53 protein-coding genes (1 of these 53 running past the window's edge) are annotated in these 56,732 nt (G+C 63.7%); 34 read left to right on the forward strand and 19 right to left on the reverse strand.

Annotated features, from left to right (window positions below):
* The first annotated feature begins 215 nt into the window (after positions 1–215).
* Positions 216–2,981: a bifunctional diguanylate cyclase/phosphodiesterase gene (locus tag BLW02_RS12240; RefSeq protein WP_092698978.1), complete on the forward strand. Its 2,766-nt coding sequence runs from the start codon at positions 216–218 to the stop codon at positions 2,979–2,981.
* 23 nt (positions 2,982–3,004) lie between these two features.
* Here the strand turns inward: BLW02_RS12240 and dusA are convergent, their stop codons facing one another.
* On the reverse strand, positions 3,005–3,994 hold the full coding sequence (gene dusA, locus BLW02_RS12245) for a tRNA dihydrouridine(20/20a) synthase DusA (protein ID WP_092698980.1): 990 nt from the start codon (positions 3,992–3,994) through the stop codon (positions 3,005–3,007).
* 183 nt (positions 3,995–4,177) lie between these two features.
* Entirely contained in the window at positions 4,178–6,037 is a 1,860-nt protein-coding gene (locus BLW02_RS12250; RefSeq protein ID WP_092698982.1) for an AMP-dependent synthetase/ligase, read from the reverse strand.
* 246 nt (positions 6,038–6,283) lie between these two features.
* Here BLW02_RS12250 and BLW02_RS12255 point away from each other — a divergent pair, with 246 nt between their 5' ends.
* Positions 6,284–7,618, forward strand: coding sequence for a ferredoxin reductase family protein (locus tag BLW02_RS12255; protein ID WP_092698984.1), 1,335 nt, complete (start codon positions 6,284–6,286; stop codon positions 7,616–7,618).
* A gap of 33 nt (positions 7,619–7,651) precedes the next feature.
* Here the strand turns inward: BLW02_RS12255 and BLW02_RS12260 are convergent, their stop codons facing one another.
* Entirely contained in the window at positions 7,652–8,287 is a 636-nt protein-coding gene (locus BLW02_RS12260) for a GntR family transcriptional regulator (protein WP_092698986.1), read from the reverse strand.
* Positions 8,288–8,407: 120 nt separating this feature from the next.
* Here BLW02_RS12260 and scpA point away from each other — a divergent pair, with 120 nt between their 5' ends.
* The 8 genes from scpA (at position 8,408) to bioB (ending at position 17,444) form a co-directional block, all read left to right on the forward strand.
* The gene (gene scpA / locus BLW02_RS12265) at positions 8,408–10,576 is read left to right on the forward strand and encodes a methylmalonyl-CoA mutase (RefSeq protein ID WP_092698988.1); all 2,169 of its coding nucleotides are present in this window, start codon (positions 8,408–8,410) and stop codon (positions 10,574–10,576) included.
* Positions 10,573–11,601 (forward strand): methylmalonyl Co-A mutase-associated GTPase MeaB, encoded by a 1,029-nt coding sequence (gene meaB, locus BLW02_RS12270; RefSeq protein ID WP_092698990.1) that lies wholly within the window; start codon positions 10,573–10,575, stop codon positions 11,599–11,601. Before scpA ends, meaB begins: the two co-directional genes overlap by 4 nt.
* 35 nt (positions 11,602–11,636) lie before the next feature.
* Positions 11,637–13,169: an acyl-CoA carboxylase subunit beta gene (locus BLW02_RS12275; RefSeq protein WP_092698992.1), complete on the forward strand. Its 1,533-nt coding sequence runs from the start codon at positions 11,637–11,639 to the stop codon at positions 13,167–13,169.
* Between the two features lie 9 nt (positions 13,170–13,178).
* On the forward strand, positions 13,179–13,406 hold the full coding sequence (locus BLW02_RS19690) for a hypothetical protein (protein WP_139285370.1): 228 nt from the start codon (positions 13,179–13,181) through the stop codon (positions 13,404–13,406).
* A 1-nt stretch (position 13,407) separates the two neighbouring features.
* Complete coding sequence (locus BLW02_RS12280; protein ID WP_092698994.1) at positions 13,408–15,462, forward strand: acetyl-CoA carboxylase biotin carboxylase subunit; 2,055 nt, start codon at positions 13,408–13,410, stop codon at positions 15,460–15,462.
* 71 nt (positions 15,463–15,533) lie between these two features.
* Positions 15,534–16,010, forward strand: coding sequence for a VOC family protein (locus BLW02_RS12285; RefSeq protein WP_092698996.1), 477 nt, complete (start codon positions 15,534–15,536; stop codon positions 16,008–16,010).
* Between the two features lie 70 nt (positions 16,011–16,080).
* The gene (locus BLW02_RS12290) at positions 16,081–16,281 is read left to right on the forward strand and encodes a hypothetical protein (RefSeq protein WP_092698998.1); all 201 of its coding nucleotides are present in this window, start codon (positions 16,081–16,083) and stop codon (positions 16,279–16,281) included.
* Between the two features lie 95 nt (positions 16,282–16,376).
* Positions 16,377–17,444: a biotin synthase BioB gene (gene bioB / locus BLW02_RS12295; RefSeq protein ID WP_092699000.1), complete on the forward strand. Its 1,068-nt coding sequence runs from the start codon at positions 16,377–16,379 to the stop codon at positions 17,442–17,444.
* Positions 17,445–17,483: 39 nt separating this feature from the next.
* Here bioB and BLW02_RS12300 read toward each other — a convergent pair whose 3' ends face one another.
* The 9 genes from BLW02_RS12300 to BLW02_RS12340 form a co-directional block, all read right to left on the reverse strand.
* The gene (locus BLW02_RS12300) at positions 17,484–17,840 is read right to left on the reverse strand and encodes a carboxymuconolactone decarboxylase family protein (protein ID WP_092699002.1); all 357 of its coding nucleotides are present in this window, start codon (positions 17,838–17,840) and stop codon (positions 17,484–17,486) included.
* 86 nt (positions 17,841–17,926) lie between these two features.
* Positions 17,927–18,118 carry a YgaP family membrane protein gene (locus BLW02_RS12305; protein ID WP_092699004.1) on the reverse strand — a complete coding sequence of 64 codons (192 nt, stop codon included), beginning with the start codon at positions 18,116–18,118 and terminating at the stop codon, positions 17,927–17,929.
* 86 nt (positions 18,119–18,204) lie between these two features.
* Entirely contained in the window at positions 18,205–18,585 is a 381-nt protein-coding gene (locus BLW02_RS12310) for a rhodanese-like domain-containing protein (RefSeq protein ID WP_092699006.1), read from the reverse strand.
* Between the two features lie 48 nt (positions 18,586–18,633).
* A complete protein-coding gene (locus BLW02_RS12315; protein WP_092699008.1) occupies positions 18,634–18,933 on the reverse strand; it encodes a rhodanese-like domain-containing protein in 300 nt (99 codons plus the stop codon).
* Positions 18,934–18,957: 24 nt separating this feature from the next.
* Complete coding sequence (locus BLW02_RS12320) at positions 18,958–20,331, reverse strand: TolC family protein (protein WP_092699010.1); 1,374 nt, start codon at positions 20,329–20,331, stop codon at positions 18,958–18,960.
* 14 nt (positions 20,332–20,345) lie between these two features.
* Entirely contained in the window at positions 20,346–20,555 is a 210-nt protein-coding gene (locus tag BLW02_RS12325; protein ID WP_026436572.1) for a YgaP family membrane protein, read from the reverse strand.
* Positions 20,556–20,600: 45 nt separating this feature from the next.
* The gene (locus BLW02_RS12330) at positions 20,601–21,890 is read right to left on the reverse strand and encodes an NAD(P)/FAD-dependent oxidoreductase (protein ID WP_092699012.1); all 1,290 of its coding nucleotides are present in this window, start codon (positions 21,888–21,890) and stop codon (positions 20,601–20,603) included.
* Positions 21,891–21,930: 40 nt separating this feature from the next.
* A complete protein-coding gene (locus tag BLW02_RS12335) occupies positions 21,931–25,239 on the reverse strand; it encodes an efflux RND transporter permease subunit (protein ID WP_092699014.1) in 3,309 nt (1,102 codons plus the stop codon).
* Position 25,240: 1 nt separating this feature from the next.
* On the reverse strand, positions 25,241–26,290 hold the full coding sequence (locus tag BLW02_RS12340) for an efflux RND transporter periplasmic adaptor subunit (RefSeq protein ID WP_092699016.1): 1,050 nt from the start codon (positions 26,288–26,290) through the stop codon (positions 25,241–25,243).
* A 144-nt stretch (positions 26,291–26,434) separates the two neighbouring features.
* On the opposite strand from BLW02_RS12340, the gene BLW02_RS12345 reads away from it, so the two are divergent.
* The gene (locus tag BLW02_RS12345; RefSeq protein WP_092699018.1) at positions 26,435–26,782 is read left to right on the forward strand and encodes an ArsR/SmtB family transcription factor; all 348 of its coding nucleotides are present in this window, start codon (positions 26,435–26,437) and stop codon (positions 26,780–26,782) included.
* Positions 26,783–26,881: 99 nt separating this feature from the next.
* Here the strand turns inward: BLW02_RS12345 and BLW02_RS12350 are convergent, their stop codons facing one another.
* Both BLW02_RS12350 and BLW02_RS12355 read right to left on the reverse strand, forming a co-directional pair.
* On the reverse strand, positions 26,882–28,297 hold the full coding sequence (locus BLW02_RS12350; protein ID WP_092699020.1) for a heavy metal sensor histidine kinase: 1,416 nt from the start codon (positions 28,295–28,297) through the stop codon (positions 26,882–26,884).
* Positions 28,298–28,981, reverse strand: coding sequence for a heavy metal response regulator transcription factor (locus tag BLW02_RS12355; RefSeq protein ID WP_092699096.1), 684 nt, complete (start codon positions 28,979–28,981; stop codon positions 28,298–28,300).
* A 155-nt stretch (positions 28,982–29,136) separates the two neighbouring features.
* On the opposite strand from BLW02_RS12355, the gene BLW02_RS12360 reads away from it, so the two are divergent.
* The 19 genes from BLW02_RS12360 (at position 29,137) to BLW02_RS12450 (ending at position 49,966) form a co-directional block, all read left to right on the forward strand.
* Positions 29,137–29,472, forward strand: a complete 336-nt coding sequence (locus BLW02_RS12360; protein ID WP_244273684.1) for a hypothetical protein — start codon at positions 29,137–29,139, stop codon at positions 29,470–29,472.
* The gene (locus BLW02_RS12365) at positions 29,469–30,899 is read left to right on the forward strand and encodes a TolC family protein (RefSeq protein ID WP_092699021.1); all 1,431 of its coding nucleotides are present in this window, start codon (positions 29,469–29,471) and stop codon (positions 30,897–30,899) included. The genes BLW02_RS12360 and BLW02_RS12365 overlap by 4 nt, the downstream gene beginning before the upstream one ends.
* 16 nt (positions 30,900–30,915) lie before the next feature.
* The gene (locus BLW02_RS12370) at positions 30,916–32,328 is read left to right on the forward strand and encodes a multicopper oxidase family protein (protein WP_092699100.1); all 1,413 of its coding nucleotides are present in this window, start codon (positions 30,916–30,918) and stop codon (positions 32,326–32,328) included.
* 33 nt (positions 32,329–32,361) lie between these two features.
* Positions 32,362–32,856, forward strand: a complete 495-nt coding sequence (locus tag BLW02_RS12375; protein ID WP_092699023.1) for a cupredoxin domain-containing protein — start codon at positions 32,362–32,364, stop codon at positions 32,854–32,856.
* Positions 32,857–32,923: 67 nt separating this feature from the next.
* Positions 32,924–33,268: a copper-binding protein gene (locus BLW02_RS12380; RefSeq protein WP_092699025.1), complete on the forward strand. Its 345-nt coding sequence runs from the start codon at positions 32,924–32,926 to the stop codon at positions 33,266–33,268.
* 72 nt (positions 33,269–33,340) lie between these two features.
* Complete coding sequence (locus BLW02_RS12385; RefSeq protein WP_092699027.1) at positions 33,341–33,814, forward strand: hypothetical protein; 474 nt, start codon at positions 33,341–33,343, stop codon at positions 33,812–33,814.
* A gap of 26 nt (positions 33,815–33,840) precedes the next feature.
* The gene (locus tag BLW02_RS12390) at positions 33,841–34,116 is read left to right on the forward strand and encodes a DUF2933 domain-containing protein (protein WP_092699029.1); all 276 of its coding nucleotides are present in this window, start codon (positions 33,841–33,843) and stop codon (positions 34,114–34,116) included.
* Positions 34,113–34,781: a methyltransferase family protein gene (locus BLW02_RS12395; protein WP_092699031.1), complete on the forward strand. Its 669-nt coding sequence runs from the start codon at positions 34,113–34,115 to the stop codon at positions 34,779–34,781. Before BLW02_RS12390 ends, BLW02_RS12395 begins: the two co-directional genes overlap by 4 nt.
* A 51-nt stretch (positions 34,782–34,832) precedes the next feature.
* A complete protein-coding gene (locus BLW02_RS12400; RefSeq protein WP_092699033.1) occupies positions 34,833–35,126 on the forward strand; it encodes a heavy-metal-associated domain-containing protein in 294 nt (97 codons plus the stop codon).
* Between the two features lie 84 nt (positions 35,127–35,210).
* The gene (locus BLW02_RS12405) at positions 35,211–35,462 is read left to right on the forward strand and encodes a DUF2933 domain-containing protein (protein ID WP_092699036.1); all 252 of its coding nucleotides are present in this window, start codon (positions 35,211–35,213) and stop codon (positions 35,460–35,462) included.
* A gap of 3 nt (positions 35,463–35,465) precedes the next feature.
* The gene (locus BLW02_RS12410; RefSeq protein WP_092699038.1) at positions 35,466–37,979 is read left to right on the forward strand and encodes a heavy metal translocating P-type ATPase; all 2,514 of its coding nucleotides are present in this window, start codon (positions 35,466–35,468) and stop codon (positions 37,977–37,979) included.
* Between the two features lie 20 nt (positions 37,980–37,999).
* Positions 38,000–39,907 carry a DUF3141 domain-containing protein gene (locus tag BLW02_RS12415; RefSeq protein ID WP_092699102.1) on the forward strand — a complete coding sequence of 636 codons (1,908 nt, stop codon included), beginning with the start codon at positions 38,000–38,002 and terminating at the stop codon, positions 39,905–39,907.
* 114 nt (positions 39,908–40,021) lie between these two features.
* Positions 40,022–40,606, forward strand: coding sequence for a hypothetical protein (locus tag BLW02_RS12420; RefSeq protein ID WP_092699040.1), 585 nt, complete (start codon positions 40,022–40,024; stop codon positions 40,604–40,606).
* Between the two features lie 376 nt (positions 40,607–40,982).
* Positions 40,983–42,263: an MgtC/SapB family protein gene (locus BLW02_RS12425; RefSeq protein ID WP_092699042.1), complete on the forward strand. Its 1,281-nt coding sequence runs from the start codon at positions 40,983–40,985 to the stop codon at positions 42,261–42,263.
* 55 nt (positions 42,264–42,318) lie between these two features.
* Positions 42,319–42,567 (forward strand): DUF2789 domain-containing protein, encoded by a 249-nt coding sequence (locus BLW02_RS12430; RefSeq protein WP_092699043.1) that lies wholly within the window; start codon positions 42,319–42,321, stop codon positions 42,565–42,567.
* Positions 42,564–43,838 carry a TolC family protein gene (locus tag BLW02_RS12435; protein WP_092699045.1) on the forward strand — a complete coding sequence of 425 codons (1,275 nt, stop codon included), beginning with the start codon at positions 42,564–42,566 and terminating at the stop codon, positions 43,836–43,838. Before BLW02_RS12430 ends, BLW02_RS12435 begins: the two co-directional genes overlap by 4 nt.
* A complete protein-coding gene (locus BLW02_RS12440) occupies positions 43,835–45,448 on the forward strand; it encodes an efflux RND transporter periplasmic adaptor subunit (RefSeq protein ID WP_092699047.1) in 1,614 nt (537 codons plus the stop codon). Before BLW02_RS12435 ends, BLW02_RS12440 begins: the two co-directional genes overlap by 4 nt.
* A 15-nt stretch (positions 45,449–45,463) precedes the next feature.
* Positions 45,464–48,595 carry an efflux RND transporter permease subunit gene (locus tag BLW02_RS12445; RefSeq protein WP_092699049.1) on the forward strand — a complete coding sequence of 1,044 codons (3,132 nt, stop codon included), beginning with the start codon at positions 45,464–45,466 and terminating at the stop codon, positions 48,593–48,595.
* 558 nt (positions 48,596–49,153) lie between these two features.
* Positions 49,154–49,966: an SDR family NAD(P)-dependent oxidoreductase gene (locus tag BLW02_RS12450; RefSeq protein ID WP_092699051.1), complete on the forward strand. Its 813-nt coding sequence runs from the start codon at positions 49,154–49,156 to the stop codon at positions 49,964–49,966.
* Here BLW02_RS12450 and BLW02_RS12455 read toward each other — a convergent pair.
* Positions 49,948–51,306: an MATE family efflux transporter gene (locus BLW02_RS12455; protein ID WP_092699053.1), complete on the reverse strand. Its 1,359-nt coding sequence runs from the start codon at positions 51,304–51,306 to the stop codon at positions 49,948–49,950. The genes BLW02_RS12450 and BLW02_RS12455 overlap by 19 nt on opposite strands.
* Before the next feature lie 69 nt (positions 51,307–51,375).
* Positions 51,376–51,855 carry a MarR family winged helix-turn-helix transcriptional regulator gene (locus BLW02_RS12460; protein WP_092699104.1) on the reverse strand — a complete coding sequence of 160 codons (480 nt, stop codon included), beginning with the start codon at positions 51,853–51,855 and terminating at the stop codon, positions 51,376–51,378.
* Positions 51,856–51,928: 73 nt separating this feature from the next.
* Between BLW02_RS12460 and BLW02_RS12465 the strand changes: the two genes are divergently transcribed.
* Positions 51,929–52,480: a PaaI family thioesterase gene (locus BLW02_RS12465; protein ID WP_092699055.1), complete on the forward strand. Its 552-nt coding sequence runs from the start codon at positions 51,929–51,931 to the stop codon at positions 52,478–52,480.
* Complete coding sequence (gloA, locus tag BLW02_RS12470; RefSeq protein ID WP_026437733.1) at positions 52,477–52,890, forward strand: lactoylglutathione lyase; 414 nt, start codon at positions 52,477–52,479, stop codon at positions 52,888–52,890. The genes BLW02_RS12465 and gloA overlap by 4 nt, the downstream gene beginning before the upstream one ends.
* A 111-nt stretch (positions 52,891–53,001) precedes the next feature.
* On the opposite strand, the gene BLW02_RS12475 is transcribed toward gloA, so the two are convergent.
* Positions 53,002–53,526: an OmpA family protein gene (locus BLW02_RS12475; protein WP_092699057.1), complete on the reverse strand. Its 525-nt coding sequence runs from the start codon at positions 53,524–53,526 to the stop codon at positions 53,002–53,004.
* A gap of 98 nt (positions 53,527–53,624) precedes the next feature.
* Here BLW02_RS12475 and BLW02_RS12480 point away from each other — a divergent pair, with 98 nt between their 5' ends.
* Positions 53,625–54,218: a gamma-glutamylcyclotransferase gene (locus BLW02_RS12480; RefSeq protein WP_092699059.1), complete on the forward strand. Its 594-nt coding sequence runs from the start codon at positions 53,625–53,627 to the stop codon at positions 54,216–54,218.
* Between the two features lie 187 nt (positions 54,219–54,405).
* Complete coding sequence (locus BLW02_RS12485) at positions 54,406–54,927, forward strand: superoxide dismutase family protein (RefSeq protein ID WP_092699061.1); 522 nt, start codon at positions 54,406–54,408, stop codon at positions 54,925–54,927.
* Positions 54,928–54,935: 8 nt separating this feature from the next.
* Here BLW02_RS12485 and BLW02_RS12490 read toward each other — a convergent pair whose 3' ends face one another.
* The gene (locus tag BLW02_RS12490) at positions 54,936–55,508 is read right to left on the reverse strand and encodes a nucleotidyltransferase family protein (protein WP_092699063.1); all 573 of its coding nucleotides are present in this window, start codon (positions 55,506–55,508) and stop codon (positions 54,936–54,938) included.
* On the reverse strand, positions 55,508–56,732 hold the 3' portion of the coding sequence (locus tag BLW02_RS12495) for a xanthine dehydrogenase family protein molybdopterin-binding subunit (RefSeq protein WP_092699065.1). It continues 1,055 nt past the right edge of the window; 1,225 of the gene's 2,280 nt are visible here — the last part of the coding sequence; its start codon lies off the right edge, out of view; its stop codon occupies positions 55,508–55,510. Before BLW02_RS12495 ends, BLW02_RS12490 begins: the two co-directional genes overlap by 1 nt.

Raw genomic sequence — 56,732 nt, forward strand, 5'->3', positions numbered from 1 at the left:
AATCTTTCAACAACAGCCTGCCAGATTTTTTGCTCCCGATTTCAATAGTAATCAGCAGCTTAGCGCGGTCTGCTCTGAAGACCTTGAAAGGGGTGATACTTAGGATCGCGAACTGTCAGCTTGCCCATAATGGCGCCAAGCAGTCCGGGCGTGTGCGCGCCACGGGAATCAACGGACGGCCTGTCGTGCATTACAACCACCCATTTTTTAGATCCATGAGCCAGCCCCACCAGCCCGGCAAGCTGCCCGACACCGAAGGCCGCTGGCATCTGCTTGCACTGTTGGGCCCGGTGCTGGCGATTTTTTTGCTGGGGCTCACGTTCCTGTATTGGCAGGCCGCCGAGCGGGAGGCGGGGGCCAAAAGGCAGCAGGCGTTCACCGCCTCGGTGGCCCGCATCGTGGACAGCCTCAAGGACCGGATGGCCACCTACGAGTTGCTGTTGCGTGGTGTCAAGGGCTACTACGACGGCTCCAATGACATCGATCGCGACGAGTTCCAGGCTTATGTGGGGGCGCTGCGCCTGTCGGAAAGCCGACCCGGTCTGCAGGGCCTGGCGTATGCCCTGGACCTGCCGGCCGACCAGTTGGGCGTCCATACGGCGCACATCCGCGCGCGCGGCTCTTCTTCCTACACCGTGCATCCGGCGGGCGCACGCGCACGCTACACGCCCCTCACCCACATCGAGCCCCAGTCCAGCGACAACCTCAAGGTGCTGGGGTTTGATATCTCCACCGTGCCGGCCGCCCGCGAGGCGCTGGACCGTGCACGCGATACCGGACAACTGGCGCTGACCTCCCGGCTCCAGCTACGGCAGGATGTGGGCCGCGATGCCGTCAGCGGGCTGGTCATGTACCTGCCCATCTACCAGCGGAATGCCGACCTGGCCTCGGTCGAAGGCCGCCGGCGCGGCATCGTGGGCTGGGTGTCGGCCCCTTTCCGCATGTCCGAGCTGCTGCGGGGGATGGCGCAGCAGCTGGACTCGGACATCGACCTTGCCATCTACGACGGCGACCCGCAGGCCGGGGGCGGCCTGCTGCACGGGCGCGCGAACCTTCCTGCCGCCCCGGAAGGCGCGCTGCCGGGCCTGCGCGCTAGCCGCCCAATGGAGCTGGGTGGGCGCACCTGGACGCTGGTGATGCAGCCGTTGCCGGCTTTCGAGCAACGCTTCGAAGACCCGGACAACGGCCTGTTTGCCGCCATGGGCGCTGCCCTGAGCCTGCTGGCGGGCGGGCTGATCTGGGTGACGGCCACGGGCCGCGAGCGTGCCATGGGGCTGGCCCGCCGCATGACACAGGCGCTGCGCAGCACCCGCGACGACCTGGAAAGCATCCTCAACGCTGTTCCCGACCTGTTGTTCGAGGTGGGGCTGGATGGGCACATCCACCACTACCGCGCGGCGCGTTCGGCGCAATTGCTTGCACCGCCCGAGATGTTTCTGGGCCGGAAGATGGAGGAGATCCTGCCGCCCGAAGCCGCTGCAGGGTGGCGGGTGGCACTGCAGGCGGCCCACGACACGGGCTATTCGACCGGCCACCAGTACCACCTCGAACTGGGGCAACAGACCCACTGGTTCGAGCTGTCCATCGCCCGCAAGGAAAGCACTACACCGGGGCAGGAACCACGTTTCATCGCCTTGTCCCGCGATATCACGCAACGCAAGCTGGCCGAAGCCCGCACGCACCAGCTCGCTTACTTTGACGCACTGACCGGCCTTCCCAACCGCCGCATGCTGCTGGACCGCATGGACCATGCTCTGGCCTCGGCACGCAAGTCGGGGCAGGTGGGGGCCTTGTTGTTCATCGATCTGGATGACTTCAAGCAGATCAACGACGCCCGCGGACATTCGCTGGGGGACGAGCTGCTCAAGCAGGTGGCGCAACGCCTCACGCAGTTGCTGCGTCCTGGCGACACCGTCGCGCGCACAGGGGGTGACGAGTTCGTGATGCTCGTCAACGGCATGGCAACCGACATGGAATCCGCCGGGCGCAGTGCCCTGCTGGCGGCCGAGGCCGTGCGCACGGCGCTGGAGGCGCCCTACACCATAGACACCCACCTGTACAGCAGCACGGGCAGCATTGGCATCACCCTTTTTCCCAAGCGCGGTGAGGAGGTCGAAGACCTGCTGCGCGAGGCCGACACCGCCATGTACCGTGCCAAGGACCTGGGGCGCAACCGCATCCGCTTTTATGAAGCCGACATGCAGGCCGACGTGCAGGAGCGCCTGGCGCTGGAGCAGGACCTGAAAAAAGCCAGCACCGACGGCCAGCTGGCAGCCTTCGTGCAGTCGCAGGTAGATGCGTTTGGCGCGGTGGTCGGCGGCGAGCTGCTCATGCGCTGGAACCACCCGGTGCGCGGCAATGTGCCGCCCAGCCGCTTCATTCCGGTGGCGGAATCCTCGGGGCTGATACTGCGCCTGGGCGACTGGATGATCCTGCAAGCCTGCGAGACGCTGGCGCGCCTGCACGCAGCGGGGCAGGATCTTTCAATATCGGTCAACGTGAGCGAGCGCCAGTTCCGCCAGGACGACTTCGTTGAACGCGTGCGCGACCTGCTCGCGCAGACCGGGGCCTCGGCGGCCCAGCTTATCCTGGAAGTCACCGAAAGCCTGCTGATCGAAAACCTCGACGACACCATTGCCCGCATGACCGAGCTGGGCCAGCTCGGCGTGCGCTTCTCGATCGACGACTTTGGCACCGGCTATTCCAGCCTGGCCTACCTCAAGCGCCTGCCCCTGTTCGAGCTGAAGATCGACAAGAGCTTTGTGCAGGACACACCCGACGACCCGAGCGACACCGCCATCGTGCAGTCCATCATTTCGGTGGCAAGGCACCTCAAGCTGCGCGTGGTGGCCGAGGGTGTGGAAACCCGCGCCCAGGCCGACTTTCTGGTCAGCAGCCATTGCGACTGCCTGCAGGGTTACCTGTTTTCCCGTCCCGAGCCACTGCCTGGATGGCTTGCGCGCCAGCTGGGCGGCGTGTAGGAACAGGTTCCAGGTTCGCGGGATCAGGCCTCTACCGGGCTGGCGTGCGCCAGGGCCATCACTTCGTGCGGCGGCAGGCCCTTGAGGCGGTGGTCGCTCCAGACCTGGCGCCAGCGGCGCGAGCCTGCCAACCCATGGCGCAGGCCCAGCATGTGCCGGGCGATGCTGGCCCAGGGCGTGCCGTGCGCAGCGGCCTCGCGCGCCATGTAGTCCACCATGGCGGCCTCCACGTCCTCGCGGGTGAGCGTGCTTTGCTGGGTGCCGTAGTACAGCGCATCCCAGCGCGCCAGCCACCAGGGGTTGTGATAAGCCTCGCGGCCCACCATCACGCCATCAAGCCCCGCCAGCTGCTCCTGCACTGCTGCATCGGTGTTCAGGCCGCCGTTGATGGCAAAGGTCAGGTGCGGAAAATCGGCCTTGAGCTGGCGCACCACCTCGTAGCGCAGCGGTGGCACTTCGCGGTTCTCCTTGGGCGACAGGCCCTTGAGCCAGGCATTGCGCGCGTGCACGATGAACACCGTGCACCCCGCAGCAGCCACGGTGCCCACGAAGTCGCGCACGAAGCCGTAGCTCTCATCCTTGTCGATGCCGATGCGGTGCTTGACCGTGACGGGCACCTGCACCACGTCCACCATGGCCTTCACGCAGTCGGCCACCAGCTGGGGTTCATTCATCAGGCAGGCGCCAAAGGCACCGCGCTGCACGCGCTCGCTGGGGCAGCCGCAGTTGAGGTTGATCTCGTCATAGCCCCACTGCTCGCCCAGCCGCGCGCAATGCGCCAGATCGGCGGGCTCGCTGCCGCCCAACTGCAGCGCCACGGGGTGCTCTTCAGCGTTGAAGCGCAGATGGCGCTGCACATCGCCATGCACCAGCGCGCCCGTGGTCACCATCTCGGTGTACAGCAGCGTGTGCCGGCTCAGCAGCCGGTGCAGATAGCGGCAGTGGCGGTCAGTCCAGTCCATCATCGGGGCGACGGACATGCGCCAGGGGCTCAGTGTGGGTTCCACAGTCAAGACAGCAGGGGAAGGGGGGTTGCAGCGGCGCTTGGCAGGACACCGTGCCCTGGCAAAGCTGCAGATGAAAAGCCGTGATTATCCCACCGGTGCCGCGCGGGTGCCCGATGAGGGTTATGTATCAGAACGGTCGCCAGCGCTTCATCCATGAGCACTGGTAGCTATCAAATTTGATAGCTGCTGTCAGCGCGATCCGAATTTCTGGTACATGCCCTCGATGGCTTCGGCGAAATGCAGCATCAGGTTGTTGCGCTTGAGCTTGAGCGTTGGCGTCAGGAAGGTGTTTTCAATCGTCCAGGGCGTGAGCGTCAGGTGCACCGCGCGCGGCACGGCGTAGCGGGGGAAGCTGGCGGTGTTTTTCTCCATGCGCGCCAGCACGGCCCGGTGCACGCTGGCATGGTTCAGGCTGCCGGTGTCTTGCGGGTTCAGGCCCAGGTCGGCCGCAAGGCGCTGCCATTCATCTTGCTTGAGCACCGCCACGCAGGCGATGAAGGGGCGGTTCTCGCCCACCACAAAGGCCTGCTCCAGCAGCGGGTCGGCCAGCAAGGCGAGCTCCAGGTCGGCCGGAGGCACTTTTTCGCCGGTGGAGGTGACGATGATTTCCTTGATGCGGCCCTTGATGGTGATGCGGCCCACCACGATCTCGGCCTGGTCACCTGTGCCCAGCCAACCATCGGGGCCCAAAACCCTGGCGGTGTCTTCGGGGCGTTTCCAGTAGCCCTGCATGACGATGGGGCCGCGCACCTGCAGCTCGCTGTTGTCGCCAATGCGCACCTCCACGCCGGGCAGGGCGCGGCCCACGCTGGCGGGGTCGTTGTCGTCGAGCGCATTGACCGACACCACGGGTGCGGTTTCGGTCATGCCGTAGCCTTGCACCAGGGGCAGGCCCAGGCCCAGAAAGCACTTGGCGATGGTGGGCGACAGCGGCGCGCCGCCACTCACGGCCACGCGCACCCGGCCGCCAAACTGCGCCAGCAGGGGCTTGGCCACCAGGGCGCGCAGCAGCGGCCAGGGCAGGGCGGCCATCCATCCGGCGGCTTGGCTGCCGGCGTCCGGCTGCGGCGCGGGCAGGCCCTGGGCGGCACAAAACCGTGCCCAGCCTTTGGTCTGCGCGGCCTCAAACAGCTGCATCTTCCAGGGCGTGGGCGACAGCTTTTCGAGCAGTCTGGCGTGGATGCGTTCATAGATGCGCGGCACCGACACCAGCACCGTGGGGCGCACGGTTTTCAGGTCTTCGGCCAGCAGGGGTACCGAGCGCGCATAGGCCACGCAGCTGCCCGCGGCCAACGGCAGGTAGTAGCCGCCCGTGCGCTCGAAGGTGTGCGAGAGCGGCAGGAATGACAAAAAAACGTCGTCCACCGTGGGGGCGATGCGTTCCAGCACCGCCTTCACGTCGCTGACCACGTTGCGGTGCGTGAGCATCACGCCCTTGGGTTTGCCGGTGGTGCCCGAGGTATAGACCAGGGCGGCCAAGTCATCGGGGCCGGGCGGTGTGGGTGCTGGCGCCTCGGCGGCCTGTGCCGCGCCGGCCAGCCATTGCGCCAGCGAGCCGACGGCGGGGCCATCGGTGGTGGCGGCAGACGGCGCGAACTTGGCATCTTCGTCGGTCACCACCACGGCGCGCAGCGCCGGAAACGCGGTGCCAACGTCCCGGATCTTCTCCCACTGCACCGCCTGGCCCACGATGAGCAGCGAGGCCTCGCAGTCGGCCACGATGTAGGCAATGCTGCCGGGGTTGTCGATGGCGTGCAGGGGCACCGGCACGCAGCCCGTGGCCAGCGTGGACTGGTCGGCGCACATGGCGTTCAGGCCGTTGGGCAGCAGGATGGCCACGCGGGCGGCGGCGGGTAGCTGCAGGGCCGCCAGGGCCCGTGACCACTGCGCCACACGCTGTGCGGTTTGCCCCCAGGTCAGGCGGGTCCAGGCATGCGTGGCGGGGTCGAACGCGCGGTAGGCTTCGGCGTCGGGGGTGCGGGCAGTGCGGTAAGCAAGAAGCTGGGGTAGCGTTTCGACGCTGGCGAGATCGGGCGAAGAAGAGGTCATCAGGCGTGGATTGGTGCGCGGGCATGCCGCCGGGGCGCATGGCTGCGGGAAAACCCGAATCATCATACCGACTGCGGTGCAGAGGCTGCTTCGCGGTGCGCCACCGTGGTGCGGGTAGCGCGCCACGGGCCAGAGCTTGCCGGTGCGCGGCTGTGCCCAGTGCGTGCATTTACGGGGTAGATACGTCTGCATCAACACCGCTTCACGCAGAGCGCCTACAGTGAAAACATATTTCGGAGAGGGTCAATGCGCAATATTCAACGCTTTTTCGGGGCCTTTCTTTGCATCCTGACGGGGCTATGGCTGTTGGCCGAACTGATGACCTGGTCGGCGCCTGCCAATTTCTTCGCCTGGCGGGCGATACTGATGCAGTACAGCGGGGTGCTGGGCATTGGTGTCATGAGTGTGGCCATGGTGCTGGCCGTGCGCCCGGTGGTGTTCGAGCCCTACCTGGGCGGCCTGGACAAGATGTACCGCCTGCACAAGTGGCTGGGTATCTCGGGCCTGGTGATTTCGGTGGCCCACTGGCTGCTGGCCCAGGGCACCAAGTGGGCCGTGGGCTGGGGCTGGCTGCAGCGCCCCCGACGCGGCCCGCGCCCCGAACTGCTGGATGCGCCCATCCAGCAGTTCTTTCTGAGCCAGCGCGGCCTGGCCGAGAGCATGGGCGAGTGGGCCTTCTATGCGGCCGCGCTGCTGATGGTGTTGGCGCTGGTCAAGCGGTTTCCGTGCCGGTATTTCTTCAAGACGCACCGCCTGCTGGCCGTGGCTTATCTGGCGCTGGTGTGGCACTCGGTGGTCTTGCTCAAGTTTGACTACTGGGGCGGCGTGCTCGGCCCGGTGATGGCGGTGCTGATGGCCGCGGGCACGGTGGCGGCCCTGATGGTACTATTTCGGCGCGTGGCGGTGGGCCGGCAGGTGGTGGGCGAGGTGGCCGCCATCCGGCGCCATGAATCGCTGAACGTGGTGGCGGTGGACATTCTGTGCAAAGGCCGCTGGGCGGGGCACGAGTCTGGCCAGTTCGCCTTCGTCACCCTGCACGACGACGAGGGGCCGCACCCTTACACCATCTCATCGGCTTGGACGGGCGACGGGCACATCACCTTCATCATCAAGGCGCTGGGCGACTACACCCGCACGCTGAGCGAACGGCTCCACATCGGCGACGTGGTCAAGATCGAAGGGCCTTACGGCCAGTTCAATTTTCAGGGCGCGCACAAGCGGCAGATCTGGGTGGGCGCCGGCATTGGCATCACGCCCTTCATTGCCCGCATGAAGGCGCTGGCGGCACAACCCGATGGCAAAAGCATCGACCTGTTCCACCCCACGGCGGTGTACGACGATCACGCCATCGGCCTGATGACCCGCGATGCCGAGGCCGCCGGGGTGCGCCTGCATGTGCTGTGGAGCGAGAGGGACGGCCTGCTCAACGCGGCGCGCCTGACCGGGCTGGTGCCCGAATGGCGCGATGCCGATGTCTGGTTTTGCGGCCCTGCGCCTTTCGGCCGGTCGCTGAAAAAAGACCTGATCGCCATGGGTCTGCCCGAATCCCGCTTCCACCAGGAGCTGTTTCAGATGCGGTGACCCCCGCCTCTGCAGGCGCGGCGATGGCCATGCTCAGGCTGCGGCTTCCAGCCCCTGGGCAAAGTGCGCCTGCATGGCCTGGATGGTTTTCTGCGCATCGCGCGCCACCATGGCGGCCAGGATGGCGCGGTGCTCGTTCAGCGAATCCTCGATGCGCCCCTGCTTGAGCAGCGAGTTGTGGCGGTTGAGCTTCATCACCTTGCGCAGGTCGGCCACCATCTGGCTGCGCCAGCGGTTGTCGGCCAGCTCCAGCAGCAGCATGTGGAAGCGCTCGTTCACGGCAAAAAATCGCTCGCGCTCACCGGCGGCGGCCTCTAGCTCGGCATGCAGATCCTGCAACTCCTGCAGTTGTGCCGGGGTGGCGGTGGTGGCCACCACGCCGGCCGCGTCGCTCTCCAGCAGGCTGAGCAGGTGGTACACGTCGCGCAGGTCTTTTTCGCTCATCTCCGTCACATAGGCGCCACGGCGCACCTTCATCGTGACCAGGCCTTCGGCGGCCAGCACCTTCAGCGCTTCGCGCAGCGGCGTGCGGCTGATGCCAAATTCCTCGGCAATCTTGAGCTCGTCGATCCAGCTGCCGGGCTCCAGCTCGCGGCGGAAGATGCGCTGGCGCAATTGCTCCGCCACTTCAACATACAGTGCGCGGGGCGTGAGGGTGAGGGCAGACATGGGGTGGATTGTAAGCGGACAAGAATATTTTGAATGAATAATTATGAATGATGTAAACTCGCCGCCACATCGGGGCATGCCCTGAGACCGTCCAACGCCATCTTCGGAGAAGCCTTCGCCATGAGTGACAAACCCCACAACAACGCGTCCGAGTTCGCCGCTGCTTCGCTGCAGGCCTGGGCCAAGGCCGCCGCAAAGTCGGCCCCCGGTGGCGATGTGAATGCCCTGAACTGGGTCACGCCCGATGGCATCACCGTCAAGCCGCTGTACACCGCCGAAGACACGGCCGGCCTGCCGTATGCCAACACCTTGCCCGGCTTTGAGCCCTATCTGCGCGGCCCGCAGGCCACCATGTATGCCGTGCGCCCCTGGACGATCCGCCAGTACGCGGGCTTTTCCACCGCTGAAGAATCCAATGCCTTCTACCGCAAGGCCCTGGCCGCTGGCGGCCAGGGCGTGTCGGTCGCGTTTGACCTAGCCACCCACCGGGGTTATGACAGTGATCACCCGCGCGTGACCGGCGACGTGGGCAAGGCCGGCGTGGCGATTGATTCGGTCGAGGACATGAAGATCCTGTTCGACCAGATCCCGCTGGACAAGGTGAGCGTCTCCATGACCATGAACGGCGCCGTGCTGCCCGTGCTGGCGGGCTACGTGGTGGCGGCGGAAGAGCAGGGTGTCTCGCAAGACAAACTGAGCGGAACGATTCAGAACGACATTCTGAAAGAGTTCATGGTGCGCAACACCTACATCTACCCGCCCAAGCCCTCGATGCGCATCATCGGCGACATCATTGGCTACACGGCCAGGAACATGCCCAAGTTCAACTCGATCTCGATCTCGGGCTACCACATGCAGGAAGCCGGGGCCAACCAGGCGCTCGAACTCGCTTTCACGCTGGCCGACGGCAAGGAATACGTCAAGACCGCCATCGCCTCGGGCCTGGACGTGGACGAGTTCGCCGGGCGCCTGAGTTTCTTCTGGGCCATCGGCATGAACTTCTACCTCGAAGTGGCCAAGATGCGCGCGGCGCGCCTGCTGTGGTGCCGCATCATGAAGGAAACCGGCGCCAAGAACCCCAAGAGCCTGATGCTGCGCACGCACTGCCAGACCTCGGGCTGGTCGCTCACCGAGCAGGACCCCTACAACAACGTGGTGCGCACCACCATCGAGGCCATGGCGGCGGTGTTTGGCGGCACGCAGAGCCTGCACACCAACGCGCTCGATGAAGCCATTGCACTGCCCACCGAGTTCTCGGCCCGCATCGCGCGCAATACGCAGCTCATCATCCAGGAAGAAACCCACATCACCAACGTGATCGACCCCTGGGCCGGCAGCTACATGATGGAAAAGCTGACCCAGGACATGATGGACGCCGCCTGGAAGATCATCGAGGAAGTCGAGGCCATGGGCGGCATGACGCAGGCCGTGGACAGCGGCTGGGCCAAGCTCAAGATCGAGGCCGCCGCCGCCGAGAAGCAGGCGCGCATCGACTCTGGCCGCGACGTGATCGTCGGCGTGAACAAATACAAGCTGGCCAAGGAAGACCCGGTCGACATCCTGCAGATCGACAACATGAAGGTGCGCGACGGCCAGATTGCCCGCCTGCAAAAGATCCGCGCCACCCGCGACGCCGCCAAGGTGCAGGCCGCGCTGGATGCACTGACTGCCGCCGCCGAAAGCGGCGAAGGCAACCTGCTGGAGTTGTCCATCAACGCCGTGCGCCTGCGCGCCACCGTGGGTGAGGTGTCCGACGCGCTGGAGAAGGTTTTTGGGCGCCACCGCGCCGATACGCAAAAGGTGACTGGTGTGTACGCAGCAGCCTATGACTCGGCCGAGGGCTGGGACAAACTCAAGACCGAAATCAACGCCTTTGCCGAAGAGCAGGGCCGCCGCCCCCGCGTGATGATCGCCAAGCTGGGTCAGGACGGCCACGACCGGGGCGCCAAGGTGGTGGCCACTGCGTTTGCCGACCTGGGGTTTGACGTGGACATGGGGCCGCTCTTCCAGACCCCCGAGGAATGCGCCCGCCAGGCGATTGAAAACGACGTGCACGCCGTGGGCGTGAGCACGCTGGCTGCGGGGCACAAGACGCTGGTGCCCGCCATCATCCAGTCCCTCAAAGACCAGGGCGCCGACGACATCATCGTGTTTGTGGGCGGGGTGATCCCTGCGCAGGACTATGAGCACCTGTACGAAGCGGGTGTGAAGGGCATCTACGGTCCTGGCACGCCGATTCCGGCCAGCGCCAAGGATGTGTTGGAGCAGATTCGCAAGGCGGTGGCGTGACCCCTGCGGCGCTTCTCGATGGAGTGGTGCATGGCACGGCTGCGGTGCAGCGCCGCGCCATGTCTAAGGCCATCACCCTGCTCGAATCCACGCGGCCAGACCACCGCGCGCAGGGCGACGCGCTGCTCACGCAGCTGCTGCCCCACACCGGCAAGGCGTTTCGCCTCGGCATCAGCGGTGTGCCCGGCGTGGGCAAATCCACCTTCATCGAAGCGCTGGGCCTGTACCTGATTGGGCAAGGCCATCGCGTGGCGGTGCTTACCATCGACCCGTCCAGCACCGTCTCGGGCGGCTCCATCCTGGGCGACAAGACGCGCATGGAGCACCTGTCGATGGACGAGCGCGCCTACATCCGCCCCAGCCCCAGCAGCGGCACGCTGGGCGGCGTGGCCGAGAAAACGCGCGAGGCCATGCTGGTCTGCGAGGCGGCCGGCTACGACGTGGTGATTGTCGAAACCGTGGGCGTGGGCCAGAGCGAGATCGCGGTGAACGGCATGACCGACATGTTCGTGCTGCTGCAGCTGCCCAACGCGGGCGACGACCTGCAGGCCATCAAGAAGGGCGTGATGGAGATCGCCGACCTGGTGGTCATCAACAAGGCCGACATCGACAAGAACGCCGCCACGCGCGCCGAGGCGCAGATCACGTCTTCGCTGCGCCTCTTGGGCCAGCACGGCAACCCCGAAAACGCCCACCACAACGAAACCCTGTGGCACCCCAGGGTCGTGCAGATCAGCGCGCTGCTGGGGCAGGGCGTGGACGCCTTCTGGGCCGCTGTCACGCAGTTCCGCCAGCTGCAAACCGCCAACGGCCGCCTGGCCGCGCGGCGCGAAAAGCAGGCGCTGGCCTGGATGTGGGAGCGCATCGACGCGGGCCTCAAGCTCGCGTTTCGCCAGCACCCCCAGGTCAAAGAGCTGTTGCCCCAGATGCAGGCCGATGTGGCCGCCGGGCGCATCGCAGCATCCACTGCAGCAAGAAATCTGCTCCAAGCGCAATCAAATCATGCGCTGGCAGCTATCAAATAAATAGTAAACACCAACCCATTCACCAAAGGACGACCATGCAAGACATCCTGGATCAACTGGAGAAAAAGCGTGCGCTGGCACGCCTGGGCGGCGGGCAAAAGCGCATTGATGCGCAGCACGCCAAGGGCAAGCTCACCGCGCGCGAGCGCATCGAGCTGCTGCTGGACGACGGCACGTTCGAGGAATGGGACATGTTCGTCGAGCACCGCTGCACCGACTTCGGTATGGAGGACAACAAGATCCCCGGCGACGGTGTGGTGACAGGCTACGGCATGATCAACGGCCGCCTGGTGTTCGTGTTCAGCCAGGACTTCACGGTGTTTGGCGGTGCGCTGTCTGAAACCCATGCCGAGAAGATCTGCAAGGTGATGGACCAGGCCATGAAGGTCGGTGCGCCGGTCATTGGCCTCAACGACTCGGGCGGTGCGCGCATCCAGGAAGGCGTCGCGTCCCTCGGCGGCTATGCCGACGTGTTCCAGAAGAACGTGCTGGCCAGCGGCGTGATTCCGCAAATCAGCATGATCATGGGCCCCAGCGCCGGTGGCGCCGTGTACTCGCCCGCCATGACGGACTTCATCTTCATGGTCAAGGATTCGAGCTACATGTTCGTGACCGGCCCCGAAGTCGTGAAGACCGTGACGCACGAAGAAGTGACGGCGGAAGAGCTGGGCGGCGCCGTGACACACACCACCAAGAGCGGTGTGGCCGACATGGCGTTCGAGAACGACGTGGAGGCGCTGATGATGCTGCGCCGCCTGTACAACTACCTGCCGCTCAACAACCGCGAAAAAGCTCCGGTGCGCCCCAGCAACGATCCGGCCGACCGCATGGACCTGAGCCTGGACACCCTGGTGCCCGACAACGCCAACAAGCCCTACGACATGAAGGAGCTGATCGTCAAGACGGTGGACGACGGCGACTTCTTTGAGCTGCAGCCTGAATACGCCAAGAACATCATCATCGGCTTTGCCCGCATGGAAGGCCAGACCGTGGGCATCGTGGCCAACCAGCCGCTGGTGCTGGCCGGCTGCCTGGACATCAAGAGCAGCATCAAGGCCGCGCGCTTCGTGCGTTTCTGCGATGCGTTCAACATTCCCGTGGTCACGTTTGTGGACGTGCCCGGCTTCATGCCCGGCACCAGCCAGGAGTACGGCGGCATCATCAAGCACGGCGCCAAGCTGCTCTACGCATACGCCGAATGCACCGTGCCCAAGATCACCGTCATCACCCGCAAGGCCTACGGCGGCGCGTACGACGTGATGAGCTCCAAGCACCTGCGTGGCGACGTCAACTTCGCCTGGCCCAACGCCGAGATTGCGGTGATGGGCGCCAAGGGCGCGGTGGAGATCATCTTCCGTGAGGACAAGAATGACCCGGTCAAGCTCGCCGCCCGTGAGGCCGAGTACAAGGAGCGCTTTGCCAACCCGTTTGTCGCTGGCGCGCGCGGCTTCATCGACGACGTGATCCTGCCGCACGAGACGCGCAAGCGCATCTGCCGGTCGCTGGTGATGCTGCGCGACAAGAAGCTCGACAACCCATGGCGCAAGCACGGGAACATCCCGCTGTAAGGGGTTGCTATGGCACTAGTTACAGAGCTAAGAACACAGCCACTGCAAACAGTGACTAAGCATTCCGCAGTGGATTGCTCCTACACAGTAGTAGCAATCGACGGTCAAAAATTTCTACAACTAGACACCTATGGCTCGGTAGAGCGTGCGATTCCCGGGAAAAAGAGTCAAAGCCTTCGCTTTAGTCCAGAAGTTGTCCAGCAGTTGAAGCAAATTATTCAAGAAAACGGGTTGTGAAATGTTCACCAAAATTCTGATCGCCAACCGTGGCGAAATCGCATGCCGAGTGATTGCTACGGCAAAAAAAATGGGCATTGCCACCGTCGCCGTCTACTCCGACGCCGACAAGGAAGCGCGCCATGTCAAGCTGGCCGACGAGGCCGTGCACATCGGTGCCGCACCCAGTCGCGAGTCGTATCTGCTGGCCGACAAGATCATTGCCGCCTGCAAGCAGACCGGCGCGCAGGCCGTGCACCCTGGCTATGGCTTCCTCTCGGAAAACGAAGCCTTTGCCAAGCGCTGCGAGGACGAGGGCATTGCCTTCATCGGCCCCAAGGCGCATTCGATTGCCGCCATGGGCGACAAGATCGCGTCCAAGAAGCTCGCCAACGAGGCCAAGGTCAGCACCATTCCTGGATACAACGACGCGATTGCTGGCCCCGAGCAGGCGGTGGAAATTGCCAAGGGCATTGGCTACCCCGTGATGATCAAGGCCAGCGCTGGCGGCGGCGGCAAGGGCTTGCGCGTGGCGTTCAATGACAAGGAAGCCTTTGAAGGCTTTGCCAGCTGCCAGAACGAAGCCCGCAACAGCTTTGGCGACGACCGCATCTTCATCGAGAAATTCGTGCAGGAGCCGCGCCACATCGAGATCCAGGTGCTGGGCGACAGCCACGGCAATGTGATCTACCTGAACGAGCGCGAGTGCTCCATCCAGCGCCGCCACCAGAAGGTGATCGAAGAGGCGCCGTCACCCTTCATCTCTGATGCCACCCGCAAGGCCATGGGCGAGCAGGCCGTGCAGCTGGCCAAGGCGGTGAAGTACCAAAGCGCCGGCACGGTGGAGTTCGTGGTCGGCAAGGACCAGGACTTCTATTTTCTGGAGATGAACACCCGCCTGCAGGTGGAGCACCCGGTGACGGAGTGCATCACCGGCCTGGACCTGGTGGAGCTGATGATCCGCGTGGCCGCCGGCGAGAAGCTGCCCCTTACGCAAGCCGACGTGAAGCGCGACGGCTGGGCCATCGAGTGCCGCATCAACGCCGAAGACCCGTTCCGCAACTTCCTGCCGTCCACGGGCCGCCTGGTGCGCTTTCAGCCACCCGAAGAGAGCATGTTCCAGTCCGACACCAGCAAGAAGCTGGGCGTGCGCGTGGACACGGGCGTGTACGAGGGCGGCGAGATCCCGATGTATTACGACTCGATGATCGCCAAGCTCATCGTGCATGGCACCGACCGCGACGATGCCATCACCAAGATGCGCGCCGCGCTCAACGGCTTCGTCATCCGGGGCATCAGCAGCAACATTCCGTTCCAGGCGGCGCTGCTGGCGCATCCGAAGTTCGTGACGGGCGATTTCAACACCGGCTTCATCGCCGAAAACTACGGCAAGGGCTTTGCGGCCGAAGACGTGCCGCACAGCGACCCGCTGTTCCTGGTGGCGCTGGCCGCCTACATGCACCGCCGCTACCGTGCACGCGCCTCGGGCATCAGCGGCCAGCTGGCCGGGCACGAGGTGAAGGTGGGTGAGGAGTTTGTGGTGGTGACGCTGGGTGCCGAGGGCCAGAACCAGCACCACGACGTGGCGGTGACCGACTTCGAAATGGAAGGCAAATTGCGCTCCAGCGCAGTTGCGGTGGGCGGTAAAAGCTATCAGATCAGCAGCACGGCAACCCTGGGGCAAATCCGCGTTCAGGGCCAGTGCAATGGCATGGGCTTCACGGCCCAGGTGGAGCGTGGTGTGGGCAAGAACCCGCTGGCGCTGCGCATTGCACACAATGGCACGCAGATCGAAGCGCTGGTGCTGTCGCAGCTGGGCGCACGGCTGCACCAGCTCATGCCGTTCAAGGCGCCGCCCGATCTGTCCCGGTTCCTGCTCTCGCCCATGCCTGGCCTGCTGGTCGATGTGGCGGTGCAGCCGGGCCAGAAAGTGCAGGCCGGCGAAAAGCTGGCCGTAATCGAAGCCATGAAGATGGAGAACATCCTCTTTGCCGCGCAGGATGGCGTGGTGGGCAAGATCATGGCGGGCAAGGGCGAGTCGCTCGCGGTGGACCAGGTGATCCTGGAGTTTCAGTGAAATATGCTGCTGGCGCTTGATGGGAAAGCGCTGAAAGCTATCAAAAACAGAGTATTCAAGGGCATTTCTCCATGGCAAGCACAATCACACCCCGCCCCTTCAGGGTGCTGGGCATCCAGCAGGTCGCCATTGGCGGCACCGACAAGCAGCGCATGAAAACCCTCTGGGTGGACATGCTGGGCCTCACCCAGACCGGCACTTTCCAGAGCGAGCGCGAAAACGTGGACGAAGATATCCTGGCCATGGGGCAGGGCGCTTTCAAGGTCGAGGTGGATATCATGCAGCCGCTCGATATCGACAGGAAACCCGCCGTGCACACCACGCCGCTCAACCACATCGGCCTGTGGATCGACGACCTGGCTGCCGCCGTCGAGTGGCTCACCGCGCAGGGCGTGCGCTTTGCGCCAGGTGGCGTGCGCAAGGGCGCGGCAGGCTACGACATCTGTTTTTTGCACCCCAAGAGCAACGACGAGTTCCCGATTGCGGGTGAGGGTGTGCTGATCGAGCTGGTGCAGGCGCCGGCGGATGTGATTACCGTACTGGGTTAAGGTATGGCCCGGCAGCACTGCCGAGCGCATGTGCCCGGGTTCGTGAAACACCTTTGGACGGATTGGGAAAATGGATCGACGTCAGAATACCGACCGACGCAGCGGACAAGACAGAAGGCAGCAAGAGCAAGGCCCACCGACCAGCTATGAGCGGCGCCGCGGGGTCGAGCCACGCCAGCCCGAATTGACCGAGCTGGAGCTGAGCGACGAAGAATTGATAGCCCTGGGCTTCATTCCCGCCTCGCCCGACCAGCCCAGCCAGCCCAAGTAAAGTCCGCCCAAGCCAAGCCCGTTATGCCAGTGGTACTGGCAGACATTTTTTCTTCTTCGCGCGCATTGATTTGCCTCGCCCCTGAAAGACCCTACATGCCCTCAACCGCCAACACCTCCACCAGCCAGCCCCTGCAGCTGCACCGCCGCGTAGTCCCTGCTGCAGCCCAGGGCCCCTGGACGGTCGATGCCATCCAGGCCCTGCTTGACAAGCCCTTGATGGACTTGCTGTTTGAGGCGCAGACGGTGCACCGCCAGCACTGGCCCGCGGGCGACATCGAACTGGCGACGCTGCTGTCGGTGAAAACCGGTGGCTGTCCCGAAAACTGCGGCTACTGCCCGCAGGCCGCCGAGTTCGATACCGGCGTGAAGGCCGAGAAGCTGATGGAAGTGGACGAAGTGGTGCGCGCTGCCCAGGCCGCCAAGGATGCAGGCGCCACGCGCTTTTGCATGGGCGCCGCCTGGCGTGCGCCCAAGGACCGCGATATTGAAAAAGTCAGCGCCCTGATCGGCGCCGTGAAGGGCCTGGGCCTGCAGACCTGCGCCACGCTGGGCATGCTCGAATCGCACCAGGCGCAGGCGCTCAAGGATGCGGGGCTCGATTATTACAACCACAACCTCGATACCGCCCCCGAGTACTACACCGACGTGGTCAGCACCCGCGCCTACCAGGACCGGCTCGATACCCTGCAGCATGTGCGCAGCGCGGGCATCAGCGTGTGCTGTGGCGGCATTGTGGGCATGGGCGAGGCGCCGGTGCACCGCGCAGGGCTGATTGCGCAGCTGGCCAACCTGCAGCCATACCCCGAATCAGTGCCGATCAACAGCCTGGTGCGCGTGCCCGGTACGCCGCTGGCCGACAGCGAGCCCGTCGATCCGTTCGACTTCGTGCGCGTGATTGCCGTGGCCCGCATCACCATGCCCAAGGCGCGCGTGCGCCTGTCGGCGGGACGCCAGCAGATGGGTGAAGCCGTGCAGGCCCTGTGTTTCATGGCCGGGGCGAACTCGATTTTTTATGGCGACAAGCTACTGGTGACGGGCAACCCCGATGTGGATGCCGATGTGCAACTGCTGGTCAAGCTGGGCCTGAATGGCCACCGCACCACCACCACCGAGACGGATGACCTGCAGGCACATGCGCAACCCCAGGGCGCTTGCGCCTGAACCCCACGCACCCATCGCGATGCGCGAGCATCTGCGCACTCAGGCGGCATGGCCTTCGGCCATGGTGTCCCAGGCCTTGAGGGCTTCGGCGGCGTACATCAGCGACGGACCGCCGCCCATGTAAACACTCACGGCCAGCATCTCTTCAAGTTCGGCGCGTGTGGCGCCCAGCTTGAGCAGGGCTTTGACATGAAAGCCGATGCAGCCCGAGCAATGCTGGCTCACGCCAATGGCCAGGGCGATCAGTTCCTTGTGTTTGGCGCTGATCGCGCCTTCGGCCATGGAGGCCTGCGCCAGCTGCGCAAACCCGCGCATGGCGTCGGGCTGGGCCTTGCGGAAGGGTGCCAGGTTTTCATTGATGTTGTGTATCAGGCCGGCATGGTCAAACGTGCTCATGAAGGAATTTCCATCAAAAAAGGGGCAATGCCCACGGATCGGAAACAGCGCTGCCGGGGCCTTGCCCCTGCGCTGTCTCCGCGCTGTTATTTTTTCACGGGGCAGGTGTTGGTGCCCAGCAGGGAGTAGGCAGGGCAGGAACGGAACAGGCCGGTGGCCAGGGGTACCACGCCCAGCCAGCCCCACCAGCCCACGGTGCCGGTGGCTGCCAGGGCGATCAGTACCAGGCCCGCCACGATGCGCAAGACGCGGTCAAGGTTTCCAACGTTGATCTTCATGATTTTTCCTTTGCTTGGCGTTGCTGCAGCCCCCTTGGCGGGCCGCTTTGCGAAAAGGCGACGCGGCGAAAAGCCGCTTCGCCGGGTTACTCGAACGAGGGTGTCACGGGCTTCACCACGGGTTTGCCAGCGGCCAGCCAGGCATCAAACCCGCCTGCAATCGATTGCACCTGCAAATAGCCCATGTCCTGCATGGCGCATGCGGCCAGCGCGGCGCGGCCACTGGTCTTGCAATACAGCACCACCTTGAGATCGCGCGACGTGAGCGTCGGCGTGCTGCTGAGCTTGAACTCCAGCAGGCCGCGCGAGGCATGGATGGCGCCAGGCAGGTGCCCGGCCTGGAATTCGTCGGCCTCGCGCACATCGATCAGCACGTCGGCGTTGCGGATGGCCTGCTCGGCCTGGTCCACGGAGATTTCCTGGACGCGGGTCTTGGCAACGGTCACCAGGTCGTGGGCGGTTTTCATGGCAGTTCCTTGGGGTGCATGGGAGTTGGAAAGGGAAAAAGAAAAACCTCAGCCGCGGCGGATGGGCCGCTGCAGCTGCAGCGACACGTTGCCCACCGAGCCGCCGTTGGTCACCTGCGCGTAGCCCTGCTGGCTCAGCCACTGCGCCGCCATGCCCGAGCGCGCCCCCGACAGGCAGCACAGCACCAGGGGCGTGGATTTGTCGGGCAAGGCCTGCGCGCAGTCGGTGCCCAGGCGGTCCAGCGGCAGGTTGATGGCGCCGTCCACATGGCCGGAGGCAAACTCGCCGGGCGAGCGGACATCGACCACCAGGCAATGGGCGGGCTGTGGGAATGCGTTGGGTTCCATGGCGTCTTTGGGGGATGAAGGGGGTTACTTGGCTGCCGCAGCGTCCACGGTGGCGGCGTGCAGGGCGCGCTCGTCCAGTTGCCCGGCCAGCGCCAGCAGGCGCAGGCGCTCCAGCGTGAGGGAGGTGCGCAGCTGCGCCAGGACCAGCTCGGCGGCGGCGGCGTCGTTCTGGGCATTGAGCAGGTCCAGCGTGGTGCGGTCGCCCACCTGGCGGCCCAGCTGGGTGGCGTCCAGGCGGGCCTGGCTGGCGCGCAGGGCGGCGTCCTGTGCGCTGGTGCGGGCTGTGCCTGACTGCAGGCGCAGCCAGGCCGCGCGGGTTTGCTGCGCCACCTGCTGGCGGGTGCGGTCGAGTTCGGCCTCGGCCTTGGCCTGCAGGTGCAGCAGCTCTTGCTCGCGTGCCCCGCGCTGGCCGCCGGTGTACAGCGGCACCGTGATCTGCACGCCCACCAGGTGCTGCTGGGCGGTGTTGCTGCCCTGGCCGTAGCGGCCCGAGCCGCTCAGGTGCTCGCGGCTGGCCTGTGCCACCAGGTCCACCGTGGTGCCTGCCCCGCGGGCATATTGGGCGACATCCTGGCGCGCAACCTCCACTGCCAGGGCCTGCTGGTGCAGGCCGGGGTTGCGGGCTTGCGCCTGATCCAGCCATTGCGGCAGGTCCGGCACGGCCGGGGTGGCAGCGAGGGCAGGGGCGGGCGCCACCTGCAATGCGTCGGCCGGCCAGCCGGTGGTGTCGGCCAGGGCGCGCTGGGCAATCTGCAGATCCACTTCGGCGGCCAGCACCTGTGCGTCGATGGCGCGGGCGCGGGCAGCCGCTTCGTGGGTGTCGGTCACGGGGGCGTCGCCCAGCTGGAAGCGGTCTTGCGCCTCTACCAGCGCCTTGTTCACTGCCACTTGCTGGCGCTGCAGCAGGCGAAGGCCATCCTGGGCCAGGGCCACGGCAAAGTAGCGTTCGGCGGTCTGCAGCATCAGGGCCTGTTCTGTGGCCTGCCATTGCACATCGGCCAGGTCGGCCGACAGCCCAAGCTTGCGGCCCTGGGTCGTGCGTTCAGGGCTGTACAGCGGCATGCGCGCTCCCACGCTCCAGCGCCCGCCCAGGCTGTTGTCCACCGAGGTATTGAACCCCACATGGGACGAGGTACCCAGGCCCGGCGCGGAGAACGAGGCACCGCCGGCAGAGGTCTGCGAGCCCATGGCGCCGCCCGTTGCCGTGGCGGCCACCGTGGGGCGCCACAGCGCGCTGGCCTGGTCGCGCCGCGTCTGGCCGGCCCGCAGCGCGGCCTGCGCCACGGCCATGTCGGGGTCGTGCTGGCGCGCGGCCTGCCAGGCTTGCAGCAGGTCGCCCGCCTGGGCGCCCGTGATGCCCAGTGCCAGCAAGGCGGCCCACAGGGGCTTGATGCGCATGGTGCGATCTCCGTTCAGTTGCCTGCCACCGCGCCCAGCTTGCGCATGATGGTTTCCATCAGACACCACCGGGTGAAACCGCTTTGCAGCAGGTTGGCGCCGACAAAGGCCGTGAACCACAGCCAGTTGGCGCTGTGGAAGATCGGGCTGCCGGCCACGCCCAGGGCCAGCGACAGCAGGATGAAAGAGCCGCCGATGATGCGAACGAGTTGCCAGGAAGTCATGATGAAGCTCCGTAGTTGAACGATGGGTAAAACAGCAAGAAGGGGCTACCTCGGGCCGGAGGGCTCCGGCAGGCGCTCGATGCCCAGGATCTTGAGCACGTATTTTTCGTAGATCGGGTCGGTGTTGCCGGACTTGATCTTGCCAAGGAAATATTTCTCGAAGGCGATCTTGCCCAGGTGCACCCATTTGCCCTTCTTGAACCAGTTGACGTTGCGCGGCGGAATCTGCGGCAGAGCCACAAAGGCCGCGCCGGTATCGCCCATGTCGGCCAGGCAGATGGCGTTCCAGGTGGCGGTGGCCGTGGCAGGCTTGCCCTCCAGGTCGGCGGCGATGTTGTGCACGATGGCCGAGACCATGGTCTCGATCATGTAGCCCGTCTTGGGGGCGCCGGTGGGCACGGGGGTCACCTCCACGGGCGGAATCGCCACGCACACGCCCGCCGCGAAGATGTTGGGGTAGGCCTTGCTGCGCTGGTGTGCGTCGATCAGCACAAAACCGCGCGGATTGCACAGACTGGGGACGGCGGCCACGGCATCCACGCCCTTGAAAGCGGGCAGCATCATCGAAAGCTTGAAAGGCAGCTCGTGCTGCTTGAGCAGCTTGCCCTGGTCGTCGAGCTGGTCCACCATCATCTTGCCGTCTTCCACGCGCGTGGTCTTGGCGTTGGTGATCCATTTGATGTCCTGGCCGCGCAGCTCGCTCTCCAGCATGCTCTTGCTGTCACCCACGCCGCCCAGGCCCAGGTGGCCGATATAGGGCTCGCTGGTCACATAGGTCAGGGGCACCTTGTGGCGCAGCTTGCGCTTGCGCAGGTCGGCAGACACGATGAAGGCAAACTCATACGCCGGGCCAAAGCAGCTGGCGCCGGGCATGGCACCGATCACCATGGGGCCGGGGTTTTCGAGGAACTTTTCGTAGTCGGCCCAGAAATGCTGGGCATGGTCGACCGTGCAGATGGAGTGCGTGTGGCCATCGATCGGGCCTGCGCCCGGAACTTCTTCGAAGGCCAGCCGGGGGCCGGTGGTGATGACCAGGTAGTCATAGGCCACGGTCTGGCCATTGGCGAGCGCCAGGCTATTGCCCGCCGCATCGATTGTCTGAACAGGGCTGGCAATGAAATCGATGCCCTTGCGCTGCAGCAGGGGGGCGAGCTGCAGCACGATGTCTTCCCTCTGCCGCCAGCCCACCGCGATCCAGGGATTGGACGGCACGAAATGGAAATAGTCCACCGCGCTGATCACGGTGACGCGATGCTGCGCGGGCAGCTTGCTGCGCAGCTCATAGGCGGCGGGCATGCCGCCGATGCCTGCTCCGATAACGACGATGTGGGCCATGGTCTGTCTCCTGTGGTGCCTGGTTGAAAATCCGTGCAGATCAGTGCGGTGCCGCCTCTGTCGGGCTGCTGCCAGCGGGGGGAACGGAAGAAACGGGTGCCGCGTCCTGGCCGTCACCGGGGTGGCGCACCTGCTTGCGATAGGCCGCGTAATACAGCGTGGGAATGACCACCAGCGTGAGCACGGTGGAGACAAAGATGCCAAAGATCAGCGAAATGGCCAGGCCATTGAAGATCGGGTCATCGAGGATGAAGAACGCGCCAATCATGGCCGCCAGCCCCGTCAGCACGATGGGCTGGGCCCGGGTGATGGCCGAGTGCACGATGGCTTCCTTGAGTGGCGCGCCCTCGCGCACCTGCAGGTTGATGAAATCCACCAGCAGGATGGAATTGCGCACGATGATGCCGGCCAGCGCGATCATGCCGATCATGCTGGTGGCCGTGTACTGCGCGCCCAGCAGGGCATGGCCCGGCATCACGCCGATGATGGTCAGCGGTATGGGCGCCATGATGATCAGCGGCGTGAGGTACGAGCCGAACTGCGCCACCACCAGCAGATAGATGAGAATCAGGCCCACGGCATAGGCGGCGCCCATGTCGCGGAAGGTTTCGTAGGTGATCTGCCACTCGCCGTCCCACTTGATGGCGTAGTCGCGCAGTGCGTCCGAGGGCTGGCGCACAAAGTATTCCACCAGCGGGCCGCCGCCCGGGGTCGGGATCTTTGCGATGTCGCCGCGCATCTGGAACATGCCGTACAGCGGGCTGTCCACCTTGCCCGCCATGTCGGCCACCACAAAGCTCACGGGCAGCAGGTCCTTGTGGTACACGGGCTGCTCGCGCACGGTGTCGCTCACCGTTACCAGCTCGCTGATGGGCACCTGCTTGCCCGAGGCGCCGCGCACCGTCAGCTGCAGCAGCGCGGCCAGGTCGCCATGGCTTTCTTCGGGCAGCTGCAGCACCACGGGCGCGGGGTATTTGCTGGCGTCGTGCAGGTAGGTGGTGGCTTCGCCCGCCAGGCCTGCGCGCAGCGTGCCTACGATGGCCTGCTGCGGTATGCCCAGCAGGGCGGCCTTGCGCCGGTCGATCAGCAGCAGCTTGCGCGGAGCGCTGGCGATGCTGTTGTCGTCCACATCCACCAGACCGGCGGTCTGGCTGAAAACGGTGCGCACGGCCTTGGCCACCTGGCGGCGCCCTTCGGCCTCGGGGCCATAGATTTCTGCCACGATGGGCGACAGCACCGGCGGACCCGGCGGTACTTCGACCACCTTCACGTTGGCACCCAGGCGCTGCCCGATCTGCTGCAGGGCAGGGCGCACGCGCGTGGCAATGGCATGGCTCTGGTCCTTGCGGTGCGATTTGTCCACCAGGTTCACCTGGATGTCGCCAACGTCACCGCCAGCGCGCAGGTAGTACTGGCGCACCAGGCCATTGAAATTGATGGGGGCGGCCGTGCCTGCGTAGGCCTGGTAATCGGTCACCTCGGGCACCGTGGCGAGATACGCGCCCAGTTCGTGCAGCACCGCAGCGGTCTGCTCCACCGGGGTGCCGGCAGGCATGTCCACCACCACCTGGAACTCCGATTTGTTGTCGAACGGCAGCATCTTGAGCAGCACCAGCCCCGTGGCGGGGAGGGCCACCGACAGCGCAATCAGCACGGCCACGCCCAGGCCGAGCAGGCGGCGATTGCGGCTGCCGCGCTGGTCATCGAGCAGCGGCGTGAAGATGCGGGTGAACAGGGGGGTGATGCGGGCCGCCATGCCCGAAGGCGCGGCATGCGCCGCCGCGCCGGCTTGGTGCGCCTTCATCCAAAGGCGCGCCAGCCAGGGCGTGACCACAAAGGCAATCGCCAGCGACAGCAGCATGCCCATGCTGGCGTTGATGGGGATCGGGCTCATGTAGGGGCCCATCAGGCCCGAGACAAAGGCCATGGGCAGCAGGGCGGCAATCACGGTGAACGTGGCCAGGATGGTGGGGCCGCCCACTTCGTCCACCGCGCCCGGGATGATCTGTGCGAGCGTCTTGCCCGGAAAGAGCTGCTGGTGGCGGTGGATGTTCTCGACCACCACGATGGCATCGTCCACCAGGATGCCTATGGAAAAGATGAGCGCAAACAGCGATACCCGGTTGAGCGTGAACCCCCAGGCCCAGGAGGCGAACAGGGTCACCGTGAGCGTCAGCACCACCGCCGTGCCCACAATGGCGGCCTCGCGCCGGCCCAGCGCGATGAACACCAGCGCCACCACCGATGCCGTGGCAAACAGCAGTTTCTGGATCAGCTTTTGCGCCTTGTCGTTGGCCGTGGCGCCGTAATTGCGCGTTTCGGCCACCTCAACGCCATCCGGAATGACGGTGTTGCGCAGCTGCTCCACCCGCTGCATGACGGCGTTGGCCACGTCGATGGCGTTTTCACCCGGCTTCTTGGTCACCAGCAAGGTGACGGCGGGATATTCGCCGCCACCGCTGACTTCGGCCTTGCCGTGCCACACGTAGCGGCTCGCGGGCAGGGGGCCGTCGCTGACTTCGGCCACGTCTTTCAGGAACAGTGGCTTGCCTCCGCGCACGCCCACCATCAGCTCGGCCACGTCACTGGCCTGCGTGAGAAACGGGCCGGCCTCTACCGCCACCGCCTGGTTGCCGGCGATCAAATCGCCCACGGGCATGCCCATGTTGGCCGATTGCAGCGCGCTGCGCAGGTCTTGCACGGTGGTGCCGGTGCTGGCCATGCGGGCAGGGTCCAGGCGTACCATCACGGCCCGGCCGGGGCCGCCTACCGTCTGTACTTCGCGCGTGCCGGGCACACGCTTGATTTCAGACTCCATGCTGTGCGCCACGCGCTCCAGGGCAAAGGCGCCGGTGTCCGCATCCTTGCTGAAAAGCGTGAGCGTGACGATGGGGACATCGTCGATGCCCTTGGGCTTGATGAGTGGCTCCTGCACCCCCAGGTCGCGCGGCAGCCAGTCGGTGTGGCTGCGCAGGGTGTCATGCAGCTGCACCAGGGCCTCGGTACGGGCCACGCCCACCTTGAACTGCACGGTGAGAACGGCCACGCCAGGGCGCGAAACCGACATCACATGCTCGGTGCCCGCCATCTGCGAAAGCACCTGCTCGGCCGGCGTGGCCACCATCTGCTCCACATCGGCCACCGAGGCGCCGGGGAACGGAATCAGCACGTTGGCCATGGTGACGTTGATCTGCGGCTCTTCTTCGCGCGGTGTCACCAGCACGGCAAAAACGCCCAGCAAAAATGCCACCAGCGCCAGCAAGGGGGTGATCTGGGCGCTCTGGAACAAGGCCGCGATGCGGCCTGAAATGCCCAGGGCTTTCGGTGTGGGAGTATTCATGTCGGCCATCTCAGCGCACCTTGGCGGCTGCCTGCGGATCGGTGGCTACCTTGTCGCCCTGGCGCAGGCCGCTGAGCACCTCGATCTTTTCGCCGTCAACGCGGCCCAGGCGCACCTGGCGCAGCAGTGGCCTGCCCTGGGCATTGAGCACATAGACCCCCGTCATTTCCGCGCGGCGCACCACGGCGCTGGCCGGAATCTGCACGCGTTGCACGCCCGCCGCCGCGGGCACTGCTGGCAACCACAGCCGGGCAAACATGCCGGGCGCCGCACCCTTCAGATCTGGCGGCAGCGCCACGCGCAATTGCACGGTGTGCGTGGCGGCATCCACCGTGGGCAGCAGCTGGATCTGGCTGGGCTGCACGGTGATGCGCGCCGCCGCGAGCGCGGGAAGTTCGACTTGCAGGGTCTGCGTACCAGCCAAGGCTGCGGCAGCCATTTGCGGCACCATGGCGGTTACACGCAATGCAACAGGGTCATGCAGCCTGACCAGTGGGCGCCCGGGCATCGCCATGTCGCCCAGGGCCACGGGCACCTCGCTCACCACGCCGGAATAAGGGGCCTTTACAGCGTAGAAGCCTGATTGCGTCATCGCGGCCCCCGCCTGTGCCTGCAGTGCCTGCACCTGGGCCTGGTTGGCCTGCAACTGGGCCTGGGCACGGTCCAGCGCCGCCTGGCTGATGTATTGCTTCTGGTAGAGCTGTTTCTGCCGCTCGAATTCCTTGCTGGCCACCTGCATGCTGGCGCGGGCGGCATCGACCTGCGCTGCGCTGGCGGCGGCGTTCTGCGTGGCCGCCCGGGCATCAAGGCGCAGGATTTCCTGCCCCGCTTGGACCGTGTCGCCGACCTTCACGCCGAGCGAAACAATCGCACCCTGCACCTGGGCCGACAGCGTCGTATCGCGCACGGCCTCCACCACACCATCCACGCTGGCGTGCTGGCCTGCGCCATCGGCCTGCACCACATAGGTTTTGAGCGGCGCGGCATCTGCGGCCCAAGCGCCTTGCACGGCCATCAGGCTGGACAGAAAAGCAGCCGTAGCGAGTCGAGGTATCAGCATCCGGTTCTCCGCTCTGTGTGGGATGTATCTTGCAGTACGTTCATTATTTAACTAAATAGCTAATTAGTCAATTGATGTATCATAACCGCCAGTCTGATCCTTGCGTTGCTGGAATCTCCGGCCGTTCAGACCCAGGAGTGATTTATGAAAGACATGCCTCCCCAAGCGCTGGAAGCGGTGGCCGGTTACTTTCAGGTGCTGGCAGAGCCCACGCGCCTGCGCATCCTCAACATCCTGCGCGACGGAGAGCGCAACGTGGGTGATCTGGCACAGATGTGTGGTTACACGGCGGCCAATGTGTCACGCCATCTTTCGCTGATGACCAAACAAGGCCTCGTCGCGCGCGAAGGGCGGGGCACCAGCGTGTACTACCGTTTTGCAGACGAATCGGTGTATGCGCTGTGTGATCTGGTATGCGACAACATTGCCCGGCAGCTGGAACGATCGGCGGCCAGCAGGGCGTTGTTCACCGTGGCAACGGATTCAGAATAGCGAGCTGCGCAGGGGCAAGCGCAAAGCTGGCCAGGTTTTGCGGGTTCTTTCCAGGCCATCCGCAGGATGCTTCTGCATCTCGCGGGATCGTGGCAAGCGTCACGCTTGCGTCAGGCGATGCGGAAACACCAGGGCAAAGCATGTGCGCCCCTTGGATGATGTGACGGTGACGCTTCCACCGTGGGCTTCGGCGATGGCACGGGTGATGGCCAGGCCCAGCCCGCTGCCCTCGGAATCGGGATGCGCCCTGGCGGGATCGGCTCGGTAGAAGCGGTCGAACAGCCGCGGCAGCATCTTGGGGTCGATCTCGGAGCCCGTGTTTTCCACAGACACCACCGTGGAATCCGCGGTGTCAGCGATGTGAACCGTGATGGTCCCGCCTTCGGGCGTGTGGCGCAGTGCGTTGGACAGCAGATTGCTGGCGGCACGGCGAAACATCAGGCGGTCACCCTCCATGTCGCCATCGCCCTCCAGCCGCAACCGGATGCGCTTTTCCTCCGCGACGGCTTCATAGAACTCCAGCAAGGCCAGGGCGTCCTGGCGAGCCGAAAACCGCTCCTTGTGCGGAAGATCCACACCGCGTTCGGTCTTGGCCAGAAAGAGCATGTCGGCCACCATGCGTGCCAGGCGCTGGAATTCCTCTGCATTGGAGGCCAGGATGTCCCGGTAGGTGGCGGCATCGCGCTTGCTGGACAGGGCCACCTGGGTTTGCGTCAGCAAATTGCTGATAGGGGTGCGCAGCTCATGCGCCAGGTCCGATGAGAAATCGGTCAGGCGCTGGAAATCTTCTTGCAGCCGATCCAGCATGCGGTTGAGCTCTTGCGCCAAATCAGCCATCTCCACCGGCACGGCCTGCACGGGCATGCGTTCGGTCAGCTTCTGGCCGGTGACCGCAGCCGCGCGGGACCTCATTTCGCGCAACGGGGCCAACCCCTGGCGCGCAGCGAGCCAGGACAAGAAGGCGCACACGACGATGGCAGCAACCACATAGATAGCCAAATCGCGTTGAAGATCCTGCAGAAACTGTGCGTGATGCTCCGTATCGGTCGCAATCAGAACGCGCAGTTTTGTCGGCGCATTGGCATGCGAATAAGCCGGCGTGGCCTCGAAACGAAGGGTGTGAAAAATGCTGCCACCGCGCTTCCAGGTGCCGAACGACTCGATTCCCGTCGAAGGCCTTGCGGGCGCGCTTCCCGCATCCGCGGCGAAGCCTTGTGATTGGAAGATGGCTTCGCCCTGCGATCCCTCGACCAGGACGTAGAGCCCATGGTGGTAGCCCAAGGCCTCGTCCAGGCGCCTGCGCGCATCCTGCGCCGAATGGGAATTGCGCAGGATCTCCTCGATCAAATGCTGCTTTTCCTGCAACGTGATGCGATCAAGCGCCACGAAATGCCGCCCGGTTTCGACCAGGAACAATATTCCCAGGCCGAGCACGACCGAAGCGGCCACCACGGTGAAGAAAAGGGTCAGGCGCTGGGTCAGCGGGAGCCTGCCCCAACGGGCGCGCGACAGCACTCAGGGCTCCTCTGGCAGATCCAGTACATAGCCCATGCCGCGCACGGTCTGGATCAGCTTGACCGGATGGCCTTCATCGATCTTCACGCGCAGGCGGCGCATGGCAACTTCGATGACGTTGGTGTCGCTGTCGAAGTTCATGTCCCATACCTGCGATGCGATGAGCGAGCGCGGCAGCACCTCGCCATGGCGGCGCATCAGCAGCTCCAGCAGGCCGAACTCCTTGGCCGTCAGGTCCACGCGCCGGCCATTGCGGGATACCCGGCGGCGCAGCAGATCGAGCTCCAGATCGGCCACGCGCAGCGTGGTGCCTTCGCTGCCGGCATGGCCGCGCCGCAGGATGATGCGCACCCTGGCCAGCAGCTCGGCAAACGAGAACGGCTTGACGAGATAGTCGTCGGCCCCCAACTCCAAGCCCTTGACCCGGTCCTCCACCTGGTCGCGGGCGGTCAGGAACAGCACGGGCATTTCCAGGCCCCGATCACGCAAGGACTGCAGCACCTGCCAGCCGTTCAGGCCCGGCAGCATGACATCCAGGATCACCAGGTCGTACTGGCCATGGATGGCCATGTGCAGTCCGTCGGCACCATTGGGCACCAGGTCCGAGCCGTAGCCCGCCTCGCTCAATCCCTGGCGCAGGTAGGCCCCGGTCTTGGGTTCATCCTCGACGATCAATATCTTCACGCGCGCTCCTTCGGTGTGCTGGTATGGGAGTTTGCCGAGCTTGAAGCCATCTGGCATGGAGATAACAAAAAAGTAATTTTCAGAACACCTGGATGAAAGGATGGGTATTCCAGAATCTCTCCATCGTGAGATTTGAGATTCATCAAGAGGAGCCCATGGCCATTTCCCACCAACCGCCAGCGTTGAGGGCGTTCATGCCTTGGACATTGGCGTTGCTTGCCGGAGCCACCTTCGCGCAAACCCCTGGGGATGCCGAGGCATCCAGGGCCGCTTTGCCGACGCAGTTGCAGTACTCGTCGGCCATGAGCGACTACCAGGCCTATAAGGATCAGCCGGTGCAGTCCTGGCGGCAGGTCAATGACCGCGTGGGTGCGATCGGCGGCTGGCGCGCCTATGCGAAGGAGGTCCAGACAGGTGTTCCCGCGTCCGCCCGGGATGCGGTTCCTGCGAACGACCCGCACACCGGTCATCACGGCGGAGGTAAGCCATGATGCGTTTGCGTGCCACACATGCCAGGCTGGCGTTGTCCGCGCTCGGACTGGCGGTGCTGACGGGCTGCGCCAGCGTCAGCCTGGACCAGAACATCACTCGTGTGAATGACGAAGCGGGCAGCTTCACGGAGGGCCAGCTCGCCTTGGCTCTCACCCAGGAAGAGCGCGACCAGCGCGCGCAGGTTGCGCGGAATCTGCTGGCCCAGCCTCTGGGGCAGAAGGAGGCTGTCCAACTAGCGTTGGTGAACAGCCCGTCCCTGCAGGCGCTGTTGGCCCAAGGTTGGGCGGAGTCCGCCGGCGCCGCGCAAGCGGGCCGGATTGCCAACCCTGTTTTCAGCTTTGAGCGTATGACGGCCGGCCCAGAACTGGAACTGGCTCGCGCGCTTTCCTTTGGCTTGTTGGATTTGCTGACACTGCCGTCGCGGTACGGTGTCGCCAACCGGTTGATTGAGCAGTCCCAGCTGCGTTTGACCAGCGATGTCGTGGATCAGGTCACCCTTGTACGCCAGGCGTGGGTGCGTGCCGTTGTTGCACAGCAATCGTTCAAGTACGCCAAGCAGGTCTATGCCAGCGCGGAGGCTGGAGCGGAACTGGCCAAGCGCATGCAAGCCGCGGGAAACTTCAACCGCATCACCCGCGCACGCGAGCAAGCCTTCTATGCCGACGCTGCCACCCGGTTGAGCACGGCCCAGCACCAGGTCACCTCCAGCCGGGAAGAGCTGGTGCGCTTGTTGGGGTTGGATGAAGGGCAGGCACAGGCGCTCAAGCTGCCCGAACGCTTGCCCGATCTGCCCAGACAGCCACTGGACCCGCAGGCGATCGGATCGCAGGCGACCCGGGCGCGTCTGGATATACGCCTGGCGCAGTCTGCAATGGATGCGGCCGCCAAGGCACAGGGCTTGAACAGCGTGACCAGTTTCACGGATATCGAGCTCACCGGGCGGCGCAACACCACTTTCGACAATGCCGAAGGCACCCGCTCCACCGCGCGGGGCTGGGAGATCGCGCTACGCCTGCCCATCTTTGATTGGGGGGGGATGCAGCGCGCGTCGATGAACGCCCGCACCCTGGCGGCGGCAAACCAGCTCGAAGCCACTGTGCGCTCCGCAGGCTCAAGCCTGCGCGAAAGCTACTCCGCCTATCGCACCGCGTACGACGTCGCGCGCCACTACCGCGATGAGGTGGTGCCGCTGCGCAAGGTGATCTCGGAAGAGAACCAGCTTCTCTACAACGGCATGCTGATCAGCACATTCGAGTTGCTGGCCGATGCGCGCGATCAGGTCAGTGCCGTTGTCGCAGCCATGGATGCACAGCAGCAATTCTGGCTGGCCGATGCGGCCTTGCAGGCATCCGTGATCGGGCGCCCCACCAGCACCCGCTTATCCGCCACATCCAGTGCGCCCACCGGCGGCGATGCCGGCCATTGATGCAGAGACGATTGCAATGACATCCAGAAGAGATTTTTTCAAGTTCGCCGGGATTGCCGGTGGGGCCGTGGCGGCCAGTTCGGTCAGCCGCGTGGCCATGGCGGCCCTGCCCGAACCGGTCATTCAATCCAGCCCGAACACGATGGCTCCGCTCGTGCCCAATTCCGGCCGGCCATACAACCCCGTGGTGACGCTCAACGGCTGGACCCTGCCGTGGCGCATGAACCAGGGCGTCAAGGAGTTTCACCTGGTGGCCGAGCCGGTGGTGCGTGAGATGGCGCCCGGCATGAAAGCCCACCTGTGGGGCTACAACGGCCAAAGTCCCGGCCCCACGATCGAGGTGGTGGAAGGTGACAGGGTGCGCATCTTCGTCACCAACAGACTCCCTGAGCACACCAGCATCCACTGGCATGGGCAGCGTTTGCCCAGTGGCATGGATGGTGTTGCGGGCTTGACGCAGCCGGCAATCCAGCCGGGCGACACTTTTGTTTATGAGTTTGTAGCACGCCGGCCCGGCACTTTCATGTACCACCCGCATGCGGACGAGATGGTGCAGATGGCCATGGGAATGATGGGTTTCTGGGTCACGCACCCGAAGACTAAGAACCCCCTGATCGACGAAGTGCAGCGGGACTTCTGCTTCTTGCTGAGTAGCTACGACATCGAGCCGGGGGCCGCAACGCCCAAGGTCGCGGAAATGACCAACTTTAATATGTGGACATGGAACAGCCGCATCTTTCCGGGCATCGATTCCTTGAATGTTCGCCTTAATGACAAGGTCCGCATCCGAGTCGGCAATCTCACCATGACCAATCATCCGATGCACGTGCACGGACACGAGTTCGTTGTCACGGGTACCGATGGTGGCCCCACCCCCAAAAACGCACGCTGGCCCGAGGTGACCGCCGACGTGGCCGTGGGCCAGATGCGCCAGATCGAGTTCGTGGCCGACGAGGAGGGAGATTGGGCCTTCCACTGCCACAAGAGCCATCACACCATGAACGCCATGGGGCACGACATTCCCACACTCATCGGCGTGGACCACAGCGGCCTGGCCAGGAAGATCAACAACCTCATCCCGGACTACATGGCCATGGGCGAACGTGGCATGGCGGACATGGCCGAGATGGAAATGCCCATCCCGGACAACACCATCCCAATGATGACTGGCCAGGGACCGTTCGGTTCGGTGGAAATGGGGGGCATGTTCAGCGTGCTCAAGGTGCGGCGTGACCAGAAGCCCGGCGACTACAAAGACCCTGGATGGTTCAAACACCCCGAAGGCACTGTGGCGCGAAAGTACACGGGCCCCATCGCTGAGCCTGCACGCCTCAGTGCCGAAGGCGGGCAGTCCATGCCGCGTGTTCGCAAGCCTGCAGCACCGACCGAAGTCAACGTACGCAAGCCGACATCACATGGCGAGCATTGAGCTTGTCTTTCATTTCTCATTTGGAGTTCATCCATGAAGTTCACCTGGTCCCATGCCTTCCGATTCTTCGCCATGGTTGCGTTTGCCGCTTCGGGGGCCGCCTTTGCCAGCGGCAGCCATACGGGGGGCCATGGCCATGATGGGGATGAGACGGCCATCGGCAAACCCGGTTTGACCGCCAAGGTCCGCCGCACGATCACCATCGAGATGAGCGACAACATGCGCTACACACCGTCGAACATCCAGGTCAAACAGGGCGAAACCGTGCGGCTCATCGTCAAGAACGTCGGCCAGGCCAAGCACGAACTCAGCCTGGGCACCGAGAAGGAACTGCTGGAGCATCTGGAGCAGATGAAGAAGTTCCCCGACATGGAACATGACGAACCGAGCAAGGTTACGTTGCAGCCCGGCAAGCGGGGGGAGATAGTGTGGCAGTTCACCAAAGCCGGTACCGTGAACTTTGCATGCCTGATGCCAGGCCACTACGAAGCAGGCATGAAGGGCGTCGTCCGGGTGGGCAGCAAGTGATGGCTTCGATACAGCGCACCCGCCCATAGATAAATAGATAGATTCATCCATTCATACAGAGGACACCATGAACACCATCAAGAACATTCTTGCCATCTCCGCCCTTGCCATGGGCATAGCCATGCCCGTCAGCAGTTTTGCCCAAGCGACGATGGATCACGGCAAGATGGCGATGTCCCACGCATCGGACTCCATGACCGACGGCGAGGTGAAGAAAGTCGATCCGGACAACGGCAAGGTCACCCTCAAGCACGGCGAGATCAAGAACCTGGACATGCCCGGCATGACCATGGTCTTCACAGTCCGCGACAAGGGCCAGCTTGCCACGCTCAAGCCCGGTGATAAGGTGCAGTTCGTGGTCATCCAGGAGGGCGGCAAGATGGTCGTCACCGACATCCAGCCCGTGCGCTGAGCAAAGAAGCAACCACGCCGTGCCGCCGGACGCGGCAACCCCAGTCAACTCTCACAGCAGGAAGGAAGCATCATGATTCACATTCGCCACTCTCTGATCGGCCTCTGTATCGCCGCCGCCTCCGCAGGCGTATTGGCACAAGGTGCGGACGAGCACAAGGATCACCACCCGGCGGACGCTGCCGCCCCTGCGGCAACCGCGGTGCCAGCACCTGCCGCAGCACTGCCATCGCCGGGCCGGGCCATGGGCTCGGGTGACATGGCCGCCATGGACCGGCAAATGCAGGCCATGCAGGTCATGCACGAGAAGATGGCCGCCGCCAAGACGCCCCAGGAGCGCCAGGCATTGATGGCTGAGCACATGAAGACCATGCAGGACGGGATGCGCATGATGGAGTCGATGCAAGGGCAGATGGCATCGGGCCAGCCATCCACCGGCATGACGAACATGCAGCGCGATCCACAGATGATGGACAAGCGCATGTCCATGATGGAGTCGATGATGCAGATGATGATGGATCGCATGCCGACCACGCCAACCAAATAACGCATCCACTGAATTGGGGGGACACCATGAACCATCAACACGACGGACACGATTCACCCCCCAGCTTCTGGCGTTCTCGCTATGCCATAGGCCTTGTGGTGATCGGTGCCGTGGCGGCGTATTTCCTGTGGACAGAACACCTCGCGCACGTTGTCGGGGCGCTGCCTTTTCTCCTGCTTCTCGCCTGCCCGCTGATGCATGTCTTCATGCACGGCGGCCATGGTGACCATGGTCACCATGGCCAGGGCAAGCCTGGTGCGTCGAAAACTGCCGAATCACGCAAGGAAGGGGATCCACGATGAACCACACCGAATCTGCGTACGGCCTGTGGTCGCTGGTCATCATCAATTCAGCGATCTTCATCATGTTCGCTTTCAGCTTTTTCAAGCCTGCGACGGCCCGTGACTGGAGGACGTTTGGCGCATTCGCAGCCTTCATCGTTGCTCTGTTCGTGGAGATGTATGGCTTCCCGCTGACGATCTATCTGCTGTCGGGCTGGCTGCAAACCAAGTTCCCCAACCTGGATCTGCTCTCCCACACCTCGGGTCACTTGTGGTCCACCCTGTTGGGCGAAAAGGGCGATCCGCATTTTGGCGTTTTGCACATCGCCAGCTACGTTTTTCTGGGCTTTGGTTTCTACCTGTTGTCCACCGCGTGGAATGTGCTGTACCACGCCCAGCGTCGCCAGTCGCTTGCTACAGCAGGCCCCTACGCACGCATTCGCCACCCGCAGTACGTGGCTTTTGTCATGATTTTGCTGGGCTTCCTGCTGCAGTGGCCCACGTTGCTGACCTTGGCCATGTTCCCGGTCTTGCTCCTGATGTACGGACGTCTGGCCATCACCGAAGAGCACGAAATGCGCAAACAGTTTGGTGCTGAGTACGACACTTACGCCCAGCGCACACCACGGTTTCTCCCCCGCATGGGCAAGGCCCAGTCGAAAACTGACTCCGTGTCAAACAGATGATCTAGAGTTTTCCCCTGGCGGTACACGTTTCATTGTCTAGGAGTTTGAAATATGAGCACGATGGATCTGCAAGTCGAGGGCATGAGCTGTGGCGCATGTGTCAAGCACGTCACGCAGGCGTTGCAGCCGCTGGCGGGGGTCCGCGGGGTGGAGGTCGATCTCTCGTCTGGCCTTGTGCGGGTGAGCGGGGAACTGGCGCAGGGCAGCGCGCCTTTGTTGGTGGCCTTGAGGGATGCGGGCTACCCCGCGAAGCTGGCCACAGATGCGTCCACTCCCGTTGCCACCTCGCAGCCCAAAGCCTCGGGTTGCCACAACGGCGGAGCGGGGGGCTGCGGTTGCCGATAACGGCCACTGCATTCATTTCCGATCAACCGGGCGGGCGCGTCCGCGCCCCATACCTCTTGCGAGCAACTCTGAAGGAGCAACGCCATGGATCAGCCTGACCACAACGCCCATACGCCATCGTTTTGGCGCCGCCCCGCCGGTATGGCGCTGGCAACGGCGGCCTTGATCGCCGGTTTTTTCCTGCTGCGAGAGCACTGGGGCCATGTTCTGGGTTATTGGCCCTACCTGCTGCTGCTCGCCTGCCCGCTCATGCACCTGATGCACGGCCACGGCGGCCATGGTGGGCACGGCAACCATGCGCAGCCGCCCCGGCGCACCCACAACGACAAGGAATAAGCAATGGACACGCATGCACACCACCATCACGGCAGCCACCCCCTTGCCGAGCCAGCCCCGCCAACGGATCTGAAGGATCCGGTGTGCGGCATGACCGTTACGGAGCAGTCTGAACACCATTCGACGCACGAAGGCCGGCCCTACTATTTCTGTAGCGCCAAGTGCCAAGGCAAGTTCGCGGCGAACCCACTGCAGTACCTGGTATCTGCAGCGCCCGCGGACACCGCGCCAGAGCCGGCCGGCACCATCTACACCTGCCCCATGCACCCCGAGGTGCGGCAAGATCACCCAGGCAATTGTCCGAAGTGCCAGATGCGCCTGGTTCCGGAGGGAGATGCCGTCTCATCGCACGAACATGGCCACAATCCTCCCCATAAGCCGCAGCCAGTTGCGCCCGCGGACACCGCGCCAGAGCCGGCCGGCACTATCTACACCTGCCCCATGCACCCCGAGGTGCGCCAAGACCATCCAGGCACCTGTCCCAAGTGCGGCATGACATTGGAGCCCATCATTCCCCTGGACGAGGAAGACAACCATGAACTGAAGGATTTTCAGCGCCGCTTCTGGTGGACACTGCCCTTCACGTTCATCGTCACCATTCTTGCAATGTTCGGCCATCGCCTGGGATGGTTTGACCTGAAAGTGCAGACTTGGCTTGAACTGGCGCTGTCCCTGCCAGTCGTTTTGTGGACTGGCTGGCCATTTTTTGTACGCGGCTGGCAATCCCTCGTCCTGCGCAGCCCCAACATGTGGACCTTGATTGGTCTGGGTACGGGCGCGGCCTTTCTCTACAGCCTGGTGGCCACCCTGGCACCGGGCGTGTTCCCGGATTCGTTCGTCTCCATGGGGCGTGTGGCTGTGTACTACGAGGCGGCCGTGGTCATCATCTCGCTGACCATGCTGGGCCAGATCATCGAGTTGAAGGCCCGCTCGCAAACCTCTGCGGCGATCAAGGCGCTGCTCGGTTTGGCGCCCAAGACGGCACGCCGCATCAATGCGGACGGCAGCGAAGAAGACGTACCCCTGAACCATGTGCACGTCGGAGACCTGCTGCGCATTCGCCCCGGCGAGAAAGTGCCGGTCGATGGCATCGTGACCGAGGGCAGCAGCGCTGTCGATGAGTCCATGCTGACCGGTGAGCCTGTGCCGGTGACCAAACGCATTGGTGACAATGTCATTGGTGCCACGATGAACACCAGTGGGGCCTTGGTGATGCGCTCCGAGAAAGTCGGCGCGGCCACCATGCTGTCGCAGATTGTTCAGATGGTGGCCAATGCACAGCGCTCGAAGGCGCCCATGCAGCGCATGGCGGATGTGGTTGCCGGGAAGTTTGTTCTCGTGGTGGTGCTCATCGCCATTGCCACCTTCTTTGTCTGGGGTTTGTTCGGTCCGGAGCCTAGTTGGGTGTTTGGCCTGATCAATGCCGTCGCCGTGCTGATCATCGCCTGCCCCTGTGCGCTGGGGCTGGCCACGCCCATGTCGGTGATGGTCGCCACGGGTCGGGCAGCCACGCAAGGCGTGCTGTTCCGGGATGCGGGTGCCATCGAAAAAATGCGCGAGGTGGATACGCTGATTGTGGACAAGACCGGCACGCTCACCGAAGGCAAACCCGCCTTTGACACCGCAGTCGGTGCCGCCGGCTATACGGCGGACGAAGTATTGCGCCTGGCTGCCAGCCTGGACCAAGGCAGCGAACATCCTTTGGCAGAGGCCATCGTCAGCGCCGCACGCGCCAAAGGCCTGGAACTGGTCAAGCCGGTGGATTTCGAGTCAGGCAGCGGGATCGGCGTGCGAGGCCTCGTCGATGGCAAGCGCCTGGTGCTGGGAAACACCGCATTGATGGCGCAGGAGGGCGTGGCGACGGATGCGCTCAAGACCGACGCTGAGCGCCTGCGCAGTGAAGGCGCCAGCGTGATGCATCTCGCCGTGGACAGACAGCTGGCGGGCATCCTGGCCGTGACCGACCCCATCAAGGCCACTACGCTGGAAGCGATCAAAGCTTTGCACGCCAGCGGCTTGCGCATCGTGATGGCGACGGGAGACGGCCTGACCACGGCCAAGGCCGTGGGGGCCAAACTTGGCATCGACGAGGTGCATGGCGAAGTCAAGCCCGCCGACAAGCTTGCGCTGGTGGAACGGCTGCAGAAAGAGGGCCACATCGTTGCCATGGCCGGCGATGGCATCAACGATGCACCTGCGTTGGCCAAGGCCGATGTCGGCGTGGCGATGGGCACGGGCACCGACGTGGCCATGAACAGCGGCCAGGTCACGCTGGTCAAGGGCGACTTGCGCGGAATCACTGCGGCGCGCGACATCTCCACTGACACCGTTCGCAACATGCGCCAGAACCTGCTGTTCGCATTCGTTTACAACGGCATTGGGGTGCCGATTGCGGCAGGTGTTCTATACCCGTTCACGGGGTGGTTGTTGTCCCCGCTGATCGCGGCACTGGCCATGAGCATGAGCTCGGTGTCAGTGATTGGAAATGCGCTGCGTTTGCGGCGCAGCAAGAAATGATGCCGTAGACCGGAGGAATGATGAAAACCCCCACGCAACCGCCAAAACCTAAGGCCTCTCCAAGCGCCTGGCAGCGGAGGGGGAAAGCACCGATACAAAAAGAGCAACGCCTGGTGGAGGATCTCCCACCGACCGTCGTGGACCGTTCCGAGGACTTGACGAAGCCTCCGGCACAGGATGCGTCCAGTGGCATGAAAGGAGCAACCGAAGCACTGTCTGCGCAGGACTTTTTTGACTACCAGCGGGACTTCTTCGAACGCTCTATTGCGTTTTGGGACACGCTTCGCCAACGCGCGAACAACATGTTGGAGCACGAGCGTGTCGGGTTGCCGCCGCTTTTGGACTTCAAGTATGAAACGCTGCTGGACGCGCGCAGCTTCGAGCGGCCGGTCAACTATGCACTGCTGCGCATCACCGAAATCGACGAGCATTGCTGGGACGACTGCGTCGATCCTGACAAACCTCCGATCATTGTTGTCGATCCACGCGCCGGCCATGGCCCTGGGATCGGCGGCTTCAAGCGTGACTCTGAAGTCGGAATGGCCATGCGTGAGGGCCATCCGGTTTACTTCGTCATCTTCTTTCCCGAGCCGGCCCTGGGGCAGACCCTGGCGGACGTGTTGCATGTGCTGCGGCGTTTCGTCGAAGAAGTGGCCCAACGCCATCCTGGCAAGCCTCCTGTGCTCTATGGCAACTGTCAGGCTGGGTGGGCGGTCACACTGCTGTCCGCCGACTGCGCTGGTCTGGTTGGACCGGTGGTACTCAATGGCTCGCCTTTGTCGTATTGGGCTGGCGAGCCCGGTGTCAATCCGATGCGTCTTTCCGGGGGGCTCCTGGGTGGCAGCTGGTTGGCGCATCTGACGGCCGACCTGGGCGATGGCCGTTTCGACGGGGCCTGGCTGGCGCAGAATTTCGAGAACCTCAAACCAGAAAAGGCGATTTGGGAGAAGTACGCCCAACTCTTCACCAACGTTGACACTGAGCAGGGACGCTTTCTGGACTTTGAACGCTGGTGGAACGGCTTTTATTTCCTGAGCCGGGAAGAGATCCTCGCGATCGTTGAGAACCTGTTTATCGGCAACCAGCTGGAACGGGGCCTTTTCCAGATTTGCCAAGGGTGCACTGCAGACCTGAGACGGATCAGGAATCCCATCGTCATCTTTGCTTCCTACGGCGACAACATCACGCCACCGCACCAGGCGCTTGGATGGATTCCGGCCGTCTACCAAGACACCGATGATCTCCAGCAGGCCGGGCAGCGCATTGTCTACCTCACGAACCCGCACGTCGGCCATCTCGGCATTTTTGTGTCCGCCGGAGTCGCTCGCTTGGAGCACCGGGCCATCCTGGAGAGCCTGGCCGACATTGAAGCGCTGGCACCGGGCCTTTACGAAATGAAGATCGACAACCCGTCGGGTGACCCGGACTGCCATAAGCCTTCCTACAGCATCCGCTTCGAAACCCGTGAGGTGGAAGATCTGAAAACCGATTACCCGCAAGAAGCCTTTGAGCGCGTGAAACAGGTCTCGACATTCAACGAGACACTTTACCGGGCATTCTTCAGTCCCTGGGTGCAGTCGCTTTCTACACCCTGGACAGCCGAATTGCTCAAGTGGCTTCATCCAATGCGCAGCAGTAGATATATGTTTTCAGAAACTTTCAATCCCTGGATGAAAGGGATCAGCATGCTGGCCGAGCCGATCGCCAGGGGCCGACAACCGCTGGCGCCGCATCACCCATTGATCAAGCGTGAGCGTGAAGCGGCAGAACAAGTAACCCATGCACTGGGACAACTTCGCGAAGGCCGCGACGCTGCGATCGAGCAAGCGTTTCGTCTGATGTTTCAAAGTCCTGATTTGTTCTTGAGCGTCCCGGGGACGATGGGCAAAACCGGAGACGGTGGTACAGGGCGCAACAAAGCGGACTGAGCCCTGAGCATCTGTGGTACTGCCGATACTGCGACCTGCGTACGGATGCCCGGAGCAGGTTAGAGAAGTCAGCCTGAGAAAGCTCCCCGCAAGCCAACCTTGGAGCCCATAAGAATGACGGTCATCGACATTCGAATTCAGCGAATCACGCAGCTTTACGACTCTCTGGACCCTTCGCCGCTCCATGAGAAGGCACTGAGCCATGCCGTTGAAAACTATATCGTCGACTGTGCGGGTGAGCACGGTCCGGATGAACCGCTTCGGCTTGTGGTTCATGTCCCGGTGTCCATTAAAGAGTACGAAATCGAAATCACGCGAGCGATCCACACACATTTCCAGGCGCAGCATGCGCAGTGCAGGCGCCGATATCGACGAAGGATGCGACAGGGCATGCGCTTTCTGTTCACGGGACTCACCGTTCTGGGGACGACCCTGCTTGCACGTGCCTTGTTGGTTCATCCTGGCAACAGCAAAGTGCTTGTTGCCATCAGCGAAGGCCTGTTGATTGTTGGCTGGGTGGCGATGTGGCGCCCGATCGAGGTGCTCCTGTTCGAGCGTGTTGAAAACCACCAGAACATGGCGCTTTTTGACCGTCTTTCCCGAATCGACGTGGAGTTCGCCCTTGATGCGACTGCGTTTGGCACAGGGGAGAACAGTGGCGAAACCGGTGACTTGCGGACACCGGCCTTGTTGCCTTGACGGGTGCTCCTGTCCGTTGGTGGAACAACCCATCGGGCCCTCAAACGCGCCAATGTTCATCATGGGCCCCTGGGTCCCGTCCCAGAAATTCCTGACAGGAATGTAATTTTTGAAACACCTTTCCGTTAGCCGTCGGCTCGCAAAATACACAACGTGCATTCGCACAAGGCGGGCGGATTCAGATTGGAAGCGCAACATCCTGGATTTCAGTGGGCGAGGGTAGGGTGCTGCGTGAGGAAATTATGTTGGACACAGATTGGACCGAAGTGGTGGATCAGTTGAATGTCGACTTGCACTTTCCCTGTGGGGCGGTCGTGATGCCTGGCGTGCGAAATATGCTGCAGGGGGCTATGCAGGTCATCCACGGAGAGCGTCGATGAATGGCTACGAACTACCACCTGACGCTTCAGGCCTGGTCGCCGCGCTTGCTGTCGGTCTGGTGATTGGCCTGGAACGCGGCTGGCACGACCGCGAATTGCCGGAGGGAGGGCGGGTTGCCGGTCTGCGCACCTTTGCCCTGACCGGACTGCTCGGTGGTGTGCTTGGGCATCTGCAGCCAGTTTTCGGCGCCTGGCCTTTGCTGGGTGCGCTGCTCGGACTCTCCTTGCTGCTGACGGTGTCCTACGCCCGAAATGCCAAACTGACTGGCAACCTGAGCGCAACCACCCCGGTGGCGATGCTGCTCACTTTGGTCCTGGGCGCCTTTGCGGCACACGGCCACATCACCTTGGCGTTGTCGGCAGCGGTGATTGGCGCTGTGTTGCTGGACCTTAAGCCGACCTTGCACGGTTGGTTGCGCTTGATCGATCACCGCGAGTTGACGGCATCGCTACAACTGCTGGTGTTGTCCATGGTCATCCTGCCTTACCTGCCCAATACGGTCCTGGGGCCCTATGGCGCGCTCAATCCGTACCAGCTGTGGTGGGCCGTCATCCTGATTGCGGGCCTGTCGCTGACGGGCCACTTTGCCATGCGGATCACCGGCGCGCAAAGGGGTGTGCTGTGGACCGGGATTCTGGGAGGGCTGGCCTCTTCCACGGCCGCCACATTGGCCTTGGCCCGCTATGCACGCGAGCAGCCTTCGCTGGCCGGCGCGGCGGCTGCTGGCACGTTGGCCTCGTGCGGCGTCATGTTTTTTCGCATGGTCGTTCTGCTGGGCGTCATCCAGCCGAAGCTGGTGTCCACCTTCGGCAGCGCCCTGGTAGCCACTGGCGTGGTGCTGATGTGCATTGCGCTATGGCGGTGGCGCCAGCTGGATCGCACTGCAGTGGGGGAGGGCTCTATCGGCGCGATGGCGCCATTCGACCTTGGCACTGCGCTCGGCTTTGGTGTGTTGCTCGCTGTCATGAGTGTCCTGGTGCCCGCGGCAAAGCAGTGGCTGGACACCAGCGGCCTCTATGTGTTGTCGGCGATTTCTGGCCTGGCGGACGTGGATGCGATCTTGATCTCGCTCGCTCGGCTGCACGGTGCCGGGGGATTGTCAACGGTGGCCACCGTCACGGCGCTCGGTCTCGCGACGTTGGCAAACATGGTGGCCAAGGCCGGTATCGCCTGGACGACGGGTGGGGCGCAGGTCGGTAAATCGGTTGTTCTCGGCTACCTGGGCGCGATGGCGTGCGGAGCGGTCGTATTGGCGTTGAGCGTGACGCTTTCGTGAGCCTCACCAGCCACGTTTTCCGAATTCTTGTGTTTGAACAATAGGGATCACCGCTATGGAAAAGTCATTTCATCGTTTCTCTGAACTGTTTGCCCAGCTCGGCCTGCGCACGGATGAGGCCGGAATTGGGGCGTTCCTGAAGACGCACTCGCCACTTCCGACCGATATGCTGCTGGCCGATGCGCCGTTCTGGACGCCAGCGCAGGCGACGCTGTTGCGCGAAGAACTTCTGGACGATGCGGACTGGGCCGAAGTCATTGACCGGTTGAATGCTGCCCTGCGTGCACCCAGGGGGCGGTCATGATGCCTCTGCGGAGTCGCCTGTCGTTGGGGGTGGTACTGGTGTCTCTTGCGCTGAGTCCGATGGCTTACGCGCAAGAGGGCAAGCTGGGGTCGAGTGTCGAAGGGTTGCTGCAAGCGGCCAGGGAGCAAAACCCCGAAATCGCCAGTATGCGTTTTGATGCGGATGCGGCAGCAGAGCGCGTCGTGCCTGCGGGCGCCTTGCCAGACCCCAAATTCCGGACCGAATTGCGTGACATCACGCGCATGGGGGCACAAAACCCCACCCTGCTGCCAGGGCGCGTGGGAAGTACCCGCTACCTGCTGATGCAGGATCTGCCCTGGATGGGTAAACGCGGTCTGAAGCGCGAGGTGGCTCAGTCGCAAGCAGAAGCCGCGAGAAGCCGTGCAGCAGGCACCTGGATTGAACTGGCCGGCAAGATCAAGACAACGTATGCCGAGCTCTATTACCTGGATCAGAACGAACGTTTGTCGCGCGAAATATTGGACCTGATGGCGCGGCTGGAAAAGGTTGCCCAGGTCCGCTACGCGGGCGGGCTTGCTGCGCAACAGGACGTGATCCGTGCGCAGGTGGAGCAGTCCACCATGCGCAACGAACTGATTGCACTGGACGCGGAGCGCCGCCAGCTCCAGGCCCGACTGAATGCTCTCGTGGGGCGTCCGACTTCGGAGTCTTTGGCGGCACCCGAGCAGATCCGTGCATTGCCGCCGCTGGAGCAAGTCAGCTTCGCGGCCCTGGAGGTGCGCGCCCGGATGAACAATCCGCTGCTGCGCACGGAAGAGTCCCAGATCAGGGCTGCCGAGAAGAGCCGCGAGTTGGCCTACAAGAACCGCTATCCCGACTTCAACGTTGGTATCTCCCCGATTCAGTACAGAGGCTCGGTCAAAGAGTGGGAATTGATGGTCGAGGTGAACATTCCCCTGCAGCAAGACGCGCGGCGCGCCCAGGAGCGGGAGTCCGAGGCGATGTTGGCCGCTGCGCGCTCACGCCAGGAAGTTGTCACGAACCAGGTCTTGGCAGACCTTTACGCCAACGTGGCAGGTTTCGAGTCTGCCCGGCGTTCGCTGGCGTTGACGACGGACAGCCTCTTGCCGCAATCCGAGTTGACCTTCCGCTCGGCGCTGGCCGGATACCAGACGGGCAAGGTGGATTTTGCAACCTTGCTGGATGCGCAGCGCCAAATTCGCCAAACCAAATTGAATCAGATCAAAGCCGGAGTAGACGCACAGAAGCGGCTTGCCAGCATTGAAAGCATCGTGGGGGAAGAACAATGACAACAGGGTTCAAGGCAGGCGTGCTCTTGGCTATCGTCGCCGCGGGGTTGGCGGCGGGCGGTGGCTATTGGATGGGGCAGCGCCCATCCGAAGTCCGCAGTGGTGACCAGACTGCGTCGCCGGGCGCTTCTGATGTTTCCGCCAAGAAGGAGCGCAGGGTGCTTTTCTACCGTAACCCGATGGGGCTGCCCGACACATCTCCCACACCGAAAAAAGATCCGATGGGGATGGATTACATCCCGGTCTACGAGGGAGAGCAGGAAGAAGCACAAACCGATTCCAACCAGATTCGCATCAGTACCGAAAAGATTCAGAAACTCGGCGTCCGCACCGAGGCGGTCAGTCTGCGTTCACTGGACAAGGTGGTGCGGTCTGCCGGACGCATCGAACCAGACGAGCGCCAGACCTTCACCATCGCTGCCAAATTTGAGGGCTACGTCGAGCGTCTGCATGCCAACGTCACAGGACAGGCAGTGAGCAAGGGGCAGCCGCTGTTCGAGGTCTATAGCCCCGAACTGGTGTCCGCTCAGCGCGAGTACGCCATTGCAGCCCAGGGCGTCGATGCGTTGAAGGATGCCTCGGGTGAGGCACAGCGTGGCATGCGTGAGCTGGCCGACTCCAGCCTGGCGCGGCTTCGCAATTGGGACATTTCGGACGAGCAAGTCAAGGCCTTGGCCAAATCCGGCGAATCCCGCCGCACGCTGACATTCCGCTCCCCTGTGGCCGGGATCATCACCGACAAGAAGGCCGTCCAAGGCATGCGTTTCATGCCGGGTGAAATGCTTTACCAGGTGGCAAATCTGTCCTCGGTCTGGGCCATCGCGGATGTTTTCGAGCAAGACATCGGATGGGTCAAGCTGGGGGGCAAAGCCAGGGTGCAGATCAATGCCTACCCAGACAAGGTGTTCCAGGGGACGGTCAGCTATGTGTACCCCACCCTGAAGCCTGAAACCCGAACGGTGCAGGTGCGCGTCGATTTGTCGAACACGGGTGGCTTGCTCAAGCCAGGCATGTTTGCCCAGGTGGAACTTCCGACCGCCAGCAAGGGCACTGTTTTGACTGTGCCGACTTCAGCCGTGATTGACAGCGGCACGCGACAGATCGTCCTGGTGCAGCTCAAGGAAGGTCGATTCGAACCCCGCGATGTCAAAGTGGGCGCACGCAGCGACGACCGCATTGAAGTCATCGAAGGCGTACGCGAGGGAGAGCAGGTGGTAATCGCTGCCAATTTCCTGATCGATGCAGAAAGCAACCTCAAGGCGGCCGTGGGCGGCTTTGGGCACTCCTCACATGGAGCTAAGCCGGACGCACAAGGCACCCCAGACGCAGGTAAGCCTGCTGCCTCCGTCGGGCATCGGGGTGAGGGCAGGGTGGATGAGTTGGACACCAAGACTGGCACAGTGACCATTGCACATGGCCCCATACCTACCCTCAAATGGCCCGCAATGTCTATGGAGTTCAAGGTCTCCAACAGCGGGTTGCTGGCGGACATGAAGCCTGGCGCATTGGTCACCTTCGAGTTCGTTGAGCGTGGACAGGGCGAATGGGTGATCACCTCCGTGAAACCTGTGGGCAACGCGGCAGCCAATGCGCACGCAGGCCATAACTGACCGTCAGGGAACACCATGCTCGCGAAGATCATTGACTGGTCGGGGAACAACCGCTTTCTGGTTCTGCTTGCCACCCTTTTTGTCATTACCGGGGGGGTGTTCGCGGTACTGCGAACACCGCTGGATGCGCTGCCGGACTTGTCCGACGTGCAGGTCATCGTCTACACCGAATACCCTGGACAAGCGCCCCAGGTGGTCGAGGACCAGGTCACCTATCCGTTGACCACATCCATGCTGTCGGTACCCAAGTCCAAAGTGGTGCGAGGTTTTTCGTACTTTGGAGCGTCCTTCGTTTACATCATCTTCGAGGATGGCACAGACATCTATTGGGCACGTTCGCGCGTGCTGGAATACCTCAACTTCGCATCCAGCCGAATGCCCAAGGGCGTCACGCCGCAAATCGGCCCTGACGCCACTGGCGTGGGTTGGGTCTACCAGTACGCGTTGCTTGCCAAGGACAAGACCCTGGCCGAGTTGCGCACGTTGCAAGATTGGTACCTGCGCTATCAGCTGACCAAGGCACATGGCGTTGCCGAGGTGGCATCCATTGGTGGTTTTGTCCAAACCTACCAGGTCACCGTCGATCCGGTGAAGCTTCGGGCTTATGGCATTCCGTTGGCCAAGGTATCACAGGTTATTCGCGATTCCAATCGTGACGTCGGCGGCCGCGTCGTTGAGATGGCCGAGACGGAATACATGGTGCGCGGCAAAGGCTATTTGCGTGGCGTAGCGGACATTGAAAATCTGGTCATCAAGGCCGAAAAGGGTACGCCCGTATTGATTCGAGACATTGCCCGCGTCGAAATCGCTCCCGACGAACGGCGCGGTCTTACCGAACTCAATGGGGAGGGTGAGGTGGTCTCGGGCATTGCCATGGCCCGCTATGGCCAGAACGCCCTGGAGGTCATTCATAACCTGAAGGAGAAGATCACAGAAATTTCGGCAGGGCTGCCGCAAGGTGTCAGTATCCAGGCGGTGTACGACCGATCCGACCTGATTTATCGGGCCATCGATACGCTCAAGCGAACGCTGCTGGAGGAAAGCCTGATCGTTGCCTTGGTCTGCATGGTCTTTTTGATGCACATTCGATCAGCCCTCGTGGCTATCTTGATGTTGCCCGTGGGTGTGCTGATTTCCATCATCGCGATGCGCCTGTTGGGCATGAATTCCAACCTGATGAGCCTGGGCGGTATCGCCATTGCGATCGGTGCCATGGTGGATGCGGCCATCGTCATGATCGAGAACGCCCATAAGCACTTGGAGAGACTCCCGCCCGGGCACGACGACAAGCAGCGAGCGCAAGCCATGATCACCGCTTGCAAGGAGGTCGGCCCGGCACTTTTCTTCTCGCTGCTCATCATCACCGTGTCGTTTCTTCCCGTGTTCACGCTGGAATCACAGGAGGGACGCATGTTCTCGCCGCTGGCTTTCACCAAGACCTTCTCGATGGCGGGCGCGGCGCTCCTGTCGGTGACGCTGGTGCCGGTGCTCATGATGATCTTCATTCGCGGGCGCATCATGCCGGAGTCACGTAACCCGGTGAACCGGTTCTTGATTTGGACCTACCGACCCATCATCGCCGGTGTGATGCGCTGGAAGAAGGTGACCATTGCTCTTGCCCTGATGGTGCTGGGGGTGTCGTTCTATCCGGCCAGCAAGCTGGGGTCGGAGTTCATGCCGACACTCAATGAAGGCACCTTGCTCTACATGCCCGCTTCGCTGCCCGGAATGTCGATCACCAAAGCCGCCGAGTTGCTGCAGACGCAAAACAAGATCATCAAGAGCTTTCCGGAGGTGGAGTCGGTCTACGGCAAGGCAGGGCGAGCCAACACGGCCACCGACCCCGCACCGACGGAAATGTTCGAGACGGTCATCAATCTCAAGCCTGAGTCAGCCTGGCGGTCTGGCATGACCACCGACAAATTGATCGCCGAGATGGACAAGGCGCTGCAGTTTCCGGGCGTCTCCAATGCCTGGACCATGCCCATCAAGGCGCGCATCGACATGCTGTCCACCGGTATCCGCACGCCCATTGGCATCAAGGTCTTCGGCAAGGACTTGAACGAAATGGAACGCCTGGCGCGGGAGATCGAAACCGTAGTGAAAGCGGTGCCAGGCACAACCTCGGCATTCGCGGAGCGGATCACAGGCGGTTTCTATCTCAATATCGAGCCTGACCGCACGCAGCTGGCGCGCTACGGGTTGGCAGTGGGTGATCTGCAGGAAGTCATTGGTACGGCACTCGGCGGGGACATGGTCACTACCACGGTGGAAGGGCGAGAGCGTTTTGGTGTGACGGTGCGCTACCCGCGCGAACTGCGATCCGATCCGCAGCAGATCGCTCGCGAGGTCCTGGTGCCGACCATGGATGGAGCCATGGTGCCGCTGGGCCAGGTCGCGCGCGTGGAGGTGGCCAAGGGCGCGCCGGGCATCCGTACCGAAAATGGATTGCTGTCAGCCTACATCTTTGTGGACATCCGAGAGCGTGACGTCGGTGGCTACGTCGCCGAGGCGCGCAAAGCAGTGAACGAGCAGGTCAAATTCCCGCCCGGCTACTACGCCACATGGAGCGGCCAGTTCGAGTCCATGGAGCGCGCGGTGCAGAAAATGAAGGTGGTCATTCCGGTCACCTTGCTGATCATCTTCCTGCTCCTGTACCTGAACTTCAAGCGGTTGACCGAAACCTTGATCGTCATGTTGTCGGTGCCGTTTGCCTTGGTGGGCGGTATCTGGCTCATGTGGTGGCTGGGCTACAACATGTCGGTGGCCGTCGCGGTGGGTTTCATCGCATTGGCTGGGGTGGCGGCTGAGACGGGTGTCATCATGCTGATCTACCTCGACCATGCTTGGGAAGAGATTCAGGCCCGGCGGCGTGCCGACAACAAGGAGCCTAGCGTGGCAGATCTCTATGAGGCCATCATGGAAGGCGCAGTCGAGCGGGTTCGTCCCAAGATGATGACAGTCGTTGCCATCATGGCGGGCCTGCTGCCCATCATGTGGGGGACTGGCACCGGCTCGGAAGTGATGAGCCGCATTGCAGCACCGATGGTCGGTGGCATGATTTCCTCGACCGTACTGACGCTGGCCGTGATCCCTGCGCTTTACGCGCTCGTCAAGCAAGTTGAACTTCGAAGAAGGCGCGCTTGATGCAATAGGCCTCGCATGCACAAGCAACTACTCGCCCGTGGCATCCGGGTAGGCAAAAATGGTTCTGAGGTGATGGCGGGCCCGATAGAAATGAGATCCAAACATGAAAGAGGGCGCCTGCACCTCAATCGTGTCGCACTTCAGCCGTTTTTCGTACCTACTTTCTGTCGCCCGGCTACCGCCTAGGGCTCGGCCGACGTGACATTTTCCCTTCAGCGGATGCCGGGTGACAGGATTAGTTGGATGGATGTGAATTTTGTTAGTTAACATAATATACATCGTATCTAGTCGCGCAGCGCATCGGGGCAAGGCGGTTTGACCCGGACACCCGCGCCCAGCTTGCCTCCCGCTTCGTCACCCTGTACAGAAACCTCGGCTGGAATCAGGCCACCTGCGCGAAGAATCTTCACACATCAGCCAGCGGACATTACATAACTGGGAAACCGGCCGGCACGACATCCCGTACACGGCCTATCGGCTGCTGCGGCTGCTGAACCGGATGGAGCTACCGGTGAGGCCTGGCGGGCTGGGCTAGCGCAAACCGCTACCATCCAAGCCATGACCATTCCTGCACCGGCAACTCCCTCTGCATCCACCATCCATTTCGGCCACCAAGGTCGGGTTTGCATCGTCACTGGCGGCGCACAAGGCATTGGCGAGGCCTGCGTCCGCCGTTTTGCGATCGAAGGCGCCAAGCCGGTGATTGTGGATGTGGACGATGCGCGCGGACAGGCGCTGGCGCAGGAACTGGGCGCGCTGTATGTACATTGCGATGTGGGTGACAAGGCCCAGGTGCACGCCCTGGTGGCCCAGACTCTGGCGGCCCATGGCCGCATCGACGTGCTGGTGAACAATGCGGGTATCTTCCGCGCTGCGGACTTCCTGGACGTGACCGAGGCCGACTTTGATGCCGTGCTGCGGGTCAACCTCAAGGGCTCGTTCCTGGTCGGTCAGGCGGTGGCGCGGGCCATGGCGGCACAAAATGACGGTTGTGGCGGTGGCTCCATCGTCAACATGAGCTCGGTCAACGGTGTGCTGACCATTCCTAATATTGCCAGCTACAACGTGAGCAAGGGCGGCGTGAACCAGCTCACACGCGTGATGGCGCTGGCGCTGGCCGACAAGAACATCCGCGTGAACGCCGTGGCGCCCGGCACCATCGCCACCGAGCTGGCCGCCAAGGCCGTTCTGACCAGCGACGAGGCCAAACACAAGATCATGAGCCGCACGCCCATGAAGCGGCTGGGCGAGCCATCGGAGATTGCCGATGTGGTGGCCTGGCTGGCCAGCGATGCCGCCAGCTATGTGACCGGCGAGATCGTGACCGTGGACGGTGGGCGCATGACGCTGAACTACACCGTTCCGGTTTGAATGCGCGGCCAGCCCACCGGGCCAAACCATGCGCCGCCCGCAATCGCCCAGGCGTTGACCGCGCCGTACAGCACCAGCGCTGCGGCTTGAGCGGCGAACACCGCCGCCAAACCGCCGCCCCAGTGCAGCGCCAGCCAGCCGCCGGTCACCGCAACAGCCAGGCGCACGATGTTGCCGATGACGGGCCAGAGGAGGCGCCCTGCCCCTTGCGAGGCAAAGTACAGAACCAGGCCCAGGCCAAAAAATCCATAGACAGGGCCCACGGTGCGCAGATACAGCGCACCCGCCTCCAGCATGGCCGGCTCGTTGTTAAACAGCGACAACCACGCGTTGGGAAACGTTGCCGCCCACAGGCCAATCGCCTCGGCCATCACAAACGCCATGGCTGCGCCGATCCAGGTGGCGCGTAGCGCCCGCTCGCGCTGGCCCGCGCCGATGCAGGTACCCACCATGGCCACCAGCGGTGCACCCAGGCCAAAGACCAGTGGCACCAGGAGATATTCCAGCCGGGACGCCGTGCCGTAGCCCGCAATGGCTACCGTGCCAAAGCCGCCCACCAGCGCGGTGGTGACGCCAATCGCCAGGTTGGTGGCGACGGTAGAGACCATGCCCACCAGCCCGACCCGCAGGATGTCCTTGAACAAGACCCAGCGAAACCGGATGTGCGCCAACGACGGCCGCAGCAGGCTGCGCGGCGACCACAGGTACACCGCCAGCACCACGCTGCCGACCAGGTAGTACGCCATCAGCGCGATGGCCCCGCCGGCGATGCCCAGGCCGGGCATGGGGCCCCAGCCAAAGATGAACAGCGGCGACAGCGGCACCAGCACGAAGGCACCCAGCACCGTTACATAGGCAGGCACGGCCATGTTGCCCGTGCCCCGGATCACGGCAGACAGCGTGTTGAACAGCCACACCAGAAACGCACCGGCAAACACCCAGCTGGAATAGACCAGTGCCGCATCCAGCGCGCCACCCGTGCCGCCCATGCGGGTGTAGAGCCAGCGCCCTCCTCCCACCACGCCCACCGTGAAGACCAGCGAGAAAACCGCCGCTATGGCCAGCGCATGCAGCACCAGCGCATCGGCATCGTCACGCCGCCGGGCGCCCAAAGCGCGGGCAATGGCCGACGCAATGCCGCCGCCCATGGCCCCGGCGGAGGTCATCTGCATCAGCATGACCACCGGAAACACCAGCGCCATGCCCGCCAGTGCGTCGGTGCCCAGTTGGCCGACAAAGTAGGTTTCGATGAGCCCGACGCCCGCCTGTGCCAGCATCACCAGCACATTGGGTGCCGCCAGTCGCAGCAGCGTGGGCGCAATTGGCGCCTCCAACAGCATGCGGGTGCGGGGGGTGAGGCCGTCAGTCACAGGACAGACCCCGTTGCAGGAGAACAGGCCTGGCACGCATCAGTCAGCATGGCCATGCGCTTGTACGGGTAACGCCGCCAGCAGATCCATGGATTCATCCACCAGCGCATGCAATGCCATCACGCGCTCCACGCCCAGCGCTTCATTCAGCGCGAGTTGCGCGTCCTTCCAGTGGCGCTGCGCCTCTGCGCGTTTGTCGCGGCCGGAGTCGGTGATGTGCACCAGGCGGCTGCGGGCATCGGCGCCCGCTTCCAGCGTGACCCAACCGGCATCCACCAGCGGGCGCAGGTTGCGCGTCAACGTCGAGGCGTCCATCTTCATAGCCACCGCCAGGTCGCCCGGGCGGATCGGGCCCAGCTTGAGCACGTGCGACAGCAGCGAATACTGCGTGGTCTTGAGCCCGCATTGGGCCATTTCGGCGTCGTAGTGGTTGGCCACGCGGCGCATCAGCTGGCGCAGCTTGAAGTTGGTGCAGCCCTGCGGCAGCACGGGGGCCAGGGGCGATGGTTCGGCTTGCATGGATTTCATTGTATCTGCAATAATTGCATATGCAACTCATGTGTTTCAACCACACCACCGGCCCGTACACCCCATGACCCAGCACAACCACCTTGAACACTGGCTCGCGCAGGAGCGCGACATCCTTGCCACACTGGATGCAGGCCCCGGCCCGGGTGTGGCCCGCCGTGACCAGATTGCCCACCTGACCGGCCTGCAGCAAATGCAAGCCATGCTGCGTGGCGAACTGCCCTATGCCGCCATTGCCAAGACGCTGGACTTTTTGATCGTGGACGTGGGCGAAGGTACGGCCACCTTCCAGGGCACGCCCCGCGTGGAGCACTTCAACCCCATGGGCACCGTGCACGGGGGCTGGTTTGCCACCCTGCTCGATTCGGCCCTGGGCTGCGCCGTGCACACGCGCATGGAGCCCGGGCGTGGCTACACCACGGCCGAGCTGGGCATCAACCTGGTCAAGGCCATCACACCCAAGGTGCAGCGCGTGCGCGCCGAGGGCCGCGTGATCCACGCGGGCCGCCAGTTGGCCACGGCCGAAGCGCGCCTGGTGGGGCCCGACGGCACGCTTTACGCCCACGCCACCACCACCTGCCTCGTTTTCGACTTGCCGGCACAATCGAAGGCATGAAATTCCTCCACACCATGCTGCGCGTTGGCAACCTTCAACGCTCGATTGATTTCTACACCCAGGTGCTGGGCATGCAACTGCTGCGCCAGTCCGAGAACCCCGAGTACAAATACTCGCTGGCGTTTCTGGGCTTCGAGGGCGGCAATCCCGGCCAGGCCGAGATCGAGCTGACCTACAACTGGGGCGTGGAAAGCTACGAGATGGGTACGGCCTACGGCCACATCGCACTGGGCGTTCCGGATGCCTATGCCGCGTGCGAGAAGATCAAGGCCTCGGGCGGCAACGTGACGCGCGAAGCAGGCCCGGTCAAGGGCGGCACCACGGTGATCGCGTTTGTAACGGACCCCGATGGCTACAAGATTGAGCTGATCCAGCGCGCCGAGGGCACGGGCGGCGCTGGTTTGCGCTAATCCTTCACTATCAAATAAATAGCTGGTAGCGCTTTACCCATAAAAGATAGCGGCATTTTTATCCATAAAAAAACCCGGCAATGCCGGGTTTTTTTCAACGCAAGCGCTCGGTCACTGGGCGCTCAGTGCCACTTCCACACGACGGGCTTCGGCGTTGCTGCCGCTGGCGGTGGTTTCCTCGGGCTTCTTCAGTTCGATCTTGTCTTCCGCCACGCCCAGGGCCTTGAGCGCGTCGCGCACGGCAAAGGCGCGTTGCTTGGCCAGCTCGACATTCAGTGCGGCATCGCCCGTGGCATCGTGGAATCCCGAAACCACAGCCGTCTTGCCTTCGGACACACCCTTGACCACATCGGCCAGGGCTTCGTTGGCACCCGTGGCCAGGTCGGCCTTGGCGCTGGCAAAGTAGAACTTCACCACGCCGTTTTCCACGCGCACGCTGGCGCCGTCGGTGGCCGCTGCGTCAGCGGCAGGTGCTGCTGGCGCGCTGCTAGCTATTGCGGTTGCAGCGGGCTTGGGTGCTGTCGAGCCGCCCACGCGCTTGACCACCACGGTGCCCACGACCACGGAAATCAGCAGTGCAATCAGCGCAATCAGGAAACCGAGGGCAAAACGTTCTTGGCTGTCGTCGTCAGACATGGGAAATCCTCGTAAAAATGGTGGTGCCAGTGGCGCGCAACCCGCAAGGCGGCGCACCCGGCCTGTTGAAACAAAGCCTTGAATTGTAGAGTGAACGCATGACGAATCTGCCCGCCCCCCTGCGAGATCCGGCACCCATGCTGGAGCGCGCCCTGATGGACTGGGGTGGCCACGAGGATCTGTGGGTGTTTGGCTATGGCTCGCTCATCTGGCGCCCGGATTTTGACTACGCAGAGCGCAGAGCCGCCAAGGTGCACGGCTGGCACCGCGCACTCAAGATGTGGAGCCGCGTCAACCGGGGCACGCCCGAATGCCCGGGCCTGGTGTTTGGCATGCTCTCGGGCGGTAGCTGCCGGGGCATGGTATTCCGTGTGGACAAGGCGCATGCCCCGCAGGTCCTGACCAACCTGTGGCAGCGCGAGATGGTCACCGCCGTGTACGACCCGCGCTGGCTGGCCTGCCAGACCCCGCACGGCCCTGTGCGCGCCCTCGCCTTCACCCTGTCGCGCAAGAGCCCCAATCACACCGGCGTGCTGCCCGACCACGAATACCGCCGCATTTTCGAGCAGGCCAGCGGGCGCTTTGGCACCACGCGCGACTATGCGCAGACCACCCATGACGAGTTGCTCCGGCATGGCATCCAGGACCAGGCCCTGGCCCGTCTGATTGCACTGACACACCGTCGGTGCTGAACCCAGGCCTCCCTCGATAAGGGGCTCTGGCGCCGTTGCATCCGCCGGGGATGGCAGTTGTAGTTCTTTACCGCCAGATGGAGAATGCGCCACGGGGCACGATGGCGCTGGCTGGCGGCGCCTGTGGCAGGTACCCCAGCCTGTGAGTGCCGGTGCTTACCGTCAACCTTCTTCAGGAGTCTCAGGCATGTCCTTGCAAACCGTTTTTATATCGGCCGCCCTGGTGGCCTCTTTGGCGGGCTGCGCCGCCTATTCCGCGGGTCCGAGCGCCACCGCCCAACTCCAACCCACGCGCGGCAACACCGCAGCCGGCACGGTGACGTTTGTCCAGTCGGGCGAGGTGGTCAAAGTGTCGGGCACCATCAAAGGCCTCAAGCCGGGCGCCGAACATGGTTTTCATATTCATGAAAAAGGCGACTGCTCCAGCGGCGACGGCATGGGCACCGGCGGCCACTTCAACCCGGGCGGCAAGCCGCACGGCCACCATGGCATGGGCGAGCACCATACGGGCGACCTGCCCAGCCTCAAGGCCGATGCCGATGGCGTGGCGACGTTCCGCTTCGAATCGCGCACCATTCGCGTGGGCAGCAGCGCCAACGACATCGTCGGCAAAGGCCTGATCGTGCACCGCGACCCCGATGACTACCAGACCCAGCCCACCGGCAATGCCGGCCCGCGCCTGGCCTGCGCCGTGATCACGGCAAAGTAAACGCACCGCTACGGGCGCGCTGCCAGCAACTGCGCGGCGCGCTCCAAGTCCTGCACGGTGTCCACGTCGGTCACCGCGCCCACGTCTTCCACATCCATCCACCGCACCATGCCCTGCTGTGCCTGCTGGCGCACCACGCTCGCGGCGCCCTGCTCGCCCGCCAGGGCCAGCAGCCCGGACAGGCATGGCGCCGCAAAACCCACGGGGTGGCCGCGCTCACCCTGGTGCACCGGCACCGCCACGGCGCAGTCCGCCAGGGCGGCGGCGATTGCGCGCAGGGTGTCGGGCTGGACCAGCGGCAGATCCCCGGGCAGCACCAGCCAGCCGGGGGCACCTGCCGTGGCGCGCACCGCTGCGGCAATCGAATCACCCATGCCGGGGTGGCCTGCATCCTCCAGATGCCAGGGCAAGCCACTGGCGTGCACGGCGGCCAGCGTGTGCTCCAGCACCGTTCGCCCCGCCAGCGGTGCGCGCAGCTTGTGCACGACGCCGCCCGATGCGGCAAAGCGCTCGCCCCGACCCGAGGCCAGTACCAGCACCACGGGCTGCGCAACGGAGGGGGGGCGGTTTTCTCCTGCCATCACGCCAGCTTGAACGGCAGCTCGCGCGGCGTCTTGCCCGTGATCTGGGCAATGGCGTTGGCAAACGCCGGCGCCAGCGGTGGCAGGCCGGGTTCACCCATGCCGGTGGGTGGGTCGGCGCTGGGCACGATGTGCACGGTCACCTGCGGCATGTCGGTGATGCGCGGCACGGCGTAGTCGCCAAAGTTGCTCTGTTCCACCACACCGTCCTTGAGGGTGATGGCGGCGCCCGGCAGGCACATGCCCAGGCCCATCAGCGCGGCGCCTTGCACCTGGGCTTCCACGCTTTTCGGGTTGACCGCCAGGTTGCAGTGCACGCCGGCGGTAATGCTGTGCAATTTGGGTGTGCCGTCTTTCACCGAGGCCTCGACCACATAGGCCACCACGGAACTGAACGACTCGTGCACCGCCACGCCCCAGGCGCGGCCGGCGGCCAGCTTTTTCTTGCCATAGCCCGACTGGGCCACGGCCAGTTGCAGCGCTGCCTTGTGGCGCGGGTGCTTGTCGCCCATCAGGGCCAGGCGGTAGGCCACGGGGTCTTGCTTTGCCGCCCGGGCCACTTCGTCGATCAGCGTCTCCATGGCGTAGGCCGTGTGGGTGGAGCCCACGCTGCGCCACCAGAGCACGGGCACGTTCACATCGGGGTGGTGCACCGACAGCTTCATGGGCACGCCGTAGGGCTCTTTCATGCCCTCGACGGCTGTTGCGTCGATGCCGTTCTTGACCATGAAAGCCTCGAACGGCGAGCCCTTGGTGATGGACTGGCCGACGATGGTGTGGTCCCACGCCAAAATCCTGCCCTTGGCGTCAAAGCCGATCTCGGCGCGGTGCACATGCATGGGGCGGTAGTAGCCGCCCTGGATGTCGTCCTCGCGGCTCCACAGGGTGCGCACCGGCGCGCTGAGGCCCGCCGTGCGCGCCGCCTTGGCCACGCCGCAGGCCTCGACCACGTAGTCGCTGGTGGGGATGGCGCGGCGGCCAAAGCCGCCACCGGCCATCTGCGTATTGACCTTGACGTTTTGCGGCTGCAGGCCCAGCGTCTTGGCGGCGGCCATCGCGTCCAGGCCGGGCATCTGTGTGCCCATCCACAGTTCGGCCTTGTCGCCGTCCAGCTTCACGGTGCAGTTGAGCGGCTCCATCGGCGCATGCGCCAGGTAGGGGAAGACGAACTCGGCGCTGATCTTGTGGGGCGCGCCCGCCAGCGGGGCCATGTCGGCCTGCAGG

It is taken from the genome of Acidovorax soli, assembly GCF_900107605.1.
Lineage (GTDB): Bacteria > Pseudomonadota > Gammaproteobacteria > Burkholderiales > Burkholderiaceae_C > Acidovorax > Acidovorax soli.

What these genes read in the sequence shown, in the direction of transcription:
- BLW02_RS12285 (WP_092698996.1), top strand. Translation starts at nt 15,534, where the DNA reads ATGGCAAGCACAATCACACCCCGCCCCTTCAGGGTGCTGGGCATCCAG.
- BLW02_RS12250 (WP_092698982.1), bottom strand. Translation starts at nt 6,037, where the DNA reads ATGACCTCTTCTTCGCCCGATCTCGCCAGCGTCGAAACGCTACCCCAG.
- BLW02_RS12345 (WP_092699018.1), top strand. Translation starts at nt 26,435, where the DNA reads ATGAAAGACATGCCTCCCCAAGCGCTGGAAGCGGTGGCCGGTTACTTT.
- BLW02_RS12305 (WP_092699004.1), bottom strand. Translation starts at nt 18,118, where the DNA reads ATGAAGATCAACGTTGGAAACCTTGACCGCGTCTTGCGCATCGTGGCG.
- BLW02_RS12310 (WP_092699006.1), bottom strand. Translation starts at nt 18,585, where the DNA reads ATGAAAACCGCCCACGACCTGGTGACCGTTGCCAAGACCCGCGTCCAG.
- BLW02_RS12465 (WP_092699055.1), top strand. Translation starts at nt 51,929, where the DNA reads ATGACCCAGCACAACCACCTTGAACACTGGCTCGCGCAGGAGCGCGAC.
- BLW02_RS12300 (WP_092699002.1), bottom strand. Translation starts at nt 17,840, where the DNA reads ATGAGCACGTTTGACCATGCCGGCCTGATACACAACATCAATGAAAAC.
- BLW02_RS12395 (WP_092699031.1), top strand. Translation starts at nt 34,113, where the DNA reads ATGAACCACACCGAATCTGCGTACGGCCTGTGGTCGCTGGTCATCATC.
- BLW02_RS12335 (WP_092699014.1), bottom strand. Translation starts at nt 25,239, where the DNA reads ATGGCCGACATGAATACTCCCACACCGAAAGCCCTGGGCATTTCAGGC.
- BLW02_RS12380 (WP_092699025.1), top strand. Translation starts at nt 32,924, where the DNA reads ATGAACACCATCAAGAACATTCTTGCCATCTCCGCCCTTGCCATGGGC.
- BLW02_RS19690 (WP_139285370.1), top strand. Translation starts at nt 13,179, where the DNA reads ATGGCACTAGTTACAGAGCTAAGAACACAGCCACTGCAAACAGTGACT.
- BLW02_RS12420 (WP_092699040.1), top strand. Translation starts at nt 40,022, where the DNA reads ATGACGGTCATCGACATTCGAATTCAGCGAATCACGCAGCTTTACGAC.
- BLW02_RS12340 (WP_092699016.1), bottom strand. Translation starts at nt 26,290, where the DNA reads ATGCTGATACCTCGACTCGCTACGGCTGCTTTTCTGTCCAGCCTGATG.
- BLW02_RS12415 (WP_092699102.1), top strand. Translation starts at nt 38,000, where the DNA reads ATGAAAACCCCCACGCAACCGCCAAAACCTAAGGCCTCTCCAAGCGCC.
- BLW02_RS12390 (WP_092699029.1), top strand. Translation starts at nt 33,841, where the DNA reads ATGAACCATCAACACGACGGACACGATTCACCCCCCAGCTTCTGGCGT.
- BLW02_RS12460 (WP_092699104.1), bottom strand. Translation starts at nt 51,855, where the DNA reads ATGCAAGCCGAACCATCGCCCCTGGCCCCCGTGCTGCCGCAGGGCTGC.
- BLW02_RS12260 (WP_092698986.1), bottom strand. Translation starts at nt 8,287, where the DNA reads ATGTCTGCCCTCACCCTCACGCCCCGCGCACTGTATGTTGAAGTGGCG.
- BLW02_RS12370 (WP_092699100.1), top strand. Translation starts at nt 30,916, where the DNA reads ATGACATCCAGAAGAGATTTTTTCAAGTTCGCCGGGATTGCCGGTGGG.
- BLW02_RS12385 (WP_092699027.1), top strand. Translation starts at nt 33,341, where the DNA reads ATGATTCACATTCGCCACTCTCTGATCGGCCTCTGTATCGCCGCCGCC.
- BLW02_RS12290 (WP_092698998.1), top strand. Translation starts at nt 16,081, where the DNA reads ATGGATCGACGTCAGAATACCGACCGACGCAGCGGACAAGACAGAAGG.
- BLW02_RS12330 (WP_092699012.1), bottom strand. Translation starts at nt 21,890, where the DNA reads ATGGCCCACATCGTCGTTATCGGAGCAGGCATCGGCGGCATGCCCGCC.
- BLW02_RS12280 (WP_092698994.1), top strand. Translation starts at nt 13,408, where the DNA reads ATGTTCACCAAAATTCTGATCGCCAACCGTGGCGAAATCGCATGCCGA.
- BLW02_RS12410 (WP_092699038.1), top strand. Translation starts at nt 35,466, where the DNA reads ATGGACACGCATGCACACCACCATCACGGCAGCCACCCCCTTGCCGAG.
- BLW02_RS12450 (WP_092699051.1), top strand. Translation starts at nt 49,154, where the DNA reads ATGACCATTCCTGCACCGGCAACTCCCTCTGCATCCACCATCCATTTC.
- bioB (WP_092699000.1), top strand. Translation starts at nt 16,377, where the DNA reads ATGCCCTCAACCGCCAACACCTCCACCAGCCAGCCCCTGCAGCTGCAC.
- BLW02_RS12360 (WP_244273684.1), top strand. Translation starts at nt 29,137, where the DNA reads ATGGCCATTTCCCACCAACCGCCAGCGTTGAGGGCGTTCATGCCTTGG.
- scpA (WP_092698988.1), top strand. Translation starts at nt 8,408, where the DNA reads ATGAGTGACAAACCCCACAACAACGCGTCCGAGTTCGCCGCTGCTTCG.
- BLW02_RS12325 (WP_026436572.1), bottom strand. Translation starts at nt 20,555, where the DNA reads ATGACTTCCTGGCAACTCGTTCGCATCATCGGCGGCTCTTTCATCCTG.
- gloA (WP_026437733.1), top strand. Translation starts at nt 52,477, where the DNA reads ATGAAATTCCTCCACACCATGCTGCGCGTTGGCAACCTTCAACGCTCG.
- BLW02_RS12440 (WP_092699047.1), top strand. Translation starts at nt 43,835, where the DNA reads ATGACAACAGGGTTCAAGGCAGGCGTGCTCTTGGCTATCGTCGCCGCG.
- BLW02_RS12255 (WP_092698984.1), top strand. Translation starts at nt 6,284, where the DNA reads ATGCGCAATATTCAACGCTTTTTCGGGGCCTTTCTTTGCATCCTGACG.
- BLW02_RS12455 (WP_092699053.1), bottom strand. Translation starts at nt 51,306, where the DNA reads ATGCTGTTGGAGGCGCCAATTGCGCCCACGCTGCTGCGACTGGCGGCA.
- BLW02_RS12240 (WP_092698978.1), top strand. Translation starts at nt 216, where the DNA reads ATGAGCCAGCCCCACCAGCCCGGCAAGCTGCCCGACACCGAAGGCCGC.
- BLW02_RS12365 (WP_092699021.1), top strand. Translation starts at nt 29,469, where the DNA reads ATGATGCGTTTGCGTGCCACACATGCCAGGCTGGCGTTGTCCGCGCTC.
- BLW02_RS12475 (WP_092699057.1), bottom strand. Translation starts at nt 53,526, where the DNA reads ATGTCTGACGACGACAGCCAAGAACGTTTTGCCCTCGGTTTCCTGATT.
- BLW02_RS12375 (WP_092699023.1), top strand. Translation starts at nt 32,362, where the DNA reads ATGAAGTTCACCTGGTCCCATGCCTTCCGATTCTTCGCCATGGTTGCG.
- BLW02_RS12425 (WP_092699042.1), top strand. Translation starts at nt 40,983, where the DNA reads ATGAATGGCTACGAACTACCACCTGACGCTTCAGGCCTGGTCGCCGCG.
- BLW02_RS12320 (WP_092699010.1), bottom strand. Translation starts at nt 20,331, where the DNA reads ATGCGCATCAAGCCCCTGTGGGCCGCCTTGCTGGCACTGGGCATCACG.
- BLW02_RS12485 (WP_092699061.1), top strand. Translation starts at nt 54,406, where the DNA reads ATGTCCTTGCAAACCGTTTTTATATCGGCCGCCCTGGTGGCCTCTTTG.
- BLW02_RS12480 (WP_092699059.1), top strand. Translation starts at nt 53,625, where the DNA reads ATGACGAATCTGCCCGCCCCCCTGCGAGATCCGGCACCCATGCTGGAG.
- BLW02_RS12430 (WP_092699043.1), top strand. Translation starts at nt 42,319, where the DNA reads ATGGAAAAGTCATTTCATCGTTTCTCTGAACTGTTTGCCCAGCTCGGC.
- BLW02_RS12405 (WP_092699036.1), top strand. Translation starts at nt 35,211, where the DNA reads ATGGATCAGCCTGACCACAACGCCCATACGCCATCGTTTTGGCGCCGC.
- BLW02_RS12435 (WP_092699045.1), top strand. Translation starts at nt 42,564, where the DNA reads ATGATGCCTCTGCGGAGTCGCCTGTCGTTGGGGGTGGTACTGGTGTCT.
- BLW02_RS12445 (WP_092699049.1), top strand. Translation starts at nt 45,464, where the DNA reads ATGCTCGCGAAGATCATTGACTGGTCGGGGAACAACCGCTTTCTGGTT.
- BLW02_RS12400 (WP_092699033.1), top strand. Translation starts at nt 34,833, where the DNA reads ATGAGCACGATGGATCTGCAAGTCGAGGGCATGAGCTGTGGCGCATGT.
- BLW02_RS12315 (WP_092699008.1), bottom strand. Translation starts at nt 18,933, where the DNA reads ATGGAACCCAACGCATTCCCACAGCCCGCCCATTGCCTGGTGGTCGAT.
- BLW02_RS12275 (WP_092698992.1), top strand. Translation starts at nt 11,637, where the DNA reads ATGCAAGACATCCTGGATCAACTGGAGAAAAAGCGTGCGCTGGCACGC.
- BLW02_RS12490 (WP_092699063.1), bottom strand. Translation starts at nt 55,508, where the DNA reads ATGGCAGGAGAAAACCGCCCCCCCTCCGTTGCGCAGCCCGTGGTGCTG.